Genomic DNA, 57,671 nt, shown 5'->3' with positions numbered 1-57,671 from the left:
CGGGATATCAGCGCCGGCTGCGCGCTGCGAACGCCGTTGATTTTGACGATCTTATTATGCTCACCGTAGGGCTTTTGCGCGATAATCCGGCGATTGCAGAACATTACCGGCGTCGTTTCAGGCACGTGCTGGTGGACGAATACCAAGATACCAACACGGCACAATATCAGCTGGTTCGTGAACTGGTGGGTGAAGAAACCGATCCGATTCACGGTGAACTTACCGTGGTGGGGGACGCGGATCAGTCTATTTATGCGTTCCGCGGGGCAACGATTCGAAACATTGAGGATTTCGACCAAGACTTCCCGAACGCCACCAGCGTCGTCCTTGAACAAAACTATCGTTCCACGCAAAACATTCTCACTGCAGCAAACTCGCTTATCGCAAATAATCAAGGCCGCAGGCCAAAGAAACTGTGGACTGCCGCTGGGGACGGCCCGAAACTCGTTGGTTACGTAGCCGATGCGGAAGTGGACGAATCCGCGTTCGTGGTAGAAGAAATCGATGCGGTGCGTACCAAACATGGATACAAGTACGGCGATATTGCCGTTTTCTACCGTGCCAACGCGCAATCGCGTGCCATCGAAGAAATGTTTGTGCGCTCCGGAATCCCATACAAGGTTGTGGGCGGAACAAAGTTTTACGAACGTAAAGAGATTAAGGATGCTCTCGCATACCTGCACGCTGTAGCAAACCCGGATGATACCGTCTCGATCCGGCGTATTCTCAACGAACCTAAGCGCGGGTTGGGTGCAAAAGCGGAAGAAACCGTTGCCTTTCATGCAGAAAAATACGGAATATCGTTTGGGCAGTCGCTATTGGATGTAGCACATCCAGAAACCGCTGTGGCTGAAGGGCGAAGCGCCGTTGACGGCTTGCAAAAACGTGCTGCCAACGCAATGATCGCCTTTGCCACTATCCTGGAAACGGCGCGAAAAGAAGCGGAAGAAGGCGCGGCTCCGGCAGATATTCTTGATTCGTTGATGGATGCGTCTGGATACCTGGATGTGCTTCAAGAATCGAAGGATCCGCAAGATGAAGTCCGGGTGGAAAATCTCGCTGAATTCCACGCGGTAGCCTCCGATTTCCGGGTGCGAAACCCCGAAGGAACCTTGGCAGAATTCCTTGATCAAATATCGTTGGTTGCCGATTCGGATCAGATTCCAGATGAAGCCGAAGGATACGAAGGCGAAGTCGTGCTCATGACCATCCACACGGCCAAAGGGCTCGAATTCCCCGTGGTTTTCGCAACCGGTTTTGAGGACGGCACATTCCCACACATCCGTTCGCTCGGATCACCAACGGAATTAGCAGAAGAACGCCGGCTCGCCTACGTAGCACTCACACGCGCTCGCGAACGGCTCTACATCACTCGCTCCGCTACCCGATCACAGTGGGGAGCGCCGCAAGAACTCCCACGCTCGCGCTTCCTAGACGAAATTCCGGACGGCGTGATCGAATGGCGCCGCGAAGAATCGTCGATGGATACGGTGCGCGGATCGTCATGGGGGAGCGCTCGCGATAGCTGGGGAAGCAAACGAAACAGCTGGAGTTCCGCTGGGGATGATAGTGATTTCGCGCCAGCGATTGGTTCTGGGAAGGCATCGTTTACTCCAGGGAAGATTCTTGACGACGAACCTGCGGCCTCCACCCAACCTGCGGCATCTAACGGGGATGTTGTGACGGGTGGAATCAGCGCCGGAGATACCGTGCGCCACGCAAAGTTCGGTACTGGGAAAGTGCTATCCTTCGAGGGCAGCGGAAAATCTACGGTTGCCAAAGTCCGGTTTGAAAGCGGGGCAGTTAAACGCCTCATGTTACGTTTCGCGCCATTGGAAAAGATCTAAGATCATGACGGATACTCCATACAATCTTCGTACGCAGCGTCCCTCCCGCCCACAGCCGCACCGGGCCGGAAGGCAGCCCGTGTCCTACAGCGATCACGGCGGCTATATTGCCGGTTTGGACGGCTTGCGTGCGCTAGCCGTGGTTGCCGTGATCTTGTATCACGTGTTCCCAGGCGTTTTTCGCGGCGGATTCCTAGGCGTTGATATCTTCTTCGTGATCTCAGGATTCCTTATCACCACGTTGTTGTTGCGTGAAGATCGAACCCGCAACTATATTAATCTGCGGCAATTCTGGGTGCGGCGCGCGAGGCGTTTAATTCCGGCGCTTCTTCTACTGATTATTACTGTGGTACCTACAGCGTGGGCCGTGAACCCAGATCTGATCGTTGGAATTGGGCGGCAAATATTCGGTGCGCTCACATTCTCCACCAACTGGGTAGAGATCGCGCACGGATCAAGTTATTTCGATTCCACTGCGCCACTGTTGTTTAAAAACTTTTGGTCGCTGGCCATTGAAGAACAGTTCTACCTGTTCTGGCCGCTTATCATGCTGGTCATTTTGGCTCTGGTATCCACACGTCAACAACGTGTAGCTATATCCGGTGGATTAATGTTCGCATCATCCATACTTATGATGATCCTGTACACCGGAAGTAACCACACTCGCTTGTACTACGGAACAGATACCCATATTTTTGGGCTCTGCGCGGGGATTACTCTGGCGTTCTTATGGGCAGATCAACATAAGAAAATTTTCAGCACACAACACTGGAAATCATTCCACACATTGTATGGCTGGAGTGGGCTTATCACTCTGCTCCTGTTCATCATGATCATGCCAGATAACGGCCCATGGGCATACATGGGTGGGATGCTTACGGCGTCAATTGCTACCTGTTTGGTGATTGCTGACATGCTCTTTCCACGCTCTTTCCTGGCGCAATTCGGTGAGCTTTCCGCCCTCAAATGGATCGGCACACGATCCTACGGGCTTTATCTGTGGCATTGGCCGATCCTTGTTATTGTGGCCGCGCTCTATCCTGTTGCGGTTGGAAGTGTGAGCGAATTCTTCCGTTCGATTATCGCGGTGACTCTAGCTCTCGTCATCGTTGAAATCTCCTATCGATATATCGAAACTCCGGTTCGCAAACAAGGATATCGTCTAACTATTGCACGTATGCGCCGCAGTTTTAACAGATCCCTTCCAGCCACAATTCTTCAAGGGAGCGCGGTGGCTCTTGCTCTCGTAACGTGTGCGGCAGTGATTTTTGCTCCTGCGATCACAAGTACCCAAGCGCAGATTCAAGCTGGAGGAACATCGTCATTGGCAAGGCAGAAGAACACAGCGGCAGATAGTAAGAATGCCCCTGAAAAAACAGAAGGGAAAAGCGCGAAGAAGCGGCCGGCACCTCCGAAAAAGCTATCTGCAGATCTCGATACAACCATCCCGAACACGTATGAGGTCACGGTGATCGGTGATTCGATGGTATCGGCATCTCGAACTGGCCTCGTTCACGCGATGCCAGGAATTAATACGTTTGGCGAACCGTCTATTCAATGGGCCCAAGCAGGAGAAATGATCTCCAAGGTCGATAAAGAACAGAAGCTCGGTAGAGTGGTAGTTCTTGATTTCGGCACTAATGGAGGAATCTCTGATCCGGATAACGTGCGGGACGCCATCGAACAACTGGGGGTAAACCGGATGATCTTCCTGGTTAATATCTACTCTCCATCCACGTTTGTCACAGACACTAATGAAGTGCTAAAGAAAATTGCCGGCGAATATGTGAACGTTGAACTCATTGACTGGAACGGGCTAGCTGCGAAAAAGCCAGAGTTGCTCCAAGTCGATTCCACTCACACGTCAATCGAAGGCGCCAACGCATACGGTGAACTCATTAAAGATTCCATCACGCAAGGCGCAACCAAGCTATCCAAACAACTGCGAAAGGATCCTGGAACAGGGTGGGAAACTGAAGCTCCTAGCGAAGAATCGCATACTAACTAACCATTCACCTTCGAACGCCTTTAGCATAAATACCTGCAGGTCTTAACAAGAGGCTTTCAGAACACCGGATCAACAGGTAGGCTGATATATGTCTCGATGTTGAGACATCGGTAAAGAATTGACCTAAACGGAAAGGATACTCCGTGGATCTCTACGAGTACCAAGCCCGCGAACTTTTCGCCAAACACGGCGTTCCAGTAGTAAATGGAATCGTGGCAACAACCCCCGAGGAAGCGGAGCAAGCCGCTCGCCAGCTCCTAGAAGCAACCAATCTCGTCGTTGTCAAAGCTCAAGTGAAAACTGGTGGACGCGGCAAAGCAGGCGGCGTGAAACTCGCCCGCACTCCAGAAGAAGCTAAAGAACGTGCCGGTGACATCCTGGGAATGGACATCAAGGGGCACACTGTTCACCGAGTCCTCATTGCCAGCGGAGCAGACATCACGGAAGAATACTACTTCTCCATCCTGCTTGATCGTTCCGAACGCCGCTACCTTGCCATGTGTTCCAAAGAAGGCGGCATGGAAATCGAACAGCTCGCTGTGGAACGTCCAGAGGCTTTGGCGAAAGTGCCGGTAAACCCAAATGTGGGAATTACTGAAGCAGTAGCCCGCGAAATCCTTACCGAAGCCGGGTTTGCCCCAGAAGAACACGATGCGATCGTGCCAGTTCTGTGCCGTCTATGGGATGTTTACACTCAAGAAGATGCCACTCTTGTTGAAGTGAACCCGCTGGTGAAAACTGCTGACGGCAGCATCATCGCGGTGGACGGCAAAGTGACGTTGGATGATAACGCCCGCATCCGCCACCCAGAGCATGCCCAGTTCGTCGATAAGCAAACAGAAAACCCGCTTGAAGCACGCGCGAAGTCGCTTGGCCTGAACTATGTGAAACTCGATGGCGGCCAAGTGGGCATCATCGGAAACGGCGCCGGACTTGTTATGTCCACACTGGACGTGGTGGCATACGCTGGCGAAGAATACGGTGTTGGCCCAGCAAACTTCCTTGACATTGGCGGCGGTGCAAACGCCGACGTCATGTCCCACGGCCTCGATGTGATCCTCAACGATCCAGATGTTCGCTCCGTATTTGTGAACGTATTTGGCGGAATTACAGCTTGTGACGAAGTTGCAAAGGGCATCGTGGCAGCACTCGATATCCTCGGTGATGCGGCCAGCAAGCCAATCGTGGTTCGCCTAGACGGCAACAAGGTGGCCGAAGGCCGCGCGATCCTGGCAGAAGCACACCATCCACTCGTCACCCTTGAACCAACAATGGACGGGGCAGCAGCCAAGGCCGCCCAGTTCGCCGGAAAGTGAGGCAAACCCCATGTCTATCTTCCTCAACAAAGATTCCAAAGTTATCGTTCAGGGCATGACTGGCTCTGAAGGCCAAAAGCACACCCGCCGCATGCTCGGCGCCGGAACTACAATCGTGGCCGGAACCAACCCGCGCAAGGCGGGCACCAGCGTCGAATTTGATGTTGAACCAATCGGAATCGGCGCCGAAGAACGCCAAGCAGGAACCGTCTCTATCCCGGTTTACGGAACGGTAGCGGAAGCGAAAGAAGCCACCGGCGCCAACGTGTCCGTGATCTTCGTGCCACCAGCCTTCACCAAGGCGGCGGTAATTGAAGCGGTGGACGCGGGGCTGGAACTCGTCGTCGTTATTACTGAAGGCGTGCCGGTCAAGGATTCGGCAGAATTCTTCACGTACGCGCAAGAACGCGGCGTTCGCCTGATTGGACCAAACTGCCCAGGCATCATCACCCCAGGTCAATCCAACGTGGGAATCACGCCGCCAGATATTACGGGATCTGGCAGAATCGGCCTCGTCTCCAAATCCGGTACGCTCACGTACCAGATGATGTACGAACTTTCCGACATCGGCTTCACTACCTGTATCGGAATTGGCGGCGATCCCGTGAGCGGAACAACTCACATCGATGCTCTCAAGGCGTTCGAAGCAGATCCAGAAACCGAACTCATCGTGATGATCGGCGAAATTGGCGGTGACGCCGAAGAACGCGCCGCTGCATTCATCAAAGAATACGTCACAAAGCCGGTTGTTGGCTACGTGGCAGGCTTTACCGCGCCGGAAGGCAAGACGATGGGGCACGCAGGAGCGATCGTCTCCGGATCGGCCGGAACCGCGGCAGCAAAGAAGGATGCGCTCGAAGCGGTTGGCGTGAAAGTTGGTAAAACCCCAACGGAAGCAGCGAACCTCGCCCGCGCAATCCTCAACGGCTAATCGCTGCGCACAACAAAACAAATTTAGCAATACTCCCACGTAACGATGGAACGTAATGAAAACACAGATTGATCTTTCGCGATACTGGTACATCTTCCGTGGGGGTATTGCTGCGCCCTTCTTCTCGTGGTTCGGCATTTTCGTTCTTGTGATGATTTTTTATACGTTGAACGCGTCGGCACAGATGCTGGGAGACGTGGTGTGGCAGCAGGCCGCTTTTTTCGCCACGGGCTGGTGGACAACCGTGTTTGGAGGCGCCGTCAATCTGGGTGAAGCTACCCTCACGCTGATGCCGCTAACCGTGACGGGGATTGCCATGTATGCGTCGTACCAATCGTGGCGCTCGCGTGGAGTTGCCACGTGGGGCGATGTGTTCGCAGCGGCGTTGAGCTGGCCTACGGTTGTTGCGGTGATCGCGTTGACTGGGCAGGCAGCTGGCGACTGGTGGTTTGGCACCATCGGCGCATTCGTTTTAGCGTGGTTGACTGCCACGTGGAGCGCCAGATCTACGCTTTTGGCTTCGCTTCCTGCCTGGGAATATCTGGTGTGTGCGCGGCCGTATATTCGCTGGTTCGGGTTTGGTTTGTTAGGGCTGGTGGGCGCGGTTGCGTTGGCTTTCATCGTGGCTAAGTTTGGCGCGATTATAGAAATTCACGGTTATTACCTCACCGGAGTGGTGGGAAGTATCGGCTTGTTTTTGTTACAGGTGAGTTACCTTCCAGCTTTCGCGGTGTGGTTCCTTTCGTGGCTGGTGGGGGCCGGTTTTTCGGTGGGTACGGGAACGAATTTTTCGATTTTTGGTGTGGAATCGGGGCCGTTGCCTGCGGTGCCGTTGTTTGGTGCCTTGCCGGCGCCTGGCACGAATATGGTGTGGATTTTTGTGGCATTGATTGTGGTTGCGTGTGGGTTTGGCGTAGTGGTTTCCCGCAAGTTTGCGAAGGATTCGCGTAAGACGCGGTTGGAACATGTGCGTGACGCGGCCATCGCGGTAGGCGTGGTGACGTTTGGGGTTTCGATGGTGTCATTCGTAGCGGCGGGATCAATTGGGCCTGGTCGCATGGCAGTTACCGGCCCTGATCCCGCGTTGACTGCCGGGCTCACCTTGCTTGCGATCGGACTTCCGTTTATTTTGGGTGTGTTCGCCGCGCACAAAGAAACCGTTGCGTTTGTGAAGAGTCGTGTTAAGCGTTCCGACGACGAAGGAGCTGACAATGAGTGACCATCGCGTCCCATCTCCCTGGTATTTTGTGTTGCTGTGTAGCTGGCTTGTAACAATTGTTGTGTTGGCATTCATATGGGGCGTCCAGCCGGCACTTTACACATTCGCTATTAGTTTGGCGGTGCTTGGTGGCCTTCGGCTGGTGTTGCCTGCAGGCATGGTGCCGCAGGTGCGATCGCGCGGTTTCGATGTATTCACGTTGCTGACGTTGGCGCTTGTGCTTGGCTACTTTGCCAACTGGGGCGATACGTTGGCGATTGTGTAAGGATAAGGCTGGCACTGAACGGTGGCGTAAGAGAACTTTTAGGTTTTCGTTATAGAAAAATGCAAGATCATTTCGCAAAACTAATACAAGAGCGGCCCTTTCCTCTTATACTGAATATGTTTTGCGGCGTCTTTGGCAATGATGCGAGAGGCGTACACACATATCAAGTTGGGCAACGAAGCCTGATGGAAAGGGCCGACACCATGACATCTTTCTTTGCGGAATCCCGAAGTGGAGGATCATTGGCCAAACGTCTTGTAGCATTCACAGCTACAGCAGGGATGGTTATGACATCTCATGGAACAGCGTTAGCTGTGGATAATGATCAAACTGTGCGTTCGGCGTCGAGCACACAAATGAACTCAATTCCGGAAACCGTCTACACAAACTCATATACGGACGCGAAAACCAGAGTGACCAGCTTCAATGAGAACTGGAAATTCAGCTTAGGTGATACGCCTGGTGCGAAGGAGTCAGTTTTCGACGATTCGCGGTGGACCAATGTTAATGTTCCACACGATTATTCTATCGATCAGCCATACACTAGAGCAGGTGAAGCCGAAAGCGCCTACAAGCCCGGAGGCGTTGGCTGGTATCGCAAGACTTTCCAGCTGGGGAAGGACATGGAAGGTAAACGCATCTTCCTCAACTTCGATGGCGTGTACATGGATTCCACCGTTTACGTGAACGGAACCGAAGTTGCGAAGCATCCGTACGGATACACGCCGTTCCGCGTGGATATTACGGACGCCGCGAAAGTAGGAGCGGAGAATACTGTCTCGGTTCGAGTGAACAATGAGATTCCAACCAGCCGTTGGTATTCCGGGTCGGGCATTGGGCGTGACGTGGATTTGATCGTCACGGATCTGGTACACGTAGAGGGTGTGACGGTTTCGTCGACGGCACTATCTGCTTCAAACCAAACCAAAGTTCCAACAGATATTAAGGTACGTGTGCGGAATTCTGGCAACGCCGAAAAACACGTGACAGTAGACCACACGATTTTCCCGAAGGGCAAGGATGCCAAGGAAACAATTGGGAAGAGCACGTCTGAACACACGGTTAAGCCGGGCGAACTTACGACCATCGATTCGTCCGTGGAAGCGAAGAATCCAGAATTGTGGTCTACCACCAAGCCGACTCTTTATACGGTACGCACCGAAGTGAAGATCGATGGGAAGACTGTAGATACGTACGATACCGATTTCGGTTATCGCTACTTTGCTTTCGATGCTAATACGGGTTTCTCGCTCAACGGCCAGAAGATGAAGCTGAAGGGCGTTTCGATGCACCACGATCAGGGTGCGCTTGGTTCGGTTTCTACTCGCGCCGCGCTCGCGCGCCAGGTGAAGTTGCTGAAGGAGATGGGCGTTAACGCGATTCGCACCACGCACAATCCGTCCGCGCGCCAGCTGGTTGACATCTGTAACCGCGAAGGCGTGCTTCTGATCGAAGAATTTTTTGACGGATGGACCGCGCCCAAGAACCAGAATCGTAATGATTACTCGCGTTTCTTTAAAGAGAAGATGACGACGGGGAAGCTCGTTGGATCGGATGCTAATAAAACGTGGGCTCAGTTCGATCTTGAGCAAGCGATCGCGCGTGACGTGAACTCGCCGGCGATCATCATGTGGTCTATCGGCAACGAAGTGACGGAAGGGACGTCGGGCGTTCCTGGTTATGACAAGACTCAGCAAAACCTGATCTCATGGGTCAAGGCCCAAGATTCTACACGCCCTGTAACTCAAGGCGACAACAAGACGAAGGATGATAAGCGGGAGTTGAACTCTGAGGCAATCGCCAAAGCGAATGGCGTTGTTGGCTTTAACTATATGAAGGGTGAAAAGTACGCGAGTGTTCACGCTCAGCACCCAGAGTGGAAGATTTACGGATCTGAAACGGCATCCGCTGTTAATAGCCGTGGTGTTTACAATGAAATTAAGTCATTGAAAGATGCTGGCGGTCAGCAGTTAACATCGTACGACTATTCGGCAGTGGGCTGGGGACATGTTGCTTCAGAGGCCTGGTTCGATACGATCACCCGTGATTTTGTGGCCGGCGAATTTGTGTGGACTGGTTTCGATTATTTGGGCGAACCAACTCCATGGAATGGACAAGCACCTGGAGTTGCGGAACATGCAACCTGGCCTGCGCCAAAGAACTCCTACTTCGGCATCATTGATACGGCCGGATTGCCCAAGGATACGTTCTATTTCTACCAAAGTCAGTGGAACGATGCTCTCCACACCCTTCACATCCTGCCAGCATGGAATGAAGAGGTAGTCCACAAGGATACCGAAGGCAAGGTGCCCGTGGTTGTCTATTCAGATGCTGATGCGGTTGAATTATTCTTCACTCCTGAAGGCGAAACAACAGCTACGTCACTAGGTAAGAAGCACTTTACACTCAAGAAGACTGACGCAGGCTACAGTTACAAGGTAGCTAAAGAACAAGGCAACCCCACGCACAAGGATTTGTATTTCACGTGGAACGTTCCATTCAAGCCAGGCACGTTAACAGCGAAAGCTTACGATTCTCATGGGAAGGAAATACCGGAAAAGGAATTACACGGCCGCCACTCGATCACGACGGCGAAGAACGCAACTCAGCTCAAGGCTGATGTAGATCGTTTAAAGATCTCCGCTGATGGCACAGATCTGGCATACGTTCACGTGAAGGTAACAGACGCAGCTGGACATGTTGTGCCAGATGCACGGAATAAGGTGACGTTCAAGGTTGAAGGCGAAGGCACACTCGTTGGTATTGATAACGGTAGCTCGCCTGATCACCAGTCGTTCCGCGACGATAACCGTGCGGCTCATGCCGGCGAACTAGTGGCTATCGTCCAGTCTACAAAGACCGCAGGTAATATCACCGTTACGGCAACTGCAGACGGACTTAAAACAGCAACCACCACGATCACTTCCGAACCTGTACCCGGCAAGGCTTCTGAGAAAGCAATCGATAGTATTCGGTATTCACGGCACATCTACGTGAAGGCTGGATCAAAGCTCACAATGCCAGAAACTGTTGAAGTGCGGTATACGGATGGAAGTAAAGAAACTGCTAACGTCTCCTGGAACCCATTGAGCTCTGAACAGTTGGCAAAGCCTGGTACACACACCGTTCTAGGAAACGTCAATGGAACCGACGTGAAACTCTTCGTCAATGTGATTGATGGAATTGCTGCGCTCTTGAACTACTCCACAACTACTCCAGAAGGTTCAGTTCCAACGTTGCCGGATACGCGCCCGGCAATCCTTCCAGATGGCACCATCTCGAACGCATTCTTCTCCGTTACGTGGGACAAACTAACAAAGGAGATGTTTGATAAGGCTGGAACCGTCGTCGTCAAAGGCACCGCAAACGTCTTCGGTAAAGATCTTCCAGTCACCGCACATGTACGCGTCCAAACCGAACACATCACAATCGGCGCGAACGTTGCCGGTGCGGCGATGAAACTTGAACAGTCTGTGGCACAAGATAAGCAATCGGATACGCTTGAAGCGGTCCGAGACGGCAAGACGGAACACAATCCGAATCCGGATGGAAACACAAACACAAGCGCATGGTCCAACTGGAAAGCATCTCAAGACGGCGAAACAACATCTGATATAACCTTCGCGTACGCAACGCAACAACGCTTCGGACAAGCGAAGATCCACTTCTTCCAAGACTCGGCTTCGGCACGTTGGCCAGAAGCAAACACAACGAAGATCGCAGTTTCAGAAGATGGGCACACGTGGACTCCGGTAGCAACAACTGAAACAATCGGTGCCGAAAAGAACCGAGTGAAGGCATACACTTACTCGTTCACGCCGGTTTCTGCTACGTACGTCAAGATAACAGTGACTAATGCAGAGAAACGTACCAAGGCGGTATCACAACGCCCATGCACCGGCATCACCGAAATCGAACTGAACTTGGCGCAGGGAAGTTTCTCAACGTTCGATAAGGCTGAACTAGGATCATTGACGGTGAATGGGCAAAAGGTATCGGCGTCTGCGCTGAAAGCCAAGGAGTTTTCTACTCGCGCGCTCAGCGCCGTGGTTAACGCCGAAGGAGCAGACAACACAGCCGTGACTGTTCTTCCGGCGTTCGACAACAAGATCAAGATTCTGATGGAATCGGAAGATAACCAGAAGCAAGACACGTTCGTGATTAACCTGGCTACGAAGGGGACTGAAGCTCCGCTTGCTGCCAGCGACGATTCGCGTGATTACCCGGTAGAAAACATCACTCCGAAGGCCTCAAGTGAACAGGCCATTAATGCTAGTAAAAATGAAGGCCCTGCCGCGCTTGCGTTCGATGGAAAAGAGAACACTTTCTACCATTCGAACTGGAAGACGATTGCCCCATTCAACACCTTGAACATGGTGATGGAGTTGAAGGAACCAACAAGCATTGAAGCTCTCCGCTACCTGCCACGCCAGAATGGAAACAACAACGGTACCGTGACAAGCTATCGTGTTGATTATTCTGACAACGGCAAAGACTGGAAGAGCGCTGGAGAAGGAACATGGGAAAACCCGAATGAGAAGGGATGGCGCCTTGCCTCCTTTACACCGGTAACCGCAAAGTTCTTCCGCCTTGCCCCAGTCCACACAGCCGGCGATGGCGATCAGAAGGACAAGTTCTTCTCCGCTGCAGAAATCCGTTTGCGCATGCCAAAAGCAACAATCAACATCGCAGATACGAAGGCTGCAACAGTCACCATGCCGAAGAACGTGAGTGTTGACCGGGTTGACGATGAACACCCAGTTCTCTACCCACAGTTGGCTGACGCCGGATTCAAGGTAACAGTGAAAGATTCTGACAAAGTACTGACGTATGGCGTGGATTATCTGCTGGAATTCGCCAACAACACGAAGCCAGGAACGGCAACTGTGACTATCAAAGGTATCGAACAATACTCAGGTGTAGTGAAGCATGATGTTGAGATACTCGTGAAAGCTCCAACAGTTGCAGGGATCGCTATCTCTACACCACCTGCCAAAACCTCATACACGGCGGGGGAGACGTTCGATCCTGCAGGGATGATCGTTACTGTTGCGATGAGCAACGGAACCGAAAAGACTGTGGACTATGGTGCACAAACTGCCGGCGATTTCGCTTTCACTCCAGCTTTAGGAACACCGTTGAACGTTGAGATAAAAGACGTCACTGTGAGCTACCAAGGCAAAACAGCAGTTCAGAGTATTCAGGTGACGGACAAGGCACAAACGCCACCAGCATCAGACGGCCCTGGAACATCTGATGGAAGCTCAGCTCCTACGAACAATTCAGGGGACGGAGCTAAAACTGGGGCACACGTATCCGGAAAGAAGCTAAGCAAAACGTCGCTCGCACGTACCGGCGTGGATGTGACAACGCTAGCGCTTCTTGGGCTGGGTATTGGTGTTGCAGGCGTTGCCCTGTACCGCCGCCGGAATGCCTAACTAACCTAATGCTGGTGGGAGGCTTGCCTCCCACCAGCATTTATCAGAACGAGTTTGCTTAAAAACCAGCCGATCTACTGCACGATCGCCAGATCCTCCAACGGTCCAGCGTAGGTTGGATCAGACACCACGTTCACCACGTGACGCAACGGCAACCACCATGGTTCGAACTGCGTGCGCGCCTCCATATCAATCAGATCGCCCATGTGAGAAAGCGGCATAGCCTGGATAACCCCATCAACCATGCCAATATGGAACGAACGTGAGTTTTTAACGCGAGTGCGAAGTTCGTCGTCGAGAACGTTGATCGCAGAATTCACGATACGTGCGGCCATCGTACGATCGAAAGGCGACGGGTTCCCGCCCTGCTGGGCGTGGCCGATAACGGACGTGCGAACATCGAAAAGCTTGTGCCCTTCTTCTTCGAAAATCCGCCCCAAGAAATCGGTGGTGTAGTATTCGGACGCATCCTCATTACGAATCACCAAATACAGGTGACGCCCGTGTTCGAACGCGTTAATCATCCGCTGGGTATCCTCCGCAAGTTGCGGCAACGTGATCCCCGTTTCAGCCAAATACACCTGTTCGGCGCCCGAAGAAATCGCAGAGAACAATGCCAAATAGCCCGTGTTGCGCCCCATCGTTTCCGCAACGAAACACCGTTGCGATGCAGAAGCAGACGTGCGAATCTTATCCAACGTTTCCACGTTCGTATTCAACGCAGTATCTGCACCAATCGCATGCTCGGAACCAGGCAAATTGTTGTCAATCGATGCCGGGATACACACAATCGGAATATTAAACCCAGGATAGCGGTCCTTCTCCTGGCCCATATCGTAAGCCATCTTGTAACCCTTGAAACCGCCGATTACGATGAGCGCATCAAGTTCCGCATTTTCGATCGCGCGGGATAGGGCGTAATACTGATCCACGTCAGGAATCGTGCGGCGGGTGCCAAGCTCGGCGCCGCCATCTTCGGCCCAGCCCTCCACGTCGCCCCATTCGAGAACGCGCGTGTGGCCTTCAAGCAAACCAGGGAAACCGCCGTCGATCCCAATCATCGTGTATCCGCGATCAATACCCAGCTTCACGGCTGCGCGCGCCGCAGGATTCATGCCCGGCGCCAGGCCGCCCGCGTGGATGATACCCACGCGCGGCGAACCGCCATCGCAGCAGCCCGTAGTGTTTGTGGTGGGGGAGGACATGGCTTCGAAAATCGTGATCATTTCGCGGAAAGAAGCGCCACGCGAATCGATCGCGCCTTCCCAGTTGCCTTCTTTCAGGTATGCCTTGACCTTGCGAGTATTCGCTACGGCTTCCATCATGGGCATGCGGACGATCCGGTTGCGTTTTGTGCCGATGATCGTGGGTTGCGTTTCGGGGCCGGCGTTCACCATATCGAGTGCGGCCGTGTAGCCGAGCAGCGTTGGCATCCAGCGATCGTAGGCGGTTGGCTGGCCGCCGCGTTGCACGTGGCCGAGCGATGTAATCCGGGCATCTTCGCCCAGACGTTCTTTGATGACGTCCGCTACTTGCGTTGCCGTGATTGGGTTTCCGGAACGGTCCAGCGCGCCTTCCGCAAGAATAATGAGCGAATCGCGGCGGCCCCGTTCGCGGCCCGTGCGCAGTTTCGTGGTCATGGCTTCTTCCCAGCCATCTTCTGGCGGGAGTTCTGGGATAAACACGTAGTCGCAGCCGCCTGCGATTGCAGACATGAGCGCGAGGTATCCGCACGCGCGCCCCATCACTTCGATAATGAAGGTGCGTTGGTGGGAGGCTGCGGTTGCGGCGATGGCGTCGATTGCTTCGATGATGCGGTGGAGCGCGGAATCGGCGCCGATAGTCATATCGGTTCCCACCAGGTCATTATCGATTGATCCAACAACGCCCGCGATACGTAGGTGCTTGTGGCGTTCGCCTGCTTCCGGGGTAATTTCTCCTTCTTCTACGAGTTCCGCTAGGAGTTCTGGCCAGAATTCGCGCAGTTCATCCGCGCCCGTGAGGGTTCCGTCCCCACCGACGACGACGAGGCGATCGATTCCCCGTTGTGCCAAGTTGCGTACGACTTTTTTGAGCCCGGAGCGCTCGCGGAACTCATCTGATCTGGCCGTTCCGATTGCCGTTCCGCCTTTGGAAAGGATTCCGGAGACTGATGACCAGGAGAGTTCTTGGATCAGATCGCCGCCTTCGATGGCGCCTTTCCAGCCTTCGTGGAGTGCGAACGGGATAGCTCCGGCGTGGAGCGCTGTGCGAACGACGGCGCGAACGACGGCGTTCATGCCTTGGGCATCCCCTCCAGATGTGAGGACTCCGATCTTTGGGCGCTCGGCGCGCTCTGCTTCGCTGAGTTTTGCTGATATATCCAGCATGTCATCTCCTTAACACGGGAAGCGTGTGTTCTCCTCATCTCATTTTGCCACAGTTTCGCGGTTTTTCTTCCGGACTTTGTGCCGTACACCATTTTATGTGGGAGGTACGTTTTACAATGAGAGGCAAGAGATTTGGAGGCAGGTTGTGGTTCGACGTCGCAGGGTTGCAGTTGGGATAAGCGCGTGCGTGGCGCTGGTGGGCGCTGGTTTAGCGGGGTGCTCAAATGGGCAACCAGCTGGATATACGCATTATGATGCTGGATCGCATACGATCAAGGTTCAGGGCATGGAATATCCGCTGGAACTGCCAGGAAAGGCTGATCTGAAGGTTGATGGTACGCAGGTGTTGCCATCTGATTTAGGTGTGGATGCTGCGATTCGTGGGTCTGATGAATCACGTGAGGGAATCTATCGTTCTGATAGCGGCGATGAACAGTTCTATTTCTTGATGACTGATCGTTTTGCCAACGGTGATTCGTCTAATGATGCCGGTGGGCTTGGTGGTGATCGTTTAGCATCCGGGTTTGATCCAACGAATGATGGTTTCTATTTGGGTGGTGATATCAAGGGGGTTATTGACCACCTGGATTACATTAAAGGCCTGGGAACTACCGCAATTTGGATTACGCCACCGTTGAAGAACAAACCTGTTCAGGGTAGTAGTGGCAGTGAATCTGCTGGTTATCACGGGTATTGGATCACCGATTTTACGGATATCGATCCTCACTTTGGCACGAAGGCCGATTTTACTGCCCTAGTGAAAGCTGCTCATGAGCGTGGGATGAAAGTCTACATGGATGTGATTACGAATCACACGGCCGATGTCATATCGCCTAAAGATGGCAATCAATCCTACGTGCCAACAACAATCAAGCCATATAAGGATAAAAAGGGAAATACCATTAACCTCTTTGAGGTTGCAGGCAAGAAAGATTTCCCAGCAATCGATCCTGAATCTTTCCCACATCCGCCGATGGCCGGTAAAGAAAAGAAAGTTCCGGACTGGCTAAATGATCTTAATCTCTACCATAATCGTGGTGATTCTACGTTTAATGGTGAGTCTGTAACCATGGGAGATTTCTTTGGCCTAGATGATTTAATGACTGAAGATCCGCGTGTTGTGCGCGGCATGGAAGAGATCTATCAGGCGTGGATTGGCACAGGTATTGATGGGTTCCGGATTGATACCGTTAAGCACGTCAACATGGAGTTCTGGAAGCACTGGACTCAAGCAATGAAACGCACGGCAAACAAGGATTTCTTCATGTTTGGTGAAGCGCTGGAATACGATACCTCTGCGCTTTCTAAATACGTTCGTGAAACTGATATGGATGCCGTTCTTGATTTCCCCTTCCAGAAGGCTGTTGTGGCTTACGTGAATGGAGGAAATGCTCAAGGGTTGGCGGATCTTTTTGCCCAAGATTCCCGGTATGTTACCGAAAAGTCAACACCACTTGATCTGCCAACGTTCCTCGGTAATCACGATATCGGCCGTATTGGATCAATGCTGAAGGGAAACAAAGTTGCCGCTTCAGTGTTTGCTCACGGGCTCATGTTCACCATGCGTGGCCAGCCTGTTGTCTACTATGGCGATGAACAAGGATTTACTGGAAAAGGCGGGGATAAAGATGCTCGCCAGCCGCTGTTTGCCACCCAAGTACCTGGGTATCAACAGCAAGAACTCCTTGATGGTAGCGCTTTTGGTGCAGGGGAACACATGAACACTGACGCTCCGCTCTATCAAGCAATAGCGAAGCTATCGAAATACCGGAAGGAGTATCCGGCTCTATCAAACGGCTCCCAAATTGAACTTCTTAACAAGGGGAACGTGTATGCATTTTCGCGCGTAGATCCCGATGAGAACACGGAATACGTCGTCGTCGCTAATTCTGCAACGGAACCAATCAAAGAAACGATACCGGTACTTACAACAACGTCGGACTGGTCGCTCGTGCTGGAAGTTGCGGATGGCCAAGTCGCGGTGCCATCGAACGTTGCCAAGCCGCAGGCCACAAGCAAAGCAGGGAATACGGAACTCACTATTGATGTGCCAGCCCAAGGAATAAAAGTGTTCAAAGCGAACCGAAAACTCGAACGCGGGCAAGGCATCACTGGGCTTTCTGGTGTGAAAACCGGCGATTCCTTTATCGAACTCACTGCAGATACCCAAGATCACCGTTACGCAAACACCACCTTCTGGTATCGAATCATCGGAAGCGGAAAATGGATGCCACTCGGCTCTGAAGCCGGCCCAGATCCACGCATTTTCCATGACGTATCCGGATTCAAACGCGGAACCCTGATCGAATATCGGGCAATCACGGATGGCGGGCGCGGGGCATCCTTCACCTATCTCGTGGGCGGCCCTGATCCGCAACCACGCCCATGAAATAAGACCCACGGAATACCAATAAAACTCGCTAAACTAGAGCATGTTTGTGGATTCTGGCCACCACCAGAATCTGACACGCAAGCATAGATAATGGAGGAGAAACATGCCTACCCCAGTAGACGCAACTCAAACAGAAGCATGGAAGAAACTGAGCCAACTTCACTCGGAACTGAACGTTGATTTCCGGGAATGGTTCGCTGCTGATCCAGAGCGCACCGAAAAATTCAGCTTCAGCGCAGGTGATCTGTTCGTTGATCTATCCAAGTCTGTGCTTACCGATGGCATCAAGAAGGCTCTAGAAGAACTTGCCTTCCAGGTGAATCTGGATGAACGCCGTGACGCCATGTTCGCAGGCGAACGCATCAACGTCACAGAAAACCGTTCCGTACTCCACACCGCACTTCGCCGCCCAGAAACCGATTCGTTGGATGTTGAAGGAACGGACGTCGTGGCAGATATCCACGATGTGCTCAAGCGCGTCTACGAATTTGCTAACAAGGTTCGCTCCGGCGAATGGATAGGCGTTACCGGAAAGCCAATCGAAACCGTTGTGAACATTGGCATCGGCGGTTCTGATCTGGGCCCAGTTATGGCCTACGAAGCTCTCAAACCATTCAGGGCAGAAAACATCGAATGCCGCTTCATCTCAAACATCGATCCAACCGATGCTGGCGAAAAACTTTCCGGCCTGGATCCAGAAACCACGCTCTTCATCGTGGCATCTAAGACGTTCACTACACTGGAAACCTTGACCAACGCTCGGATCGCCCGTGCCTGGTTGCTTCGTACCCTTGAAGCGCAAGGAGCGCCAACCGATGGGGCAGTGGCAAAGCACTTCGTGGCAGTCTCCACCGCTCTTGATAAGGTTGCCGAATTCGGAATCGATCCTGCGAACGCGTTTGGTTTCTGGGATTGGGTAGGCGGCCGCTACTCGGTAGATTCCGCCGTTGGTACATCCCTTGCCATCGCGATTGGCCCGGAAAACTTCGCAGAATTCCTGGCTGGCTTCAACAAGATGGATCAGCACTTCGTAAACACTCCAGCATCGCGCAACGTGCCAGTGCTCATGGGCCTGCTCAACGTGTTCTACGTGAACTTCATGAAGGCAGCAACGCACGCTGTTTTGCCATACGCACAGTACCTCCACCGTTTCCCGGCTTACCTGCAGCAGCTCACCATGGAATCAAACGGTAAGCGCGTTCGCTGGGATGGGACGCCAGTTACCTCTGAAACCGGTGAAGTGTTCTGGGGCGAACCAGGCACGAACGGCCAGCACGCCTTCTACCAGCTCATCCACCAGGGAACTCAGCTCATTCCAGCCGATTTCATCGCCTTCGCTAACCCAACCTATGCGTTCAAGGATGGGGACGCCGATCAACACGAACTCTTCCTAGGTAACTTCTTTGGCCAAACCAAGGCTCTGGCCTTCGGTAAGACCGCCGATGAAGTCCGTGCAGAAGGCACGCCAGAAGAAATCGTCTCGGCACGCGTGTTCGAAGGTAACAAGCCAACCGCGTCCATCATGGCTCCAGAACTCACACCATCGGTACTCGGCCAGCTCATCGCTCTCTACGAACACATTACCTTCGTTCAAGGCATCGTATGGGGCATCGATTCCTTCGATCAGTGGGGCGTAGAACTTGGTAAGCAGATGGCCAAGCAACTTTCCACAGCAGTAGCAGGCGATAAGGCTGCTCTGGCCGCACAGGATCAATCCACCCGTGCGCTCATCGAATACTACCGTGCACACCGCACCAAGTAAGCGGTCCTAAACGATGCGTGACCCGCATAGCCGCCGCTATGCGGGCCACGCATCTGGTTTACTATTTCACACCATGGCGTTTTAATCTTGGCGTTTTACACCCTGGTGCTTAGCTCCTGGTGTTTAGGCGCGGGCGCTGTGCTTCATCGATTGGGTGCGCACCAGGTTTGGCCACAACTGGGATGCGTAATAATGGCGAAGACGCGGCATGAAATTCCGTACCTGCCCGGGGTTTTGAGGCAAAATTCCTCAAAGAAACAGGCGCATAGGCTACCGTCAGGATAAGAGCAGATTCAACCATAGCAACAAGCAGATCGCCAAGCATAATGCTTTACCTCGCGTGAATTCATCGAACTGACGGGACTTTGGGATAAGTTTACTCCTCGAAACGCGGGAAAATGGGGTGATAGGTGGAATGACGACGTAGACATCCGGGACTAAATGCCACACAGAATCGTTCCTGATGGCGGTAGGCTAGCGGTGTGAGAATTCATCTCGCTCGTCCATATAACATGGCGCTCGGCGCCTTACAAACATAGGAGTTATCTACATGGCTGAGCTTCGTACTCCGGTTACCGTCACCGTCACTGGTGCAGCAGGCAACATTGGTTACGCCCTTCTGTTCCGTATTGCTTCTGGCGCTTTGCTGGGCAAAGATGTCCCAGTTCGCTTGAACCTTCTTGAAATTCCACAGGGCCTCAAGGCTGCTGAAGGTACCGCAATGGAACTTAACGATTGCGCCTTCCCACTCCTCGAATCCGTGAACATCTTCGATGATGCCAACAAGGCTTTCGAAGGCACCAACGTTGGTCTTCTTGTTGGCGCTCGCCCACGTACCAAGGGCATGGAGCGTGCAGATCTTCTTGCCGCAAACGGTGGCATCTTCGGCCCTCAGGGTAAGGCAATCAACGATAACGCTGCGGACGACGTTCGTATCCTCGTTGTTGGTAACCCAGCAAACACTAATGCTCTCATTGCAGCTCACAACGCTCCAGATGTTCCAAACGAGCGTTTCACCGCTATGATGCGTCTTGACCACAACCGTGCAATCTCCCAGCTTGCTGAAAAGACTGGCGCTAAGGTTTCTGACATCAAGAAGATGACCGTGTGGGGCAACCACTCCGCAGATCAGCACCCAGATGTTTCTTGGGCAACCGTTGCTGGTAAGCCAGCAACCGAACTTGTTGATGAAGCATGGCTTGCCGATTACTTTGTTCCAACTGTTGCTAAGCGTGGCGCTGCCATTATTGAGGCTCGTGGCGCTTCGTCGGCAGCGTCGGCAGCTTCGGCAGCAATCGATCATGTCTACAACTGGGTTAACGGAACCCCAGAAGGCGATTGGGTTACCCCAGGTATTTGGTCTGATGGTTCGCACTACGGTGTTCCAGAAGGCCTTATCTTCGGTTTCCCAGCAGTCTCCGAAGGCGGCGAATGGAAGGTTGTTGAAGGTCTCGAACTATCTGAATCCACCAAGGCTGGTATCGAACGCAACGTTAAGGCTCTCCAAGAAGAAGCTGATGCCGTTCGTGAACTCGGTTTGATCTGATTTCTGACGTAGTTCTCTGAACTGATCTTTTATCCGGGAACCTGCGTGAAAGCGCCTCTATGAGAGGGCTCGTGCAGGTTCCCGGGTTTTGTTTGTGGTTGTAATATGGGGTATATGGTTACTCAATGCCCATGTGGCGATGGATTATATAAGGATTGTTGCGAACCGTTGCATGATGGGATGCGGGTTGCGCAGACTCCTGAGGAGTTGATGAGATCGCGTTATTCCGCCTATGCGTTGAAACGTGATAATTATGTTTTTGCCACGTGGCATCCGCGAACCCGGCCCACTGACGTATCGTGTACGGGTATTGAGTGGGCCAGGTTACGAATTATTGATACGAAAGCTGATCAGGTTGAATTTGAGGCGTCCTATCTTGACGATGGTGTGCCAGGGATTATGCGTGAACGATCAGTTTTCGTTCAGCGTGCTGGGCGTTGGTTCTACCTCGATGCGTTGAGTATCGAATAGAGGAGTATCTGTGCTGAGTGATGCTAAGGTCTCTTGTTCCTTCTTACTGGGGAGAAGAGCAGCAAGAGTGCAGGCCGCGGCGAACATGAGCAATAGCATCACCGCAAGAGTTGCTCCGTCTAGTTGGGTTCCTGTTCCTTGCAAAATCGCAATTGCTCCAAGTGTAGTCATGATTGTTCCCCACAGGAATGTTCCGATTTTCATGGTGTCCTCCTATTTGCTTTCGCTGGGTGTTTTCTTGAGCTGTTCGATGATGAACGCAGCATCGTCCTTGCCATTGAGAGTTTCAGCAATTCGGACTGCGCCTACGGCATAGTTAATGGCGATACGGCGGGCATGGCCAGGATTTTCTAGTGCCGCTGGGCTTGTGATCGTGACGTGTTTTTGGATTGTTCTGTTGCTACCTAACTCAGGGTTAAAGTTGCGGTCAACATACCAATCGTGCATATCGATCTTCTCATCGGGTTTGATATGAGTTTTCATTTCGTCAGTTGTTCTTGAATGTAAGAACGGTGTTTCGGTTGTGAACGATGAGTTATCAGTGGATATCTTCCATCCGCCAAGATCATTCATACTAATGTTTCCCGTGATTGTAATATCAAGTACCACAGCATTAGTACGATCTACCACGAACGTTGAATCGCCAATAATCCCACTGATGTCAGTGTTGTCAGGAAGCTGATCCACATATCGAGTTGTGTTATCGACGACGCCTGATGAGGACGTAGACGAGTTCGAGAAGAACCGTGCATGAGGATCATTCATGAGTTTTGCTGGTGCGACGAATGACAAAAGAATGAGTGTAATAACCGGGAACGCAAGAAGAGTGGCAACAAAACTGAGCCATGTACTGCGTCTCTTGCGTAATCCTGCCCATGCAATTCCAAGGCCGAGGATGCCAAGTGCAGTGCCAAGGACGATGAGTGCTGATGCCATTGTGCGTGGTAGGAACAACATAAGGAGTGCTGCACTGGTTGCAGCCAGTGCAAGAGTGAGCAGAATAAATGCTCCAGATAGGGCAGGAACACGTAGCCGTGGAGTACGCACCGGAATCGGTTCAGGAGTGGGGGATGCTGAGGTGGATTCGTACGCCATCGTGTTTTCAGATGTGTGGAATTCGGGAGACGTATGGAGTTCTGACGGCTGGTGATTTTTACGTAAAAGAAGAATAACAAGAATAGTTATGACAATGACTGTAAATAGTGTGGAAGCGAATCCTGAGAAAAAGAATGCATGGTGGTGCCATTCTTGGAAAGAGATCCATAAACCAACTGCGATGACACCGATACTCGCTGCGAAACCGCCAGATACGCGGCCTTCTACAGCATTTTCTAATTCAATGTGATTATCAGGATCATGTGGGATAAGTAGCCATGCTACTCCGTAAGCGATCACGCCCAGCCCACCAAAGAAGCATGCAATAAAGAATGCGATCCGTAAAAGGATGGGGGAAATATTCCATCGATGTGACAATCCGGCGCAGACGCCACCGAGATATCCATCATCTGTACGGCGCAGAGGTTGGTTCCTCAAACGAGTGAAAGTGTTCATGAATCTATCGTGTCAAGGACGAACGAAATTATCTATGAGGGAACCCCCTGAAAGAACCCTGATTCTTGAGGAAGAGGTGAGCCTGTATAGCAAGGGTATGTGAAGATAGAAGTATGAGAGCAGAGCACGATTATTCCCATTTGCGGGCTCCCGGTGTAAAAGAGCGTCCCGAATTCGTACGCCGTTCGCCACGCATCGTGGCTGGCGTAGCGCGGGGGCTAAGCGTCCATATAGGAGGCCATGTAGCAACCTGGCGTTGGGCCTTTGCCCTTGGCACGTTTATGTTCGGTTTAGGCGCACTGATTTACATCGTGTTGGCCGTTTCTGTTCCAAAAGAAGGATCTAAGCCAGCGAAGAATTCTCGGATCGTACCAGAGCTGAACGATTCGAGAGAAGAAAAGCACGTTAACCGCCCATTATTTTTGACCGCAGGAATCTTACTCGTTGGCGCCTTAGGAATTTATATTTCTCAAGGGGGCTATGGTGTTTCCGGTAGTCATTTCATGATCCCATTTTTGATCATGGTAGTAGGAGCTGGAATCGCTTGGTCCCATCCAGTGGGAGATGAATCTGCTCCGATTACATGGACGATCATCGGAGGACTCATCGCGATCGTTGGTGCTTTGTTGATGATGGGAACGTATTATGGCGCTTATCAAACTATTGCGGGGCTTAGCGTGGGCATTGCCGTGCTGATAACGGTAAGTATCATCGTAGCGCCAGTATTACTGCATAACCGCACCCGGTTGCGTGAAGAATACGCAGAACGTATCAGGGAATCTGAACGCGCGGATATCGCAGCTCATCTACACGATTCAGTACTTCAAACCTTGGCGCTCATTCGCTCGCGTGCGGAATACCCTGAGGAAGTAGCAACGCTTGCTCGCGCTCAAGAACGCGATCTACGCAAATACCTCTACTCTGATCGGAGCACAGAAGGAACATCTGTTGCCGACGATATAACGAAGGTTGCTGCAGACATCGAAGATCGATTCCATGTACCTGTTGATGTGGTAACAACTGGAGATGCCATACCGTCGCATCACACGCACGCACTGATTGGAGCAACGCGAGAAGCAATAACAAACGCGGCAAAACATGCCTCAGGAGCGATCTCCGTCTATGCCCAATTAAGTGACGAAACAAGCGAAGTTTTTGTACGAGACCGCGGGCAAGGATTCATCCCAGAGGAGATCCCAGCAGATCGCGCCGGAATTCGTGATTCAATCCGCGGACGAATTGCTAAAGTTAATGGGGAAACAGACATACGTTCTCCTCTTCCAACAGGCGGAACAGAAGTACGTATCAAGGTATGGAACGGAAAACACGAATGAGTCTACGAATTTTTATTGTTGACGATCATGCGCTTGTTCGTGCAGGAGTTATATCTCAGCTCGAACCGATTGCCAATATGGACGTCACTGGCCAAGCCGAATCCGTTGACGACGCGATTACCCAGCTCACTACGCTAGAACCTGATGCCGTTCCTGACGTGGTCTTGCTCGACGTCCACCTACCCGGTGGAAACGGTGGAGGAGGAGCAGAAGTTGCCCGCCGTGTGCTTGCAGCTGGAGTAAGTACCCGATTCCTTGCCCTTTCTGTGTCCGATGCAGCCAACGATGTGGTGGCGGTTATTCGAGCCGGCGCTCGCGGATATGTAACGAAGGCTGTGAATGTTGATGAACTTGTGGAAGCCATTAAGCGCGTGGCTGGGGGAGACGCGGCATTTTCACCACGGCTAGCAGGTTTTGTTCTGGATGCATTCGGTTCGCAAACAACTGATATTGCAGAACGTGATGAAGAACTTGATCGCTTATCTGAACGCGAACAAGAGGTGATGCGTCTTATCGCTCGTGGGTACACGTATCGTGAAACTGCCACAGAACTGTTTATTTCTATCAAGACTGTGGAAACACATGTTTCTGCTGTTCTACGAAAACTCCAGCTGTCCAATAGGCATGAACTATCGCGGTGGGCAGCACTACGCGGAATCGAATAAGGAGAAAATATGACGCGCGATCAAGAACTTTACAACCGGATGCTTCATGGAGATCTCTACAAGCCAGAAGGCGAAGCATTTCGTTCGGTGTATGAACATGCCATGGAATGCCAAGATAGGTTTAACTCCCTCCCATCCGCAGATTGGGAATCGCATTCGGCTATCCTTCAGGATTGGTTGGGCTATGTGGGAGAAGACGTTGTGATTCGTGCTCCACTCTATGTGGATTATGGAAAACATACGTCGATCGGTGCAGGGACTTTCATCAACTACGATTGTATTGTGCTTGATGTCGCGCCGATTACCATTGGTAAAAGATGCCAAATCGCCCCACGCGTCCAAATCCTCACTGCATGGCATCCGTTAGAACCGACGCTACGTGGTGAAGGCTGGGAAGCAGGCAGCCCGATTACGATTGGCGACAATGTGTGGCTAGGAGCAGGAGCAATTATCCTCCCAGGAGTAACCATTGGAGATAACAGCGTAATCGGTGCAGGCGCAGTTGTGAACAAGGACGTGCCAGCCAACGTCGTAGCAGTCGGGAACCCAGTGCGGATTCTCAAAGACCTTCCTGAAGATATGTGTGCGAAGGACGTGATCCCGCCTCACCTGCTCTAATAAGTCGAAAAAATCGACAACATCAGATACATTAAAACCACCACGGGGTGCCATACATGGCTGAGAACACACCCGAAAACCTGATCTCGATAATGCGAGCGGAGGAATGGAAGATGAGCGATAGCTATACCCACGCCATCATAGCTGCATGGCGTACTACAACCCACAACCATCCACTGGTTCAGTGCCTAACCAACACGGTAGTTCAGCAATTTACCGCCAACGTTTTACTTGCGGCAGGGTGCGCACCGGCAATGGTGGATGCTCCTGATGAAACTCGCGAATTTGCGGGCATCGCATCTGCCATTCTCATTAATGTGGGAACAATAGCCCCGGCCCAACAATTAGCAATGCTACAAGCTGCCGATTCTGCGAACAGAGCAGGAACACCGTGGGTTCTTGATCCTGTAGCGGTTGGAGCCCTTTCTGTTCGAACCTCCCTTGCACACCAGCTACTAGAATATAAACCAGCAGTAATCCGCGGAAATGCCTCAGAAATCATTGCTTTAGCTGGCGGTGAAGGTGGCCGTGGAACCGACGCCACTGATGATGTAGCAGCCGCTGAACCAGCCGCTCGATCCCTCGCACAACAGTTAGGTGCAATCGTTGCAGTTTCTGGAAAAGAAGATTTCATTACTGACGGGATTAATGACCGCCGGTGCAACAACGGCCACGAATGGCTTACTCTAGTCACTGGTGCAGGATGTTCGCTGGGTGCATTGATCGCCGGTTACGTTGGTGCTAGCCCGCGTGAAGATTGGCTCGACGCCGTCACAGCCGCACACGTTGTTATGGGAATCGCCGCGCAACGCGCCGCCGAATCTGCACAAGGACCCGGCACGTTTGCAGCCAGCCTGGTTGACGCAATCTACAATACAGCCGCTGAAACGTTCGAATCTCTGGCGCTCGTATCATGAAACGCGCAACGCCACGCGGCGGAATCTATCTTGTGACGGATCCAGGGCTGAGCATGGCCCGGATCGGAGTGCCCTATCTTCCAGATAGCAACGATTGGTACCAGCAGGCGATCTCCGAAACCCTGAAAACATGTAAAGCTGCAGCAGACGCCGGTGTTACCACCATCCAGTTGCGCTGGAAAAATGTTGACGCCCGGTACTTATATCAGCTCGCTCAAGAAGTCTGGGACATACTTCGAAACACGCACGTCCAGATCGTGATTAATGATCGAGTTGATGTGTTTTTGGCGCTCCAAACGAAAGGAATCTATGTTCATGGCGTCCATATCGGGCAAACAGACATTCATCCACGTATCGTTCGCGATCTGATTGGCGAGCGGCCATTTATCGGTTACTCGGCCGCTACGCCACAAGAATTACAGGAAGCCAACGAATTAGACGTCATCGATTGGATCGGTTTAGGAGTAGTACACGCCACTGCAACGAAAACAGATGCCCCAAAACCGCTTGGTATCGATGGAATGATTGCCGCCGCGGGTACTGCGCGCCTTCCTGTTACAGCTATCGGAGGTATTGGAAAACGCGACGTAGCAGCACTTGCCGGCAACGTTCACTCCGCTGCAGTAGTCTCCGCGATTGTTTCTGCCACCAGCCCCTATGAGGCAGCCCATGAACTCGTCTCAACCTGGAACGCCGCAGCTTGATCTTGCGGATTATTACAATTTTTTAAGGAAAACATGTCTATTCCTCGTATCCTCACCATTGCTGGAACTGACCCAAGTGGCGGCGCCGGCGCTCAAGCAGACATCAAATCGATCACCGCCACTGGTGGTTTCGCCTATTCGGTTGTCACCGCGATCGTTGCCCAAAATACTCAAGGTGTGCGCAGCATTTTTTCGCCGCCACCATCCGTTATTCGTGACCAGCTTGAGGCGTTGAACGACGACGTCGTTATCGACGCAGTTAAAATCGGGATGCTCGGCAACACCGGCTACATCCAGATTGTCGATGAATGGCTAGACGGCCATAAGCCGCCGATCGTCGTCGTCGATCCTGTCATGGTTGCAACGTCAGGAGACCGTCTGCTTGATACGGAAGCCGAAGACGCCCTCAAAAATATGTTGCACCACGCAACCGTGGTCACCCCGAATATCCCTGAACTCGAAATCCTTGCGCAACTCGCGCCTGGAACGATACAGAACCACTCTGACGCGATCGCTGCCGCGCAAAAACTTGCGCGGGACATTAACGCAACTGTGCTCGTGAAAGGTGGGCACTTGACGGAACGAATCGTGACGAATGCGTTGGTTGATGCGGAAGGCGTGATTACGGAAGCACACACGGAACGTGTTGATACAGACGCCACTCATGGAACAGGATGTTCACTATCAAGTGCGCTCGCCACGCGGCTCGCGGCGGAAGGAAACGCAACGCGCGCACTCGGATGGGTAACCGACTGGCTTCACGAAGCAATCAGTTACGGAGAAAAACTGCAGGTGGGAACGGGACACGGCCCAGTGGATCACTCGCACAAACTGCGTCGAATGGAAGCCTCCATCCCCGCACAACCATGGCTACCGGCGCCAACGCCACTCGCCACGCCAGAAAGCGCACGTGCCACGGACGTCGCTCAAACGCGAATCTTCCGTCAGAACGGAAAACCAACTGAATGGGACGTGCGTACACCGCGAATCGCGCCAGCCGGCCCCTGGACAACGCTCCTGTGGAACGCAACCCAAGACGTAGTGGAAGATACGTGGGAACTGCCATTCATCCAACAACTCGCGGCCGGAACGCTCCCATACTGGCAATTCACCGCATACCAACGGCAAGACGCGCTCTACTTAGATACGTATGTACGCGCGCTGGCACACCTCGCGGCCAGAGCAACCGAGCCCGCCGACGTTGCCGCCTGGGCACAAAGCAGCGCCGAATGCGTGATCGTGGAACAAGAACTCCACCGAAACTGGCTCACCAAACATTCCGATGCCATCCCAGAATCGTCCTACGCCATGAGCCCCGTGACCACCGGATACACGGACCATTTGCTGGCACGGACGTCAACGGATCCGTACGTGGTTGGCGTGGCCGCCGTGCTCCCGTGCTTCTGGATCTATGCGCACATCGGCGAACTCCTAGCCGAAGCGAACACGCCAACCCACCCATACCACGAATGGTTATCGATGTACTCTGATCAAGGATTCATCGACGCCACCGCACACCGGATCCGCCTGATGGAGAAAGCGCTGGCCGGTGCTACGCCGGAGGAACGTGCGGCGGCGCTGCAGGCTTACAGCGTTGCCGCCCGATGGGAATGCGAATTCTTCGATCAGGCGCGGCGGATGCGGTAGCTGCGCGCGGTTTGGGGAAGGGGCTTACCCAAACACAACCGTGCGCAGGCCGGCGTGAAGCACGCGGTGTTCGGCGTGCCAGCGGACGGCGCGGGAGAGAACCTGGCGTTCGACTTCCGCGCCCATGGCCTGCAATTCTGTGACGTCATGGGCGTGGGATACGCGCGCCACGTCTTGTTCGATGATTGGGCCTTCGTCCAGGTCAGCAGTGACGTAGTGGGCGGTGGCGCCGATGAGTTTGACCCCGCGGGCGTGGGCTTGCGCGTAGGGGCGGGCGCCTTTGAAGGATGGCAGGAACGAATGGTGAATGTTGATGATTTTTCCGGCGAGTTTTTCGCAGATGGAATCTGAGAGGACTTGCATGTAGCGGGCCAGCACAACGAGTTCCGCGCCGGTTTCTTCCACGAGTTTGAGGAGTTGGGCTTCGGCTTCGGGTTTTGTATCTTTCGTCACAGGAATATGGGTGAAGGGGACTTCGTAAAATTCGGCGAGCAGCCGCAGAGTTTCGTGGTTGGAAACTACCGCTGCCACGTTCAGTGGCAGGCGACCTTCGCGTTGTTTTGCCAGAAGATCGCTTAAACAGTGGGGTTCTTTGGAGCACATGATGATGGTTCGCATTGGGCTTGCGTCCGAAATTGTGTAGTCCATGTTGTAGCGGGCTCCGAGCGCAGCGAACGCGGCATCGATTGTGGGGCGGCCGCCTGGAACGTCCGCTTGGAGCCGAATATAGAAGCGATCTTGGCTGGGATCGCGGTATTGCTGCGATTGCGTCACGTTCGCGCCTACTTGGGTTAGAAGCCCGGTTACGGCGTACACAATGCCCGGCTGATCTGGGCATGAGATTGTAAAGATGAGTGAGTGTGGGGTGAGCATCGTGTTTTCCATACGTTTATTTTATGTTCTTTTTGACGACGACGCCGTTGCCCACGTTACGGTCTTTCTACGTGATACGAAAATGTGTGGGAGGAGCTCGGTAGGCTAGTCTTGTAAGCATCTGTAATGGACGTCCTGGAGGAGGCCGTAAGTGGTAGATTCTTTTAATCTTTCGCTAGCTGAGTTGGATCCTGAGATTGCTCAGGTTTTGGATGATGAGTTGGGGCGCCAGCGTGCCACACTCGAAATGATTGCATCAGAAAATTTTGTGCCGCGGGCAGTGTTGCAGGCACAGGGTTCGGTGTTGACGAACAAGTATGCAGAAGGTTATCCGGGGCGCCGCTATTATGGCGGTTGTGAGCATGTTGATGTGGCCGAAAACCTGGCCATTGCTCGGGCAAAGGAACTTTTTGGGGCGGCTTACGTGAACGTTCAGCCGCACGCGGGTGCTCAGGCTAATGCGGCGATTTATCATGCGTTGTTGAGCCATGGCGATACGGTGATGGGGATGTCGCTGGCTCATGGTGGGCATTTGACTCACGGTATGAAGTTGAACTTCTCTGGTAAGAACTTCACCATCGTTTCGTATGGTGTTGATCCTGAAACCTATCTGATTGACATGGATGAGGTCCGCCGGTTGGCGTTGGAGCATCGCCCGAAGATGATTATCGCTGGCTGGTCTGCTTACCCACGCCACGTTGATTTCGCGGCGTTCCGTGAAATTGCGGATGAAGTTGGTGCTTACTTGTGGGTTGATATGGCGCACTTTGCTGGTTTGGTGGCTGCAGGCGTGCATCCAAGCCCAGTTCCGTATGCTGATGTTGTAACAACCACGATTCACAAGACCATCGGTGGTCCACGTTCCGGCATGATTCTCTCACGTGATGAATCGTTGGCAAAGAAGTTGAATTCGGCTGTTTTCCCAGGTCAGCAGGGGGGCCCGCTCATGCACGTGATCGCTGCTAAGGCGATTGCGTTGAAGTTGGCTGCAACTCCTGAATTCAAGGATCGTCAGGAGCGTACGCTTCGCGGTTCGAAGATTATTGCTGAACGTTTGGTTGCTGACGATGTGGCGTCGAGGGGCGTTTCGGTACTGACCGGTGGCACGGATGTTCACTTAGTGCTGGTTGATCTTCGCGATCATGAACTGAATGGCCAGGAAGCTGAAGATTTGCTTCATCGCATTGGCATCACCACGAACCGGAATGCTGTTCCATTCGATCCACGGCCACCAGCCGTCACCTCTGGCCTCCGTATCGGTACTCCTGCGTTGGCTACTCGTGGTTTCCAGGATGACGATTTCGCTGAAGTCGCCGATATCATCGCGGTAGCTTTGCGTGACGGAAAGGACGCGGATATTGAGGCGTTGCGCGCGCGAGTTACCGCGCTCACCGATCGGTTCCCGTTGTATCCAGAACTGGATCAAACCCACTGAGGAAAAGAAGGGAATACGCGGCGATGAATACTCCAATAAAAATGGATGGTAAGGCCACCTTGGCCCAGATCAAACAAGAACTGAAAGAGAAAGTCGCCGGGATTCCTCGCACGCCAGGTTTGGCAACAGTTCTTGTTGGCAGTGATCCCGGTTCGCAGGTATATGTGAACATGAAACATAAAGATTGCCATGATGTTGGCATCGCATCGATCAGGGTAGAACTGCCGGAAGATTCGTCCACCGCGGATGTGCTTGATGCGGTTGGGAAGCTGAACAATGATCCGGAATGCTCCGGATTCATTGTTCAGCTTCCCCTCCCGCGTCACATTGATACAACAGCCGTGTTGGAAGCGATCGATCCTGATAAGGATGTGGACGGGCTGCATCCCGTGAACATTGGGCGTTTGGCGAATGAAACGCCAGCGCCAATCGCATGCACACCTATGGGAATCGTTGAACTCGGTAGGCGTTATGGTGTGCAGTGGGCTGGGGCTAACGTATGTATTGTTGGCCGCGGAACTACTGTGGGTAAGCCACTCGCGATTTTGCTTACATCGCGCAGTATTAACGCCACTGTGGATGCGTGCCACCATTCCACCAAGAATCTGGCGGAACATACATTGCGTGCGGACGTTATCGTTGCGGCTGCTGGCGTGGCTCACATGATTACTCCTGACATGGTACAGCCAGGTGCAGTGCTATTTGATGTTGGTGTTTCACGTGTAACCGATACGGAAACAGGCAAGAGTCGCATGGTAGGGGACATCCATCCAGATGCTTTCGCTAAAGCTGGGTGGTATTCGCCAAACCCTGGTGGGGTTGGTCCAATGACTCGTGCGATGCTTTTGAGTAATGTGGTCGATTCTTGTCTCTAAAACCCGTAAAATTTAATCTTGAATGATTAAACATTGGGGAGGAAAAGATGCTGGTAGCTACATGTAATGTGAATGGTATTCGCGCCGCCGTGCGCAAAGGATTCCACGAATGGATAGCAGTAGTCTCTCCAGATGTTCTCCTCTTACAAGAAGTTCGGGCACCAGAAGAACTCGTTCCCGAACTTATTGGCGAAAACTACACCGTGATCCAGCAGGCCTGCGATATCAAAGGGCGTGCTGGCGTGGCCATCGCGGTGAAGAAGGGTGTAGATGTTGGGCGCATCAGCATCGGGCTCGGATCTGATCTGCCAGATTGCGAACCTGATACTGATGCCCTGGCCTCCTGGGATCGGCCGGCCGAACCTCCAGTTGATACCGGCCGGTGGATAGAAGTAGATATTCCGGCGTACAAAACAACCTTTGTCAGTGCCTATCTGCATTCAGGTACGGCTACCGATCAGGCAAAAATGGATGCCAAGTACGCTCACCTTGATCGAGTCACCACCCGCCTTGCCCAACTGCGAACAAATCGTTCGGAAGAGCTGCCACATATTCTTGTTGCAGGTGATTTCAACATCGTTCACACAGAACGCGATATTACGAACTGGAAATCGAACCACAACAAAACAGCTGGCGTGCTTGATCCGGAAATTGCATATGTTGATAAGTGGACGGAAACGATGGGCTACATCGATGTGCAGCGTTACCTGATCGGTGATGAACAAGCAGAGTACACCTGGTGGTCGCAACGCGGAAAAGCCTTTGACAACAACGTGGGATGGAGAATCGATTACCACCTTGTGGATCCTGACTTGGCGCAGCGAGCACACTCCCTGCGAATCGACCGAGCCGAAAGCTATGATCAGCGCTGGTCTGATCATGCTCCGTTGATCGTTACGTACGATGTTGAAGGAGCATAACCGTGTGGGAACGGATCAACGCAATAATCACGTGGATTTATGAACTGCGCTTCATGCGTGCCTACGGCCGATACGGATGGGCTAGAGGGTATCTGCTAGCTGGCGGAATCGCCTATTCGGCGTTATTTGCCATCGCTGGTGCTCTCACGATCGCTTTCACTGCGTTCTCATACACGTTGGGTGGAAATAAAGAATTACAGCAGACTCTGTTTGAGACTGTAAACTCATCGCTACCAGGCATCCTGAAACTTGATGGTTCGTCGTCTGGCCTCCTGGATCCGAACGATCTCATTATTGAAAACCCAATCAATATGGCATCGATTATCTCGTTGCTCGTCTTGTTATGGTCGGCAGCATCATTAATGACTGCTCTACGTATTGCCATTCTTGGCATGTATGGGATTACGTATTTACCACGTCCATTTGTGAAGGCTAAACTACTGGATCTTTCCGGTGCTCTCATGATCGGCATTGGTGCTCTAGTCACAGTTTCGCTGGTCACCGTTTCAACTCAGTTCTCTGAAATTGTTCTTGACTGGATGGGCATACCAGGCGTTGTTGGTAATTACCTTATTTATATAGGTACACTGCTTATCGCGCTTCTTGTGGACACTGGCATCTTCATGTTCCTCTTTAGCGTGATGTGTGGCGCTCATCCACCGCTGAAAGATCTTGTACGAGGATCACTATTGGCCGGCGTAGCGTCGTCGATCCTGCGAATCCTCGGAACTACCGTGGTATCGTCCGTGTCAGAAAACGCGCTTCTTGCGCCGTTCGCAGCGATCATTACCCTGCTTATCTGGGTAAATCTTCTTGCGCAAGTAACTCTGGTTGCCTCCGCCTATGTAGCAAATCCGCCAGCCCCAGGCGAACCAACCAAATCGCAACTGGAGCACGCGGAAGAATATCCAAACTATGTTACACAAACGGTCAAACGTACCCTGGAGTGGAACTTCGATCCGATGACGGGCGTTATTGCGCCAAGCCCAACTGATGATCAAGAAGATCTCCTTGCGCCACCATGGTCTGGAATTAAAGCGGCGTGGATGAAACGAAAGATCGCGAAAGTTGAAGACAAGGTCACTGACGCACAACGCGAACTCGATGCCGCGCGCCACGCCTACGCACAAGCAGCCTGGGATGCTTACAGCAAAAAGTCCACCCCGACCACGTCGGATAAACTCGCACAAGCAGATCCTCAGGACGTTGGGAAACGTTTAGCCCGCGAACAACGCGACTCTGAATAAACCAGCACCAGGAAACGGGGAGCCATGAACCGAATGCACGCAATCATCCCAGCAGGTGGAGCCGGTACACGACTATGGCCGGTATCGCGGGAAAAATCGCCAAAATTCCTCAAAGATCTTACGGGTGCTGGCAAGAGTTTGCTGCAACTCACCGTGGAACGGCTGGAGCCTATCGCGGGGAGCGACGTCACGGTGGTGACGGGCGCAACGCACATGCCCGGCGTCGTGCGGCAATTACCGCAACTCAACGAATCCCAATTTATTGCCGAAACGCTCCCACGCGATTCGATGGCTGCGATCGGACTCGCTGCAGCGGTGATACGTGAGCGGCACGGCAACGTGGTTGTTGGATCGTTCGCAGCCGATCACCTGATCGCACAACCAGAAGCCTTTACACAGGCTGTGTCCACGGCAATCGAATCAGCGATGCGCGGATACGTCACCACAATCGGAATCACGCCCGAATCGCCCGCAACTGGCTTCGGATACATACGTATCGGCGATCCACTTGATGACGTGTCTGGAGTATGCCATGTTAGCGAGTTTTTAGAAAAACCGGATCTTGAGACAGCAACCCACTACGTGAATACCGGAAAATACGTGTGGAATGCAGGAATGTTTGTTGCTCAAACGGACGTGCTTCTTGCGGCTTTGCAGAGATACCAACCCGAACTTCACGCTGGAATCATGGCTATTGCCCGGGCATGGGATACTCCAGAACGTGACGTGATTGTGGACGAAATCTGGCCGGGACTCAAGAAAATCGCCATCGATCACGCAATTGCTGAACCACTTGCTGCGGAAGGTGGCGTAGCGGTTGTACCAGCGGATATGGGATGGACTGACGTTGGAGATTTCGCCGCTGTGAAAGACGTCTTGGCTCAGCAATACCCTGACGAAAGCGTGATCGCGCGCGGAAATGACGGGAAAGAAGCGCAACCCGTTCTTACCCAATCGGCGCGAGACTGCTTGGTCATTACGCATGATAGGGCAGTGGCATTGGTGGGTGTTTCTGGACTTATCGTGGTGGATACCGACGATGCTGTGCTGGTTGCGGCACAGGACGCGGCGCAAGATGTGAAAGTGATCGTGGACCAGCTGAAGAGGGCAGGGCGGCAAGAGCTGGTTTGACATATTCGATAAAAGTGTTCAGAGGGTAAGATCCAATAATCCGCATGGTGAGACGTGAAAGTGTTATCTGAGTCATCATGTGGTTTCCGACCGTTGGTAAATTGACTAAAAACGTATAGAAGATAACGTTTTGGTTACGAAACCGTCAAAAAGTGAGCTGGAACATCTTATTGGGTGGCATACTGCCGGATTCGCGCCTATTCTTATAGGCGAACCGTTTTGGTGACTGCACGGCACCAAACTGGAAAACTAGATCAGGAGAAACTAGTGAAGAAATTCAAGTCTTTTGTTGCAGTTGCAGCAGCAGCTACATTGGCTCTTTCGGCATGTTCCGGAACTGACGGCAAGAAGGCAGAAGGCGGCGCCGCTGACGCCTCTGGCTTCAAGGCATGCCTCGTCTCTGACGCAGGTGGCTGGGACGATAAGTCCTTCAACGAATCCGCATTCAACGGCCTCAAGGCTGCTGAAAAGGAATTCGGCGTGGCCGTTAACACCGCAGAATCAAAGGGCGATTCTGACTTCGGTCCAAACACTCAGACCATGATCGATGACGGCTGCTCGCTCGTTATCGGCGTTGGCTTCATGCTCGCACCAGCAATCATGAAGGCAGCTGGAGAAAACCCAGATCTCCACTTCGGCCTTATCGATTCCGCCTTCACTGACAAGGATGGCAAGCCAGTTGAACTCAAAAACGGCCGCGCACTTCTCTTCAACACCCAGGAAGCAGCATTCCTTGCTGGCTACGTTGCCGCTGGTGCAACTAAGTCCGGCACCGTTGCAACCTTCGGTGGTCTTCAGATTCCTTCCGTTACCATCTTCATGGATGGTTTCGTTGACGGCGTGAAGGCATACAACGAAGCAAAGGGTAAGAACGTCAAGGTTCTCGGTTGGGACAAGGAAACACAGAACGGCTCCTTCACCAACTCCTTCGACGATCAGTCCCTCGGTAAGTCCCAGGCTCAGCAGTTCATTGAGCAGGGTGCGGACATCATCATGCCAGTTGCAGGCCCAGTCGGCCTCGGTGCGGCAGCAGCTGCAAAGGAAGCTGGCAATGTCTTCATGATCGGTGTTGACTCCGATTGGTACGAATCTGCTGCAGATTACAAGGACATCGTCATCACCTCCGTTATGAAGGGTATCGGCGAATCCGTCAAGGCCGCAATCGAAAGTGCAAAGGGTGGCAAGTACGAAACCAAGCCATACGTTGGCACCCTCAAGAACAAGGGTGTTTCCCTTGCTCCATTCCACGATTTCGATTCGAAGCTTGCTGACGATCTGAAGTCCGAAGTTAAGGAACTCGAAGAGAAGATTGCTTCCGGCGATCTCAAGGTTGAGTCTCCTGCTGCTAACTAATCGCGCAAACATCTCATCATGCGTTGATTGAAGAAGTGGGGATCTTATTCGCCTAAGAGTAAGATCCCCACTCTCTTAATTTTTAGCAGCGAAAAGTATAATTCTGGCATCGGTAAATTCCCTGGTTACAGGGTATGATTATTGATACACAAAACTCAGAAATACTAGGGTCTGAGGAACGAAAGGGGTTCAGCGTGAAGCTGGAGCTAAGGGGCATTACGAAGAGGTTTGGCCCTCTCGTAGCTAATGATCATATTGACCTCGTGGTAGAAGAAGGTCATATTCATGCTCTGCTTGGAGAAAATGGAGCCGGAAAATCAACACTCATGAACGTGTTGTATGGTCTCTATGATCCAGACGAGGGAGAAATTCTACTTGACGGTAAGAAAGTCACCTTCAAGGGGCCAGGTGACGCGGTAGCTGCTGGTATCGGCATGGTCCATCAGCACTTCATGCTGATTCCTGTTTTTACCGTTGCTGAATCAGTCGCGCTCGGTTACGAACCTGCAGGCGCTGCTGGCCTTATCGATATTAAGAAGGCGCGCCAAAACGTTATTGACGTGTCCAAGCGTTTCGGATTCGATCTTGATCCAGATGCTTACATTGAAGATCTTCCAGTTGGTGCTCAGCAGCGCGTGGAAATCGTTAAAGCACTTTCGCGCGACGCGAAGATCTTAATTCTTGACGAACCAACGGCAGTGTTGACGCCACAAGAAACCGATGAACTTATGGGCATCATGAAGCAACTTGCGGCTTCTGGAACCTCTATCGTGTTCATTACCCACAAGTTGCGCGAAGTGCGTGCTGTTGCGGATGACATCACCGTTATTCGCCGTGGTGCAGTGGTTGGCGAAGCTAGCCCGACGTCATCTGAAGCCGAACTGGCAACCAAGATGGTTGGCCGTCCGGTTATGCTTAAACTCGAAAAGGACGATCCACAACTTGGTGAAGTGGGCTTGGCGTTCAACGATGTCACCATGCTGAATGACAACGGTACCAAGCTTTTGGATCACGTCTCCTTCGAACTGCGACGTGGTGAAGTACTTGCGGTTGCTGGTGTTCAAGGAAATGGTCAGACCGAACTTGCGGAAGCAATTCTTGGCCTTCTTGAAACCACGAGCGGAACAATTACGTTGGATGGGCAGGAAATCCAGAACCGCCACGTACGAACGAACATTGACGATGGCATTGGCTTCGTTCCAGAAGATCGATCCAAGGATGGCATGATCGCCTCCTTCTCTATCGCAGAAAACCTTATCCTCGATCAGTACCTCAACAAGCCGTTCGCTTCCGGTATGGCTATGCATCCAAACGTGGTTTCCACGAACGCTGATGAAAAGGTCGAAGAATTCGATATTCGTATCACCCGTATCAGCGATCCGATCTCCACTCTGTCCGGTGGTAACGCACAGAAGGTTGTTGTGGCACGCGAACTTTCGCGCGATCTGCGCCTGTTTGTTGCAAGCCAGCCAACCCGTGGTGTTGATGTTGGTTCGATCGAATTCATCCACAAGCGCATTATCGAAGCACGCGATGCAAGCACCCCTGTGTTGCTCGTTTCCTCAGAACTCGATGAAGTTGTTGCCCTCGCAGATCGCATTGCTGTGATGTACCGCGGGCGAATCATCGGTATTGTTCCTGCAGATACATCGCGTGATGCTCTTGGCCTCATGATGGCTGGTGTGCCTCAAGAAGAAGCACTTGCATCAGCTGCTCAATCTTCAACCATGGAAGGCGCAATGTGATGAGTAAGAAAAACACTACTCCGATTAGTGCTGGCCAATGGGCAAAAGCACTCGTGCATTCTGCACCTCGTTCCGGCTGGCTCGTTGGTATTATCGCGGTCCTCATTGCGTTTGCACTCGGTGCAATCCTGATCGTTATCACCGGTGCCTCCGTTGGAAATGCCTACACAGCAATGTTTAAGGGCTCGATTTTCAACGCATCTGCACTGAACCGTGGCCTCTCATACGCCCTGCGCCCAATGGTGGATTCAATCTTCTTCGCAATCCCACTGATTCTCGCAGGTTTGGGCCTTGGCTTTGGTTTCCGCGCTGGACTCTTCAATATCGGTGGCGCAGGCCAGATCATCTTCGGTGCACTCGCCGCTATCTGGGTATCCTTTTCCCTTGATCTGCCATACGGCCTCCACCTCCTCGTCGCACTGATCGCAGCTGCTGCTGCTGGTGGTTTCTACGCTGGTATCGCGGGTTACTTGAAGGCAAAGACTGGTGCTAACGAAGTTATCGTCACCATCATGCTGAACTCGGTTGCAACTCTCGCGCTCACCTACGTTCTGTCACTTGATTCGTGGCACCAGCCTGGTCAAAATAACCCAGTGACTCCGGTTGCGCAAGATACTGCCGCACTTCCGGCCCTCTTGCCAGCACCATTCAAGCTCCACTTGGGCTTCATCATTGCTGTTGTTGCAGTGTTCGTTTACTGGTGGATCTTGGAACGCTCCACGTTTGGCTTCGAAGTTCGTGCAGTTGGTGCCAACCCACACGCAGCCCGTACAGCAGGCATGTCCATTGCTAAGGTCACCACGCTCACCATGGTCACGTCAGGCATTTTCGCCGGTATCGCCGGTGCAAACGAAGCCCTCGGCACCATGTACCAGGCACACCAGGGTGTCACGTCCGGTATTGCTGGAACCGTTGGTTTCGACGCGATTACCGTGGCACTTCTTGGCCGTAACAAGCCAATGGGAATCTTCTTCTCAGGTCTGCTCTTCGGCGCATTCAAGGCAGGCGGCTACGCCATGCAGGCTCAGGGTGTGCCAATCGATATGGTGCTTATTCTTGAATCCGTTATCGTCCTCTTCATCGCAGCTCCTGCACTTGTTCGGTGGATGTTCCACCTTCCAAAGCCAGATGGCAAGAGTCTGCGTGAATACGCAGCCTCGCTCGGCAAGACTGAAGCCCAGCCAGCTGCCCAGAAGAAAGTCGGTGCGCACGCCATCAAGCGCGAAGAAGGCACTGCCACAGATGAGCATGCTTCAACAGGAAAGGAGGAGACGGCATGATTCAGAATCGTCGTTCTAAGAAGACTCCAACCCTGAACGTCGAACTTCCAGAAGTTCTCGAAGCCGAACACGAAGTCAAGGGTAAACTCTCCTGGAAGATGCCAATCACGTACGGTTTGGCAACTCTCCTCGCGCTCTTCTTCGCAACCACCGCAACAGGTGACGCTCGGTTGCGCCTGAAAGATCGCTCGTCGTCGATCGATATTCCAGACATCACGATCCCTGCCGTTGCTACCCTCTGGGTATTCTTCGCACTGATCCTTATCGCAACTATCTGGTCGATCGTCTCCACGCTCAGCCGTGGCAGCTATGGCAAGATGGGCCGCGTACTCGATTTCGTTGCAACCATCGTGGTTGCTGTTCTCACGATTTTCGGATTCCTCCTGCTCGCAGGCGGCGGTTCCGCAGGCGCCATCACTCTCACCTCTACACTGGGGATCACCGTGGCAATCTCCACGCCACTGATCTTCGGTGCTCTCTCCGGTGTTGTGTGTGAACACGTTGGCGTTGTCAACATCGCAATTGAAGGCCAGCTCCTCGTTGGTGCGTTCGTCGGCGTCATGGCCGCGTCGTTCTTCAAGACTCCATACGTTGGCCTCTTGGCAGCACCACTGGCCGGTGCGTTCGTCGGGTCTCTGCTGGCACTTTTCTCCGTCAAGTACGGTGTGGACCAAATCATCGTTGGTGTTGTGCTCAACGTTCTCTGCCTCGGTCTTACAACGTTCTTCTACGGAACGCTCATGTCCGAAAACGCGGCATCGCTCAACACCAACCAGTACTCGCTGCCAATCATGCGTATCCCATTCCTGGCGGATATCCCAGTTATTGGCCCAATGCTGTTCAACCAGACCATCCTGGTCTACATCATGTACGTTGCAGTCGCGCTGCTCACCATCTTCCTCTACCGTTCCCGTTGGGGCCTGCGCATGCGCGCATGTGGCGAACACCCACGTGCGGCAGACACCGTGGGGATCAACGTGAACCGCACCCGTATCCGCAACACGATCTTCGGTTCCGCAATCGCCGGCCTCGGTGGTGCATTCTTCACCATCGGTCAGGGCCTTGCCTTCACCGATAACATGTCTGCTGGAAACGGCTACATCGCGTTGGCGGCAATGATCCTCGGTAAATGGCATCCAATTGGCGCACTCGGCGCCGCTGGGATGTTCGGTTTCGCTAAGGCAGTTGCGCTGCTCATGCCAAACCTCCACGGTGGAATCCCATCACAGCTTGTGAACATGATTCCTTACATCATCACCGTGATCGCAGTTGCCGGCTTCGTTGGTAAATCGAAGCCACCAGCCGCAGAAAACATTCCATACATCAAGTAACAATTTGGGGATCGGTGGGCCGGCTAAGCCGGCCCACCGTACTTCATTAATCATAGAAAGGAGTTGAGAAATGTCTGAGATTAATTGGGCCGAACTCCGAGAGCTCGCGATTGAAGCTATGCATACGGCATACGCGCCATATTCCGGATATCCGGTAGGCGCTGCGGCACTGGTAGACGATGGCCGTCTGGTATCAGGATGCAACGTTGAAAACGCATCCACCGGTTTAGGCACATGCGCCGAAAACGGGTTAGTTTCGATGCTCCACCGAACAGGCGGAGGCCGGCTCGTTGCCTTCTATTGCGTGAATGGCAATGGGGAAGTAATCGTGCCATGCGGGCGTTGCCGCCAATTGCTCTACGAACACGGCGGGCCAAACCTGCTCGTCACTATGCCAAGCGGCATCATGCGTATGGATGAGGTTCTCCCGCAAGGATTCGGACCAACAGATCTAGCCCAAGTCGAATCGAGCCTTATCAAAATTGACACCCCGTACGCATTGAAAGACACCACCAAAGAAAACAAGACGAAGGAAAAGTAATGGCTGAAAAGTTCGACGTCGTTGACGTCATCCGTTCCAAGCGTGACAAGTCCAAGCTAACCAAGGAAGAAATCGACTGGACCATCGATGCTTACACTCGTGGAGTTGTTGGTGACGAACAAATGGCAGCACTTGCCATGGCCATCTTCCTCAACGGCATGGACCGTGAAGAAATCTCCCAGTGGACCAACGCCATGATCGAATCCGGCGAACGGATGGATTTCTCCGGCCTGGGCCGCATCACTGCAGACAAACACTCCACCGGTGGCGTAGGCGATAAGATTACGCTCCCACTCGCACCACTCGTGGCAGTCTACGGCGTGGCAGTTCCGCAGCTCTCCGGCCGTGGCCTCGGCCACACTGGCGGTACGCTCGATAAGCTTGAAGCTATCCCAGGTTGGCGTGCAGCTCTCTCCAACGAAGAGATCATGCACCAGCTTGGCCTTGAAGGCCCAGGTGCTGTTATCTGTGCAGCAGGCTCCGGCCTTGCCCCAGCAGATAAGAAGCTATACGCACTGCGTGATGTCACCTCAACAGTGGATTGCATCCCGCTCATCGCATCCTCGATCATGTCTAAGAAGATCGCTGAAGGCACCCACTCGCTCGTACTCGATGTCAAGGTTGGCTCCGGCGCCTTCATGAAGGACCTTGCCAAGGCACAAGAACTCGCACGTACCATGGTTGATCTTGGTACTGATGCAGGCGTGAAGACAACGGCTCTCCTCACCGACATGTCCACCCCACTCGGCCTCAAGATCGGAAACGGCCTGGAAGTCGCAGAATCAGTGGAAGTCCTGGCCGGTGGCGGCCCAGCTGACGTCGTCGAACTCACCCTTGCACTTGCACGCGAAATGCTCACCGCAGCAGGTCAGCCAGATGCGGACATCGAAGCGGCACTCAAGGATGGACGTGCAATGGACGTATGGCGTTCGATGATCGAAGCACAAGGCGGAGATCCAGACGCCGCAATGCCAGTTGCCAAGCACACCCACGACGTGGTTGCAGAAGCCGATGGCGTGCTTTCCAAGCTCGACGCACTCTCCGTAGGCGTAGCTTCCTGGCGCCTCGGTGCAGGCCGCGCATTCAAGGATGAGCCGGTCCAGCTTGCAGCAGGAATCGAACTGTTTGCGAAGCCAGGCGACGAAGTCAAGAAAGGTCAAAAGCTCATGACCCTCCACACCGACGACGACACCCGTATCGAACGAGCCCTCGAATCCCTCAACGGTGGAATCGAAATCGGCGGCGAATTTACAGCCCGTGAATCCGTTGTTCTCGACCGGATTTCCTGATGCCGTTTAACCTGTCAGCCTTTGCTGCTGTCTCCACTCGCGTGGAGACAGCAGTGAGTTTCCCATACACTCCGCTAACTGGCAACGATCGTAACGTTCTTGACGAATATGCGAGTGATGGGATCGACGTCGGCCCCCTCACCCAAACTACGCCGCGCACCTGCGGCGCAATGGTTGGGGTAGTAGCGGCGCTCGTACGCGACGGCTTCACAATCGAACAACTTTGCGGCATCTCCGCCACGCCAGACATCAAACGTGCAGAACTCGATACATACGAACGAATGCACGAACGCCACTACTGGCCACAACGATGGGGAACCACGCCCTGGGCACTGGCCGAAGAACTCAGCCAACCAGGGCAACCCTACGTATCCCTACCCGTCAGTGACGAAACGGAAACAGGCTGGAACACCCTCCAATGGGCATTCCACGCTGCCGCGGCAGGAAAACCCTCCGCGCTCTACACTGGCGACTCCATCGGGTACGGGCGTCACGGAATCCGCGGAGCTGTACCACGGCACGTCATCGGCGTTCTCCCCGGAGAAAACTACACGCCAAACGGCCTACCACAACTCACTATCTATGAACCGTCCGCCGGGAAAATCTTTCACATGCCACTCCACACGATGATGGCACGTGAAAAACCGCACCCAGCATTCGGACAATGGACCCATGTTGTCTGGGCAGTGTTGCCTGGGCAAGAAAACAAGTAAAATAGCCAGGGACACCTGTCCTTGTAAAGAAAAGGAGAAATCGTGGCAACACGTGAAGAAGTTGCAGGCATCGTTGATCACACGCTGCTCAAGCCAGAAGCAACAATCGAGGACGTAAAGAAGCTCGTTGAAGCTGCAAAGGAACTCGGCACCTACTCTGTGTGCGTTTCCCCATCCATGCTTCCACTTCCAGAAGAAATCGAACTAGGTGACGTCAAGCTTGCCGTTGTTGCAGGCTTCCCATCTGGCGCCGTGGCATCCGAAATCAAGGCTGCAGAAGCTGCACGCGCAGTTGCTGCCGGCGCTGATGAAGTTGACATGGTTATTAACATCGGTCTTGCTAAGGAAGGTGCTTGGGAAGAACTCGAATACGACATCGCTGTTGTTCGTGACGCCATCCCATACGCCGTTCTCAAGGTCATCATCGAATCCGCAGCCCTCACTGATGAAGAAATCGTCAAGGCTTGCGAAGCATCGATGAACGCTGGCGCAGACTTCGTGAAGACTTCTACCGGTTTCCACCCAACAGGTGGCGCATCCGTTCACGCCGTTGAGATCATGAAGCGGACCGTTGGCGATGCACTCGAAATCAAGGCTTCCGGCGGCATCCACGATGGTGCTTTCGCACTCGAACTCATGGAAGCTGGCGCAACGCGTCTTGGCCTCTCCGGTACCGCAAAGGTTCTGGATTCGCTCCCAGAGTGAACCGAGTAGTTGCTAGGTTTACTAGCTAGGTATCTGGCTAAATAAAAAGATGTTGGGGCGTGTGTTTCACACGCCCCAACATCTTTTTGGCCTTTGTGCTTTTGTACTCCAGCGAGCCTTCTCAATCTTTAGGCTCGCTGGAGCCTTAGCATATCTCAGGCATCGAGCTTGAGAGCTTCGCCCATTTCAGCCTTGAATGAGGCGAGGCGTTCGGAGGCTTCTGCCCGAACGTCGCTCAGTGGGCGGCCGTTGATTGGGACGATAACTTCAAGGTAGCACTTGACCTTCGGTTCGGTGCCGGATGGGCGCACGATTGCGCGATCGCCTGCTTCGGTGTGGATCACAATTGCGTTGGTTGGTGGCAGTTGATCTGTTCCGTTGGAAAGATCGACGACGGAGGCCACCTGCGAACCGAGAAGAACCGTTGGTGGGTTGTGGCGAACCTTTTCCATTGTTGCTGGGATGATGGAGAGATCTTCTACGCGGATCGTGACTGGTCCGGTGAGGTAGAGCGATCCGATCATGCCGGCGATGCGATCGAGTTCGTCACGAAGGCCCTTGCCTTCGGTCTTGAGCTTGGCTGCGGTTTCTGCGATGAGTAGGCCGGCAGAGAGGCCATCCTTATCTTTCACGTGTGTTGGATCAACACAGAAGCCGATGGCTTCTTCGTAGCCGAAGGCGATGTTGTGTGCGCGGGAAATCCACTTGAAGCCGGTGAGTGTGGCTTCGTAGTTCAGCCCGTGGTGCTTGGCGATTTGTTCAAGCAGCTGGGAGGACACGATGGAGTTTGCCAGTGTGCCGGTTTCACCATGTTCCTGGACGCGATCAGCAACCTGTTCGCCCAGGATGGCACCGATCTCATCGCCGGAAAGCTGAGTCCACACGCCATCAACTGGAACGGCAACGGACGCACGATCGGCGTCTGGATCGGATGCGATCACAAGATCAGCGTTTTCCTTTTCAGCGAGCGCGATAGCAAGATCGAGCGCGCCGGCTTCTTCTGGGTTAGGGAAGGAGACGGTTGGGAAATCTGGATCTGGCGTGTTTTGTTCGGCGACTTCAACAACATCGGCGAATCCGGCGTCTGCCAGCACGCGGCGCATGATCTGCGCGCCAACACCGTGCATTGCAGTGTAGACGATCTTGAGATCGCGTGGGGTTTCTGGGCAGATGGTTGCAACGGCGGTGGAAACGTAGGTATCGATGAATTCTTCATCGATGGTTTCCCAACCGGATTTGGCGAGTGGGATTTCGTCTGCGAATGGAGCAGCTTTGATCTGTGCGGCGATTTCAGAATCGACTGGTGGCACGATCTGGGCGCCGCGGCCGTTTTCGTCAATAGCACGGCCGCCTGTGTAAACCTTGTAGCCGTTGTCCTTTGCAGGATTGTGGGATGCAGTGACCATAACGCCGGCATCTGCGCCGAAGTGGCGTACTGCGAAGGCGAGCACTGGGGTTGGCAGTGCGCGCGGCATGATCTTTGCGCGCAGGCCAGCTGCGGTGACGATCGCGGCGGTATCGGCAGCGAAATCTGCCGAGTTGTAGCGAGCATCGTAGCCGATTACCACAAGGGCATCGCTGCCGACTTTTTCTTTGAGCCATGCGGTGAGGCCGTATGCTGCGCGGCGAACAACTGCGCGGTTCATGCGGTATGGGCCACCTGCCATGGAGCCACGGAGGCCTGCGGTGCCGAATTCGAGTGAACCTTGGAAGCGATCTTCGAGTTCGGCGCGGGCTTCGGCGTCCCCACCTTCGGATTTCACTAGGAGGTCACGTACCTCGGCGGCAGTGCTTTCTTCTGGATCGTGTGCGATCCATTCTTCGATTTCTGTAACGTTGTAGGACATTTTTCTCCTTCATTGATGCTTCGTATGGAAGCAAGTTGCCCGCTGGGGATTTGGTCAGTAGGCCGCGAGTGCTGAAATCGTGAGCTCTCGCTTAGCGTGGGGTGAATATCTGACGGTGCCCACCCCACGAGCTTGTGGGTTTAGAGCGCGTCGGTTGAGATACGTTCGATGATGTCCGCGAGTAGGCGGGAGATCCGTGGACCTGCGGCCTTTCCTGCTTCGAGGACTTCTTGGTGGTTGAGCTTGCTCGGTGCGAAGCCAGCGGCGTGGTTGGTGACGAGCGAGATGCCGAGTACTTCCATGCCTGCTTCTGTGGCTGCGATGGTTTCGAGCGCGGTGGACATACCAACCAGATCGCCGCCGAGGATGCGTGCCATCTTGACTTCGGCTGGGGTTTCATAGTGTGGCCCAGGGAATTGGGTGTAGACGCCTTCCGGGAGTTCGGAATCGATGGTGTGTGCGAGTTCGCGCAGGCGGCTTGAGTAGGCATCGGTGAGATCAACGAAGTGAGCGCCTTCGATTGGTGAGGTGGCGGTGAGGTTCAGGTGATCCTTGATGAGTACTGCGGTGCCTGGGCCCCAGTCTGGAACGGTGGATCCGCAACCGTTGGTGAGGATGCAGACTTTAGCGCCACATGCTGCTGCGGTACGAACACCGTGTGCTACTGCACGAACGCCTTTGCCTTCGTAGTAGTGGGTGCGGGCACCGAGCACGAGAGCATGATGGCCGGAAGCTAGTTTGATAGACGTGATTTTTCCTCCGTGGCCAACAACGGCTGCGGCGTGGAAGCCAGGAATTTCAGAGGCGTCAATTTCGCAGACAACATCGCCAATGAGTTCTGCGGCTCCGCCCCAACCTGAGCCAAGAGTGAGGGCAATATCGTGGCGTTCTACGCCAGTTCGCTCTGCGATGACTTTTGCAGCGGCTTGAGCGAGTTCTTGAGGAGATAATTCATTGTTAATCATAGATAAACTCTACCAAAACTCTGCATGGATAAAGAATGTGATGGATTGGTGTTTGGTAGGGCAGTGCGATACTTTCGGAAAGGGAGGACGTTACATGAAGGAGAACGACGATGAATCACGATATGAATCCCCACAATCATGCTCCTGTTTCGTTTAAGACCGAGGAACCAGGGGAGCGCACTGCTGATGCCAGTTTGTTGGCTCCGGAGCAAGAAACGTCGTTCTTGCATTCTGATCCGTGGCGGATCATGCGTATCCAGGCGGAGCTTGTAGCAGGGTTTGATGCCTTGACTGATGTGGGTCCTGCGATTGCCGTGTTTGGTTCTGCCCGTATGAAGCCAGAGAATCCGCATTATGCGATGGCGGTGGAGTTGGGTAAGCGGCTTGCAGATGCGAACTTCGCGGTGATTACTGGCGGCGGCCCTGGTGTGATGGAAGCGGCCAATAAGGGTGCACAGGATGCGGGTGGTAAGTCTGTTGGGCTCAGTATCGAATTACCGTTCGAAGAAGGCCATAACGCGTTTATCGATCTGGGCGTTAATTTCCGGTATTTCTTTGTGCGTAAGGTTATGTGTGTGAAATATTCGCTAGGGTTCGTGGTGTTCCCTGGTGGTTTTGGCACGATGGATGAACTGTTTGAAGCCCTTACGTTGGTGAGTACACGGAAGGTGAGTGGTTTCCCGGTTGTCCTTGTTGGTAGTGAGTATTGGGGCGGCCTCATTTCATGGCTCGAACAAACGGTGCTGGCGGAAGGTATGATTTCGCCATCTGACACATCGTTGTTCACCGTGGTGGATACTGCGGAAGAAGCGATGGACGCTATCGCGAAGGGGCTTCACAAACTGGCCACCGCGAAAATCTCGGATGAGTGAGTTCTGTCGCATTCTTCTTGTTACAGGCTAGAATGGCAATATAGGTCGTGTCTGTAGTGGCGATGAGAGGAGATCCGATGGCTGCGATGAAACCCCGCACTGGTGATGGTCCGCTTGAAACTGAGCGCTCTAATCATGGAACTATTTTGCGTATTCCGCTAGAAGGTGGCGGGCGTATGGTACTTGAACTGAATGATACCGAGTTGTGCGCTCTGTCTGAGGTTGTGTGCGAGGCTGTTGAACGCCTAGATAATTAACGAGTCTGCTCAAAATAAGCGGCTACGTGCACAGCAGACATCTATATCGCACTGCTGTGCACGTAGCCGCTTTTTTAGCCTGTATTATTCTTCCGAAAGGTAGGGTTCGGCCAATTTGTTAAGCTTCATAGCCAGCTCTTCTGGGTTTTTGCCCTGGGCGGCGGCCGCATACCCTACCAGGAACGCGGTCAATGGGGCTCCCGGGCGGGATGGGCCGTGAGCAACAGTGGAGATGAGCTTCAGTAATGGCCTCTTAGTGGCGTCAATGAGTGCCGGATCCAATCCGAGCTCTTCGTTGACTACTGCCAGCCAGGCTTCCATTTTTGCCATGACTTCTGGATCGTCTTTGCGTGCCATGTGTATCTCCTAGGATTGCTTTTTGTTGTTGAGCTGATTGGCTTTTGATTCGTTTAGCCACAGCTGCATTTCTTCGGCAACGGCTTCGCGGATCATGGTTCGTGGATCTAGCTGGGAGGGGTTAAGATCGCCTAGTGTGGAGTTGAGATCTTTCACCCCGCTTGTGTCCATTGTGCGTAATTCTGCGGTGTATTCACGCATTTGAGCAGACCATCCGCGCATTTTCACAATTCCTTGTTGCAGCCAGACCATTGCTTGCGCTGCGCGAGATGGCCCAAGAACGATCACGCCTACGATGAGGACGATGATGAATTCTGTGCCGTTGATGCCGAACATGTTGTGCCTTCCCGCGTTTGCTCTACTCCTTCGGTGATGACGTTAGCATAGAGTGGAGTGCTCGCGTGCGGCGGAGGTAGATACGGCCGTCGTCGCTGAGTTTCGCAAGCTGCCACGGTGGAACGAGGCTCATGAACGTATTCATGGCACGTTCGGGGGAGGATTGCATATCGGTTTCTAGCCACGACGTGATGATAACCGCAGTGTTGTGGACTTGTTGTTCCGTTGCCATCGTAATCCACAGTGTGGTGAGTGGTTCTTCGTTGTATTTAACGAATTCCAGCACGTATTCGCGAATTGCTGAGCGAAAGTAGTCGGTGAGGTAGCCGAGCGTGGTTGATTCTGGTTTTTCTAAGAAGATGTGCCGGTAAATGTCTGCTTTGTTGCGTACTTGGTTCAGAAGATCGATATAGATGTCTCTCCAGTGAAGGAGATATTGGTTTGTTTCGTCGTGGACTAGGTGTGCGATGCGGGAAAAACTGGGTTCGATTTCTTCGATAAGGATATGTGCGAGGAATTCGGCGGGAGTTGATGCGTGTGCGTAGAAAGTTCCACGTGAAACTCCGGCTACTTTAGTTAGTTCCGCGATACTGATATCGTCTGGGCGGCGTTCTGCGGAGAGAGTCAGAATCGCGTCTTTGAGCGACATACGCGAGCGCAGGTAGCGTGGGTCTTGCGTATTTATCGACGACGGTGTCACGGGTTATCCTTCATTGATCGTTTTACTTGGGAAGATTATATAGGTAAATATGCAGTTCCCCTATATTTATTGTTGCAAAAGGTTGCTTTTTAGGCTTTACGTCCGTAGGCCGAAAGTTCTTTTCGAAACGCGATTGTTGCGTAAAAATATAGGTTTTTGCTTGACTTTCCTTGCATAAATACCAGGAGGTCTAGTTAGGGACTTTTATCCTATTGAACGGATGTTCATTACTTCTAGTATCGGCATTAAATGGAGGAAATATCTGCCCTCAACCGTAAACGAAGATAGGAGGTTCTCATGGTGAACAAAGCTGAGAATCGAGACGGTGCGTTCGATATTTCACGTCGATCATTCCTGAAGTGGTCCGGTGTGGCCGCGGGAAGCGCAACGCTTGTGGGAGCTGGAGGATCCGCCCTCATGGGTGCCTCCGCACAGGGTGCTCAGAAGAATGAATCGCAGGTTATCTGGTCTGCATGTACCGTGAACTGTGGTTCACGTTGCCCAGTGAAGCTTGAAGTAAAAGACGGAACCGTTGTTCGCGTATTGCCAGACGATTCCGGAACAAACGAACTTGGCGATCAGTCTGTTCGTGCATGTGTTCGTGGCCGTTCCATCCGCCACCGCATCTACAACCCAGATCGTTTAAAGAAACCACTGAAGCGCAAGGAAGGCACCAAGCGCGGCGAAGGCCAGTGGGAAGAGATTTCGTGGGAGCAGGCTCTTGACGAAATCGCCGCAAAGATGAAGGACATCAAGAAGAAGTACGGTAACGAAGCGTTCTACGTGAATTACGGTACCGGAACCCTCGGCGCGATCGTGTCCACGTCATGGCCACCAGATGCCACAGCATTCGCACGTTTGCTCAACTGCTGGGGCGGATACCTCGATCACTATTCGGATTACTCCACCACGGAAATCACCTCCTCCTACCCGTACTTCTACGGCGGCTGGAAGGGATCGAACTCGCTGGACGATGCTAAGAATGCCAAGCTCCAGGTCATGTTCGGTAACAATCCACTCGAAACCCGTATGTCTGGTGGTGGTCTCACATTCGTTACCCAGCAGACTCGTAAGAAGTCTCAGGTGCGCACGATCGTCGTCGATCCTCGCTACTCTGAAACCGCACTCGATCTCGCTGATGAATGGGTAGCACTCCGCCCAGGAACCGACGCCGCTCTCATCGCAGGCATGATCTGGGTTATGCTCAAAGAAAACCTGCACGATCAGGCATTCCTTGATAAGTACACCGTGGGCTTTGACGATGAGCACATGCCAGAAGGCGCCCCAGCACATGCTTCTTATCGTGCATACATCGAAGGTAAGAAGGACGGAGTCGAAAAGACTCCAGAATGGGCAGCTGATATCACCGGTGTTCCAGCCGCAACGATCACACGCCTCGCACGTGAAATTGCTGGCGCGAAGCCATGCGCAATCACCCAAGGTTGGGGCCCACAGCGCCATGCCAACGGTGAAAACACGGCACGTTCCATCTTCTTGCTCGCATGCGTCACCGGCAACGTCGGTATCGCAGGTGGCGGTAACGGCGCTCGTGAATCGTCGCCAGGCCTCCCACTGCCAAAGCTACTCACCGCGAACAAGCCAAACCCATCGATGAAGATCATCCCAGTATTCAGCTGGCTTGATGCCGTCGATCATGGCCCGAAGATGGATACCTTCAACGCTGGCGTTATGGAAAAGCCAGAAGAAGGCGTCCGTGACTTCAAAGTGCCAGTTGACGAAAACGGCAACCCAACCAACACTAAGCTTGAGGTTCCAATCAAGATGGTGTGGCAGTACGGCGGAAACTCGATCGTCAACCAGACTGGCGATAACAACAAGTCGGTTGAAATTCTGCAAGACGATTCCAAGTGTGAACTCATCGTCGATTGCGATATTCAAATGACAGTGTCCTGCCGTTACGCAGATTACGTGCTCCCAGGAACCTCGACCGCAGAAGAATTCGATCTGCACCCAGGTGAAAACGGAAGCCCAATGGCCTACGGCATTCTGTCCTCCCAGGCAATCAAGCCACTGTACGAATGCAAGGACGTCTACACGATCTGTTCCGAACTCGCGCAACGCCTCGGCGTCGAAGACGAATTCACTGAAGGAAAAGACCGCGAAGGCTGGTTGCGCGAAGCGATTGAAAAGGCACGCAAGAAGGATCCAGAACTTCCATCCTACGAAGAATGGAAGGAAATGGGCTTGTTCCGCAAGCTCGCTGGCCCAGTTATCGGCATGAAGGACTTCCGTGAAGATCCAGAAGCCAACCCACTGGATACGCCATCTGGAAAGATCGAAATCTACTCCCAGCGCCTCGAAAAGATGGCTGAAAAGTGGACCTTCGATGACTTCCGCGAATCCCGTGACGGCGACAAGCTCGTTCCGCTCCCAGAATACGTAGCAACGTGGGAAGGCGCGCTCGATGTTCGCGATAGCGATTACCCAATCCAGCTCATCGGACACCACTTCAAGGCCCGTACTCACTCCACTTACGGAAATGTGGATTGGCTGAAGGAAGCACACATCCAGACCATCTGGATCAACCCAATCGATGCGAAGGCACGCGGCATCAAGAACGGTGACGACGTATTCGCATACAACGAACGTGGAACCGTGCGCATCCCAGCCAAGGTCACTGAACGTATCGCACCAGGTGTGGCATCCCTGCCACAAGGTGCATGGTTCAACCCAGTGCCGGCCTCTGAAGTGGCTCCACCGGCCGGTGCAAACCAGAACCTTCCGGTTGATATTGGTGGTAACACCAACACGCTGTCGGCATTGCATCCATCCCCGTTGGCTCGCGGTAACGCAGTCCACACCATCGCTGTCCAGATCAAGAAGGCCTAGGAGAAGCAATCATGGCTGAAGATTTAACCAAAGAAGGCGCACAGTACGGCTTCCATTTTGATCAGTCGCTCTGCAATGGTTGCAAAGCCTGCCAGATCTCTTGTAAAGACAAGCACGATCTGCCAGTGGGCGTAACCTGGCGTCGCGTTGTGGAATACTCCGGCGGCAGCTGGAACGTTTCTGGCAACACGTTTGATCCAAACATTTTCGCATACTACACATCGATTTCCTGCAACCACTGTGAAAACCCAGTGTGTATGCAGGTGTGCCCAACCACGGCGATGACTCGCCGCCCAGACGGCACCGTGTACGTGGACGAATCGAAGTGTGTTGGCTGCCGTTACTGCCAGTGGGCTTGCCCTTACGGCGCTCCACAGCTCAACTCTGAAACCGGCCATATGTCTAAGTGTGATCTGTGCTACGACTACCGTTCAGAGGGTAAAGATCCAGCATGTGTATCCGCATGCCCATCCCGCGCACTCGATTGGGGCCCAATCGATGAGTTGCGTGAAAAGTACGGTGAAACCAGCTCGGTAGCACCGCTTCCTGACCCATCGATCACCAAGCCACACCTGGTTATTACACCTCACCGCGATGCTCAAGCGTGGGATGCCGGAACTGGCAAGATCACAAACCCGAAGGAGATCTGATGAATATCCACGAACTCCCAATGATTATCTTCACCGTCGTCGCACAGATGTCGGTTGGAGCGTTCTGGGCACTGGGTGCAATTCAGCTGCTGGGCCGCGCCCGCAAGATCTCTGTGCCGGCACTCGATCGCATCACTGACGTTGCCATGTACGCGGTTGGTCCGCTGCTGGTGGCAGGCTTCATCGCCGCGTTCTTCCACTTGAACGATCCGTTCCACGCGATCTACACGATGAACAACCTCGGTTCGTCGTGGCTGAGCCGCGAACTGTTGGCCGGTGTCCTCTTCGGTGGCTTCGGTGCTGCGTTCGCAATCGCGCAGTGGTTCGGCTGGTTCAGCCGTGGCCTGCGTGAAGTACTTGCGGTGCTCACCGCCCTGTCAGGCTTGTTCCTCATCGTGGCAATGGCCGGAGTCTACTACTCTACCGTGACCATCCCAGCATGGAACACCATCGCTGTTCCAGTGTTCTTCTTTGCCTCCGCGCTGTTCACCGGCCCACTCGCTGTGGCTGTGGCACTGCTGGTGGTATGGAGCAAGAACCCATTGGCAAAGTTTGGCAAGCATGAAGCCTCAGAATTCGATCAGGATTCTGTTACCTTGATGCGTTCGTCGCTTCAGTGGCTGACCGCCGTTGCTACGGCTGCCGGCGTGGTTATCTTCGTAACCTACCCGCTCTACCTGCTTACCCTGGCACAGGGGAACGATGCCGCACAGCACGTTGCCAGCGAAATTTCGTCCGGCTTCTTGATCGCACGGTTGCTGCTCTTGGGTGCTGCCATCGTGATCGCCGGCGTGTTCGCTTTCAATCAGGCTCGGCTTGCGGCAAGCCCACACAAGGTACTCATTATCCTGATCGTGGCAGCGTTCGTGCTGGCCGTGATCTCCGAATTCATGGGCCGTTCAATCCACTACGATGGGTTGTGGCGTGCGGGTATTAACACGTGGCAAACGATTGCTGGCTGATCTAGCAAGATAAAAGCGGCGTGGGCTGGGAAATCTTCATGCGTGAAGTTTCCCAACCCACGCCGCTTGGTTCAGGTGAACCGGGTAGAGTGAAGAAGGATTGTGAGGAGTTTTAACGTGCTTGATTTTCAGGATATTGATGCGTTTGCGGCGGCGTTTACGGTGTTGGGGCGGCTTCATGTGCAGCCGGCAGATCAGCAGACCCGCGCGCAGGTGTGTTCCATGCTTGATGAGTGGCCGCTGAGCCCGAGTGTATCGGAGCACACGGCTACGGGGCTGGAGTTGTTGCGTGAATCGGCGTTAGCTGAGGAGAGCGATTCTGACGTAGTGACGGATTACGATACGTTGTACGGCATTTCGGCAGGCGCGAAGGTTCCGCCGTTTGAATCGGTGCACCGTGGTGAAGATCGTTTGGTGTTCGATAAGCAGACGTTGGAAGTCCGCTCCGCATACGCCGAATTGGGGTTGCAGGCTCCGCGTTACAATGCGGAGCCTGATGATCACGTTGGGTTGGAGCTGGATTTTCTGGGCCGATGCTTGGACGCTCGGTTGAATGGGAATGCTCAGGCGTTCGATGCGGCGGTTACGTTTACGCGTGACCACGTTGAACAGTGGGCGCCTGCGATGTTGGAGGCTGCGTTTGAGCAGGCCACAACATCGTGGTTGAAGGGCGTTATCGCGTTGTCGCGTGGTGCGGTTGATTCGTGGATTGGCGCACTTAACGCGGATGCCTGATTCGTTAGTTCCGTTGTTGCGGTGGCTGGCGGCCCAAGATGAGGGGGCGTCGGTTATCGTCTCGTGCCCGAAGGCACCGCCAGTTCGCCCACGTCCGCGTGACGTGGCCGTAACGTGGGATACGTGCCTTGCGTCCGCGTCGTCTGGTACGGTTGCGCAGCTGTTAGCCGTGGGCGTGGATCACGTATACGTCAACCATTGCGGTTGCGCGGAGCAACGGTTCACGTCCTGGGAAAGTATCACCCCAGGCCGCGTCAGTATGTACGTACCGGGGCGCCGGTCGTTACGTTCGGGCGTATCCCTCCGGTTGACCGAGGTTCCGTTGCCGCGCCGCGCCGTGTTTGGTTTGGCGATTTCGGCACCTATTTCTTTTGACGACGACGATCAGGATCGCACCCTTCACTCCTTAGAAGTATTGGGGCTGGGTGAGGAGGCCAGCAGTCGCCTTACCGATCAGCCGCAGAGCCTAGTGTTGCAGGCGTCTGGCTGTACGATGTGCGGCGTGTGCGTGAAGGCGTGCCCGCATGATGCGTTGGCAATTGAGCCAGCAAAAGAAAATTCGACGTCACGCATGGCAGGTTCCCGCCTGATATATGCTGTAGATGCATGCCGCGGATGTAACCGGTGTATTGATTTGTGCCCGGTGAGCGCACTGGAATCGCATGGTCCAGAATCGTGGGAGAATGTGCGTGCTCGAACGCTTAGGGTACTTGCCCAGCAGGTTATGGCCACGTGTGAGAGCTGTGGCGCCCCTGTGCAGGATCCATCAAAGAGTTTGTGTGCGTTGTGCGAATACCGCCAAGAACACCCGTTTGAATCGGTGCCGTTGGATATGATGCGTCAGCTTCTTAAAGGAACATCCGCCTGAGGGATGACGCCACCTTTTGAAACATTGCAGGAACGCTAGTAGTGTCTTGATGTCACTACGACTGGAGGTAGCGTGGCTAATACTGGAAGAGATATGCCTGGCGCAGCCGATGCGGGACTTGTAGATCGGTTTGGCAGGTGTGCTACCGATCTTCGTGTGTCCTTAACTGATCGGTGCAATTTGCGTTGTCAGTATTGTATGCCTGAAGAGGGCTTGCCCTTGTTGCCGTTGACTAAAATTTTGACGGACGATGAGGTTATTCGTCTTGTTCGTATTGGCGTGGAGCGTTTGGGTATTTCCAAGGTGCGTTTTACGGGCGGCGAACCGTTGTTGCGTAAGGGGCTGGAGCGGATTGTTGAGGCTACGGCCCAGTTGCGTTCACCTGATCGTCCGGTTGATATTTCGCTCACTACGAATGCGTTGGGGCTGTCACATCGCGCACGTGCGTTGCGTGATGCGGGCCTAGATCGTGTGAATATTTCGTTGGATTCTGCCTCGCGTGAGGAGTATTTTGCGTTGAGCCGCCGTGATCGTTTCGATCACGTGTTAGAGGGTATTCGCGCGGCAGTCGAGGTTGGTTTCTCACCTGTGAAGATTAATGCCGTGGTGATGCCTGGCGTGAATGATCATTCTGTGGGCAAGCTACTGAGTTTGGCGTTGAGTTTGGGCGCCACGTTGCGTTTTATCGAATATATGCCGATTGGTCCGCAGGGTGAGTGGCAGCGCGATGAGGTGCTAACATCTGGCGCGATTATTGAGGCGCTTTCGCGTGATTTTGAGTTGAGTCCGTTCCCCGAATCAGTGCGGGGGAGTTCTCCTGCTGCGTTGTGGCATGTGGCGGCGGGTTCGTTTGAAGGCCAGGAGTTTCCTGCGGGGAGCGTTGGTTTTATCAGTTCGGTTTCGGAACCGTTTTGTTCGCAGTGCGATCGCACGCGTTTGACTGCGGAAGGATCGATTCGTTCCTGCTTGTTTAGCGATGAGGAACACGATTTGCGTGCGTTGTTGCGTGGGGGATATGACGACGAAGCCGTGGCTGATGCTTGGCGTTCTGCCATGTGGCATAAACCCGAAAGCCATGGGATTAACCGGGCAGATTTTGTGCAGCCTGCACGGAATATGAGTTCGATCGGCGGCTAAAAGCTTGCCGTGGAATAGAGGAGAAGAAAGGACCTACATGGTCACTGTTATTGTGCGTTATTTCGCTGGAGTGGCAGAATCTGCTGGGGTGAGTGAAGAGACCCTTCAAGTAGAGGCAGGGGCAGCTCTTGCTGACGTGATCGCAATCCTGGTGGAACGTCACGGCGAAATGTTTGGGATGGATCTTGCGGTGTGTGCACTCATGGTCAACGGCCAACGTTTCAATGAACACGATGTGTTGCCTGAAGCGTTGACCGTTGAGATTGATGCTCTTCCGCCGTTTGCCGGTGGGTGATTAGGCCATTCCGGACCACTGGGAGCTGCCGTCTGTGAATTCTTGTTTCTTCCAGACTGGCAGCTCCAATTTGATTCGTTCAACAAGATCTTCTACTGCACGGAATGATTCTTTGCGGTGATCGGAGCTGACGGCAACGCCGAGTGCAATATCGCCTACTTCTAGGTGGCCGTAACGGTGAATAACGGCGATCTTGTGCAGGCCGTGTTCAGTGGCAACCTTCCGGGCGATGCGTTGAATGATGCCGGTGGCACTTGGGTGGGCAGAGTAATCGATGCTCGTAACACCCTTGCGGTGATCATGGTTGCGTACGCGGCCGCAGAAACTGGTGATAGCGCCGGCAGCGTCACACGTAACCGATTCTTCGAGAGAAACCATATCGATCGGATTTTCCTGAACGTC

The 57,671-nt window shown here is 53.3% G+C and carries 49 protein-coding genes and 1 riboswitch (2 of these 50 running past the window's edge); of the genes, 39 read left to right on the top strand and 10 right to left on the bottom strand.

Going from position 1 to position 57,671, the window contains the following annotated elements:
• The 7 genes from ARCH_RS06525 to ARCH_RS06500 all read left to right on the top strand — a co-directional run.
• A protein-coding gene (locus ARCH_RS06525) for a UvrD-helicase domain-containing protein (protein WP_013170495.1) crosses the window boundary here: on the top strand, positions 1-1,847 show its 3' portion. The gene continues 664 nt to the left of window position 1, outside the view; 1,847 of the gene's 2,511 nt are visible here — the last part of the coding sequence; its start codon lies off the left edge, out of view; the stop codon is at positions 1,845-1,847.
• Between the two features lie 4 nt (positions 1,848-1,851).
• Positions 1,852-3,855, top strand: a complete 2,004-nt coding sequence (locus ARCH_RS09400) for an acyltransferase family protein (RefSeq protein ID WP_013170494.1) — start codon at positions 1,852-1,854, stop codon at positions 3,853-3,855.
• Positions 3,856-3,998: 143 nt separating this feature from the next.
• Positions 3,999-5,171, top strand: coding sequence for an ADP-forming succinate--CoA ligase subunit beta (gene sucC / locus ARCH_RS06515; RefSeq protein WP_013170493.1), 1,173 nt, complete (start codon positions 3,999-4,001; stop codon positions 5,169-5,171).
• Positions 5,172-5,181: 10 nt separating this feature from the next.
• On the top strand, positions 5,182-6,102 hold the full coding sequence (sucD, locus tag ARCH_RS06510) for a succinate--CoA ligase subunit alpha (protein ID WP_013170492.1): 921 nt from the start codon (positions 5,182-5,184) through the stop codon (positions 6,100-6,102).
• A 55-nt stretch (positions 6,103-6,157) separates the two neighbouring features.
• Positions 6,158-7,321, top strand: coding sequence for a cell division protein PerM (locus ARCH_RS06505; protein WP_013170491.1), 1,164 nt, complete (start codon positions 6,158-6,160; stop codon positions 7,319-7,321).
• A complete protein-coding gene (locus ARCH_RS09395) occupies positions 7,314-7,586 on the top strand; it encodes a DUF3017 domain-containing protein (RefSeq protein ID WP_013170490.1) in 273 nt (90 codons plus the stop codon). Before ARCH_RS06505 ends, ARCH_RS09395 begins: the two co-directional genes overlap by 8 nt.
• A 203-nt stretch (positions 7,587-7,789) precedes the next feature.
• Positions 7,790-13,024, top strand: coding sequence for a discoidin domain-containing protein (locus ARCH_RS06500; protein WP_013170489.1), 5,235 nt, complete (start codon positions 7,790-7,792; stop codon positions 13,022-13,024).
• A 74-nt stretch (positions 13,025-13,098) separates the two neighbouring features.
• On the opposite strand, the gene ARCH_RS06495 is transcribed toward ARCH_RS06500, so the two are convergent.
• Positions 13,099-15,393 carry a 6-phosphofructokinase gene (locus tag ARCH_RS06495; RefSeq protein WP_013170488.1) on the bottom strand — a complete coding sequence of 765 codons (2,295 nt, stop codon included), beginning with the start codon at positions 15,391-15,393 and terminating at the stop codon, positions 13,099-13,101.
• Positions 15,394-15,538: 145 nt separating this feature from the next.
• Between ARCH_RS06495 and ARCH_RS06490 the strand changes: the two genes are divergently transcribed.
• From ARCH_RS06490 to ARCH_RS06470, 4 genes are all read left to right on the top strand, one after another.
• The gene (locus ARCH_RS06490; RefSeq protein WP_013170487.1) at positions 15,539-17,782 is read left to right on the top strand and encodes an alpha-amylase family glycosyl hydrolase; all 2,244 of its coding nucleotides are present in this window, start codon (positions 15,539-15,541) and stop codon (positions 17,780-17,782) included.
• Positions 17,783-17,888: 106 nt separating this feature from the next.
• Positions 17,889-19,547: a glucose-6-phosphate isomerase gene (gene pgi, locus ARCH_RS06485; RefSeq protein ID WP_013170486.1), complete on the top strand. Its 1,659-nt coding sequence runs from the start codon at positions 17,889-17,891 to the stop codon at positions 19,545-19,547.
• Positions 19,548-20,097: 550 nt separating this feature from the next.
• Complete coding sequence (locus ARCH_RS06475; RefSeq protein WP_013170484.1) at positions 20,098-21,093, top strand: malate dehydrogenase; 996 nt, start codon at positions 20,098-20,100, stop codon at positions 21,091-21,093.
• 114 nt (positions 21,094-21,207) lie between these two features.
• The gene (locus ARCH_RS06470; RefSeq protein WP_081440787.1) at positions 21,208-21,564 is read left to right on the top strand and encodes a YchJ family protein; all 357 of its coding nucleotides are present in this window, start codon (positions 21,208-21,210) and stop codon (positions 21,562-21,564) included.
• Here the strand turns inward: ARCH_RS06470 and ARCH_RS09960 are convergent.
• Complete coding sequence (locus ARCH_RS09960; RefSeq protein ID WP_013170482.1) at positions 21,505-21,768, bottom strand: hypothetical protein; 264 nt, start codon at positions 21,766-21,768, stop codon at positions 21,505-21,507. The two genes, ARCH_RS06470 and ARCH_RS09960, sit on opposite strands and share 60 nt — an antisense overlap.
• A 9-nt stretch (positions 21,769-21,777) precedes the next feature.
• Complete coding sequence (locus tag ARCH_RS06465; RefSeq protein ID WP_013170481.1) at positions 21,778-23,115, bottom strand: PspC domain-containing protein; 1,338 nt, start codon at positions 23,113-23,115, stop codon at positions 21,778-21,780.
• A 113-nt stretch (positions 23,116-23,228) separates the two neighbouring features.
• Here ARCH_RS06465 and ARCH_RS06460 point away from each other — a divergent pair, with 113 nt between their 5' ends.
• The 6 genes from ARCH_RS06460 (at position 23,229) to ARCH_RS06435 (ending at position 29,000) form a co-directional block, all read left to right on the top strand.
• Complete coding sequence (locus tag ARCH_RS06460; RefSeq protein WP_013170480.1) at positions 23,229-24,449, top strand: PspC domain-containing protein; 1,221 nt, start codon at positions 23,229-23,231, stop codon at positions 24,447-24,449.
• Complete coding sequence (locus ARCH_RS06455; RefSeq protein ID WP_013170479.1) at positions 24,446-25,114, top strand: response regulator; 669 nt, start codon at positions 24,446-24,448, stop codon at positions 25,112-25,114. Before ARCH_RS06460 ends, ARCH_RS06455 begins: the two co-directional genes overlap by 4 nt.
• A gap of 9 nt (positions 25,115-25,123) precedes the next feature.
• Positions 25,124-25,732 carry a sugar O-acetyltransferase gene (locus tag ARCH_RS06450; RefSeq protein ID WP_013170478.1) on the top strand — a complete coding sequence of 203 codons (609 nt, stop codon included), beginning with the start codon at positions 25,124-25,126 and terminating at the stop codon, positions 25,730-25,732.
• A gap of 33 nt (positions 25,733-25,765) precedes the next feature.
• Positions 25,766-25,856: riboswitch (TPP riboswitch) on the top strand.
• The gene (thiM, locus tag ARCH_RS06445) at positions 25,846-26,649 is read left to right on the top strand and encodes a hydroxyethylthiazole kinase (RefSeq protein WP_013170477.1); all 804 of its coding nucleotides are present in this window, start codon (positions 25,846-25,848) and stop codon (positions 26,647-26,649) included. Its footprint overlaps the riboswitch before it by 11 nt.
• Positions 26,646-27,353 (top strand): thiamine phosphate synthase, encoded by a 708-nt coding sequence (locus ARCH_RS06440; RefSeq protein ID WP_013170476.1) that lies wholly within the window; start codon positions 26,646-26,648, stop codon positions 27,351-27,353. The genes thiM and ARCH_RS06440 overlap by 4 nt, the downstream gene beginning before the upstream one ends.
• Positions 27,354-27,386: 33 nt before the next feature.
• Positions 27,387-29,000, top strand: a complete 1,614-nt coding sequence (locus ARCH_RS06435; RefSeq protein WP_013170475.1) for a bifunctional hydroxymethylpyrimidine kinase/phosphomethylpyrimidine kinase — start codon at positions 27,387-27,389, stop codon at positions 28,998-29,000.
• 24 nt (positions 29,001-29,024) lie between these two features.
• On the opposite strand, the gene purU is transcribed toward ARCH_RS06435, so the two are convergent.
• On the bottom strand, positions 29,025-29,885 hold the full coding sequence (gene purU / locus ARCH_RS06430; RefSeq protein ID WP_187286504.1) for a formyltetrahydrofolate deformylase: 861 nt from the start codon (positions 29,883-29,885) through the stop codon (positions 29,025-29,027).
• A 139-nt stretch (positions 29,886-30,024) separates the two neighbouring features.
• Here purU and glyA point away from each other — a divergent pair, with 139 nt between their 5' ends.
• From glyA to deoC, 13 genes are all read left to right on the top strand, one after another.
• Positions 30,025-31,308 (top strand): serine hydroxymethyltransferase, encoded by a 1,284-nt coding sequence (gene glyA / locus ARCH_RS06425; protein ID WP_013170473.1) that lies wholly within the window; start codon positions 30,025-30,027, stop codon positions 31,306-31,308.
• 23 nt (positions 31,309-31,331) lie between these two features.
• Positions 31,332-32,183, top strand: a complete 852-nt coding sequence (locus ARCH_RS06420) for a bifunctional methylenetetrahydrofolate dehydrogenase/methenyltetrahydrofolate cyclohydrolase (protein WP_013170472.1) — start codon at positions 31,332-31,334, stop codon at positions 32,181-32,183.
• 47 nt (positions 32,184-32,230) lie between these two features.
• Positions 32,231-33,103, top strand: coding sequence for an exodeoxyribonuclease III (locus ARCH_RS06415; protein ID WP_013170471.1), 873 nt, complete (start codon positions 32,231-32,233; stop codon positions 33,101-33,103).
• Between the two features lie 2 nt (positions 33,104-33,105).
• Positions 33,106-34,350 (top strand): YihY/virulence factor BrkB family protein, encoded by a 1,245-nt coding sequence (locus ARCH_RS06410; RefSeq protein ID WP_013170470.1) that lies wholly within the window; start codon positions 33,106-33,108, stop codon positions 34,348-34,350.
• A gap of 24 nt (positions 34,351-34,374) precedes the next feature.
• Positions 34,375-35,481, top strand: a complete 1,107-nt coding sequence (locus tag ARCH_RS06405) for a mannose-1-phosphate guanylyltransferase (protein ID WP_013170469.1) — start codon at positions 34,375-34,377, stop codon at positions 35,479-35,481.
• Between the two features lie 267 nt (positions 35,482-35,748).
• Positions 35,749-36,834 (top strand): BMP family lipoprotein, encoded by a 1,086-nt coding sequence (locus tag ARCH_RS06400; RefSeq protein WP_013170468.1) that lies wholly within the window; start codon positions 35,749-35,751, stop codon positions 36,832-36,834.
• A gap of 194 nt (positions 36,835-37,028) precedes the next feature.
• Positions 37,029-38,579, top strand: a complete 1,551-nt coding sequence (locus tag ARCH_RS06395; RefSeq protein ID WP_041640401.1) for an ABC transporter ATP-binding protein — start codon at positions 37,029-37,031, stop codon at positions 38,577-38,579.
• A complete protein-coding gene (locus ARCH_RS06390; protein ID WP_013170466.1) occupies positions 38,579-39,859 on the top strand; it encodes an ABC transporter permease in 1,281 nt (426 codons plus the stop codon). Before ARCH_RS06395 ends, ARCH_RS06390 begins: the two co-directional genes overlap by 1 nt.
• A complete protein-coding gene (locus ARCH_RS06385) occupies positions 39,856-41,190 on the top strand; it encodes an ABC transporter permease (RefSeq protein ID WP_013170465.1) in 1,335 nt (444 codons plus the stop codon). The genes ARCH_RS06390 and ARCH_RS06385 overlap by 4 nt, the downstream gene beginning before the upstream one ends.
• 70 nt (positions 41,191-41,260) lie before the next feature.
• Complete coding sequence (locus ARCH_RS06380) at positions 41,261-41,731, top strand: cytidine deaminase (protein ID WP_013170464.1); 471 nt, start codon at positions 41,261-41,263, stop codon at positions 41,729-41,731.
• Positions 41,731-43,020, top strand: a complete 1,290-nt coding sequence (locus ARCH_RS06375) for a thymidine phosphorylase (protein ID WP_013170463.1) — start codon at positions 41,731-41,733, stop codon at positions 43,018-43,020. Before ARCH_RS06380 ends, ARCH_RS06375 begins: the two co-directional genes overlap by 1 nt.
• A complete protein-coding gene (locus ARCH_RS06370; protein WP_013170462.1) occupies positions 43,020-43,733 on the top strand; it encodes a hypothetical protein in 714 nt (237 codons plus the stop codon). The genes ARCH_RS06375 and ARCH_RS06370 overlap by 1 nt, the downstream gene beginning before the upstream one ends.
• A 42-nt stretch (positions 43,734-43,775) precedes the next feature.
• The gene (gene deoC, locus ARCH_RS06365) at positions 43,776-44,438 is read left to right on the top strand and encodes a deoxyribose-phosphate aldolase (protein WP_013170461.1); all 663 of its coding nucleotides are present in this window, start codon (positions 43,776-43,778) and stop codon (positions 44,436-44,438) included.
• A gap of 155 nt (positions 44,439-44,593) precedes the next feature.
• On the opposite strand, the gene ARCH_RS06360 is transcribed toward deoC, so the two are convergent.
• The gene (locus tag ARCH_RS06360) at positions 44,594-46,285 is read right to left on the bottom strand and encodes a phospho-sugar mutase (RefSeq protein WP_013170460.1); all 1,692 of its coding nucleotides are present in this window, start codon (positions 46,283-46,285) and stop codon (positions 44,594-44,596) included.
• A gap of 140 nt (positions 46,286-46,425) precedes the next feature.
• The gene (locus ARCH_RS06355; protein ID WP_013170459.1) at positions 46,426-47,250 is read right to left on the bottom strand and encodes a purine-nucleoside phosphorylase; all 825 of its coding nucleotides are present in this window, start codon (positions 47,248-47,250) and stop codon (positions 46,426-46,428) included.
• Positions 47,251-47,360: 110 nt separating this feature from the next.
• On the opposite strand from ARCH_RS06355, the gene ARCH_RS06350 reads away from it, so the two are divergent.
• Both ARCH_RS06350 and ARCH_RS06345 read left to right on the top strand, forming a co-directional pair.
• Entirely contained in the window at positions 47,361-48,122 is a 762-nt protein-coding gene (locus ARCH_RS06350) for an LOG family protein (protein ID WP_013170458.1), read from the top strand.
• Positions 48,123-48,199: 77 nt separating this feature from the next.
• Complete coding sequence (locus tag ARCH_RS06345; protein ID WP_013170457.1) at positions 48,200-48,379, top strand: DUF3117 domain-containing protein; 180 nt, start codon at positions 48,200-48,202, stop codon at positions 48,377-48,379.
• 84 nt (positions 48,380-48,463) lie between these two features.
• Here ARCH_RS06345 and ARCH_RS06340 read toward each other — a convergent pair whose 3' ends face one another.
• From ARCH_RS06340 to ARCH_RS06330, 3 genes are read right to left on the bottom strand one after another with little or no spacing between them, the layout of a single operon-like run.
• Positions 48,464-48,736 carry a DUF6457 domain-containing protein gene (locus ARCH_RS06340; RefSeq protein WP_013170456.1) on the bottom strand — a complete coding sequence of 91 codons (273 nt, stop codon included), beginning with the start codon at positions 48,734-48,736 and terminating at the stop codon, positions 48,464-48,466.
• 9 nt (positions 48,737-48,745) lie between these two features.
• Complete coding sequence (locus tag ARCH_RS06335; RefSeq protein ID WP_013170455.1) at positions 48,746-49,072, bottom strand: hypothetical protein; 327 nt, start codon at positions 49,070-49,072, stop codon at positions 48,746-48,748.
• Positions 49,073-49,094: 22 nt separating this feature from the next.
• Positions 49,095-49,772: a TetR/AcrR family transcriptional regulator gene (locus tag ARCH_RS06330; RefSeq protein WP_013170454.1), complete on the bottom strand. Its 678-nt coding sequence runs from the start codon at positions 49,770-49,772 to the stop codon at positions 49,095-49,097.
• Between the two features lie 297 nt (positions 49,773-50,069).
• On the opposite strand from ARCH_RS06330, the gene ARCH_RS06325 reads away from it, so the two are divergent.
• From ARCH_RS06325 to ARCH_RS06295, 7 genes are all read left to right on the top strand, one after another.
• A complete protein-coding gene (locus ARCH_RS06325; RefSeq protein WP_013170453.1) occupies positions 50,070-52,622 on the top strand; it encodes a DMSO/selenate family reductase complex A subunit in 2,553 nt (850 codons plus the stop codon).
• A gap of 11 nt (positions 52,623-52,633) precedes the next feature.
• Positions 52,634-53,272, top strand: coding sequence for a DMSO/selenate family reductase complex B subunit (locus ARCH_RS06320; RefSeq protein ID WP_013170452.1), 639 nt, complete (start codon positions 52,634-52,636; stop codon positions 53,270-53,272).
• Positions 53,272-54,234 (top strand): dimethyl sulfoxide reductase anchor subunit family protein, encoded by a 963-nt coding sequence (locus tag ARCH_RS06315; RefSeq protein ID WP_013170451.1) that lies wholly within the window; start codon positions 53,272-53,274, stop codon positions 54,232-54,234. Before ARCH_RS06320 ends, ARCH_RS06315 begins: the two co-directional genes overlap by 1 nt.
• Before the next feature lie 117 nt (positions 54,235-54,351).
• The gene (locus tag ARCH_RS06310; RefSeq protein WP_013170450.1) at positions 54,352-54,969 is read left to right on the top strand and encodes a TorD/DmsD family molecular chaperone; all 618 of its coding nucleotides are present in this window, start codon (positions 54,352-54,354) and stop codon (positions 54,967-54,969) included.
• Complete coding sequence (locus ARCH_RS06305; protein WP_013170449.1) at positions 54,962-55,837, top strand: 4Fe-4S dicluster domain-containing protein; 876 nt, start codon at positions 54,962-54,964, stop codon at positions 55,835-55,837. Before ARCH_RS06310 ends, ARCH_RS06305 begins: the two co-directional genes overlap by 8 nt.
• Before the next feature lie 93 nt (positions 55,838-55,930).
• Positions 55,931-56,974 (top strand): GTP 3',8-cyclase MoaA, encoded by a 1,044-nt coding sequence (moaA, locus tag ARCH_RS06300; protein ID WP_041640397.1) that lies wholly within the window; start codon positions 55,931-55,933, stop codon positions 56,972-56,974.
• A gap of 37 nt (positions 56,975-57,011) precedes the next feature.
• The gene (locus tag ARCH_RS06295) at positions 57,012-57,269 is read left to right on the top strand and encodes a MoaD/ThiS family protein (RefSeq protein ID WP_013170447.1); all 258 of its coding nucleotides are present in this window, start codon (positions 57,012-57,014) and stop codon (positions 57,267-57,269) included.
• On the opposite strand, the gene ARCH_RS10350 is transcribed toward ARCH_RS06295, so the two are convergent.
• Positions 57,270-57,671, bottom strand: partial view of a molybdenum cofactor biosynthesis protein MoaE gene (locus tag ARCH_RS10350; RefSeq protein ID WP_013170446.1) — the 3' portion only. 591 nt of this gene lie beyond the right edge of the window; only the last 402 of its 993 coding nucleotides appear in the window; its start codon lies off the right edge, out of view — the gene reads right to left on this strand; the stop codon is at positions 57,270-57,272. It abuts the gene before it with no gap.

Origin of the sequence: Arcanobacterium haemolyticum DSM 20595, assembly GCF_000092365.1 — a bacterium.
GTDB lineage: Bacteria > Actinomycetota > Actinomycetes > Actinomycetales > Actinomycetaceae > Arcanobacterium > Arcanobacterium haemolyticum.
This window is presented reverse-complemented; position numbering and strand designations above follow the sequence as displayed.

Bases quoted from the DNA above. Each gene is read 5' to 3' on its own strand.
- ARCH_RS09400 (WP_013170494.1), top strand. From the start codon at position 1,852: ATGACGGATACTCCATACAATCTTCGTACGCAGCGTCCCTCCCGCCCA.
- sucD (WP_013170492.1), top strand. From the start codon at position 5,182: ATGTCTATCTTCCTCAACAAAGATTCCAAAGTTATCGTTCAGGGCATG.
- ARCH_RS06505 (WP_013170491.1), top strand. From the start codon at position 6,158: ATGAAAACACAGATTGATCTTTCGCGATACTGGTACATCTTCCGTGGG.
- ARCH_RS09395 (WP_013170490.1), top strand. From the start codon at position 7,314: ATGAGTGACCATCGCGTCCCATCTCCCTGGTATTTTGTGTTGCTGTGT.
- ARCH_RS06500 (WP_013170489.1), top strand. From the start codon at position 7,790: ATGACATCTTTCTTTGCGGAATCCCGAAGTGGAGGATCATTGGCCAAA.
- ARCH_RS06495 (WP_013170488.1), bottom strand. From the start codon at position 15,393: ATGCTGGATATATCAGCAAAACTCAGCGAAGCAGAGCGCGCCGAGCGC.
- pgi (WP_013170486.1), top strand. From the start codon at position 17,889: ATGCCTACCCCAGTAGACGCAACTCAAACAGAAGCATGGAAGAAACTG.
- ARCH_RS06475 (WP_013170484.1), top strand. From the start codon at position 20,098: ATGGCTGAGCTTCGTACTCCGGTTACCGTCACCGTCACTGGTGCAGCA.
- ARCH_RS06470 (WP_081440787.1), top strand. From the start codon at position 21,208: ATGGTTACTCAATGCCCATGTGGCGATGGATTATATAAGGATTGTTGC.
- ARCH_RS09960 (WP_013170482.1), bottom strand. From the start codon at position 21,768: ATGAAAATCGGAACATTCCTGTGGGGAACAATCATGACTACACTTGGA.
- ARCH_RS06465 (WP_013170481.1), bottom strand. From the start codon at position 23,115: ATGAACACTTTCACTCGTTTGAGGAACCAACCTCTGCGCCGTACAGAT.
- ARCH_RS06460 (WP_013170480.1), top strand. From the start codon at position 23,229: ATGAGAGCAGAGCACGATTATTCCCATTTGCGGGCTCCCGGTGTAAAA.
- ARCH_RS06455 (WP_013170479.1), top strand. From the start codon at position 24,446: ATGAGTCTACGAATTTTTATTGTTGACGATCATGCGCTTGTTCGTGCA.
- ARCH_RS06450 (WP_013170478.1), top strand. From the start codon at position 25,124: ATGACGCGCGATCAAGAACTTTACAACCGGATGCTTCATGGAGATCTC.
- thiM (WP_013170477.1), top strand. From the start codon at position 25,846: ATGAGCGATAGCTATACCCACGCCATCATAGCTGCATGGCGTACTACA.
- ARCH_RS06440 (WP_013170476.1), top strand. From the start codon at position 26,646: ATGAAACGCGCAACGCCACGCGGCGGAATCTATCTTGTGACGGATCCA.
- ARCH_RS06435 (WP_013170475.1), top strand. From the start codon at position 27,387: ATGTCTATTCCTCGTATCCTCACCATTGCTGGAACTGACCCAAGTGGC.
- purU (WP_187286504.1), bottom strand. From the start codon at position 29,885: ATGGAAAACACGATGCTCACCCCACACTCACTCATCTTTACAATCTCA.
- ARCH_RS06420 (WP_013170472.1), top strand. From the start codon at position 31,332: ATGAATACTCCAATAAAAATGGATGGTAAGGCCACCTTGGCCCAGATC.
- ARCH_RS06415 (WP_013170471.1), top strand. From the start codon at position 32,231: ATGCTGGTAGCTACATGTAATGTGAATGGTATTCGCGCCGCCGTGCGC.
- ARCH_RS06405 (WP_013170469.1), top strand. From the start codon at position 34,375: ATGAACCGAATGCACGCAATCATCCCAGCAGGTGGAGCCGGTACACGA.
- ARCH_RS06390 (WP_013170466.1), top strand. From the start codon at position 38,579: ATGAGTAAGAAAAACACTACTCCGATTAGTGCTGGCCAATGGGCAAAA.
- ARCH_RS06385 (WP_013170465.1), top strand. From the start codon at position 39,856: ATGATTCAGAATCGTCGTTCTAAGAAGACTCCAACCCTGAACGTCGAA.
- ARCH_RS06380 (WP_013170464.1), top strand. From the start codon at position 41,261: ATGTCTGAGATTAATTGGGCCGAACTCCGAGAGCTCGCGATTGAAGCT.
- ARCH_RS06375 (WP_013170463.1), top strand. From the start codon at position 41,731: ATGGCTGAAAAGTTCGACGTCGTTGACGTCATCCGTTCCAAGCGTGAC.
- ARCH_RS06370 (WP_013170462.1), top strand. From the start codon at position 43,020: ATGCCGTTTAACCTGTCAGCCTTTGCTGCTGTCTCCACTCGCGTGGAG.
- ARCH_RS06360 (WP_013170460.1), bottom strand. From the start codon at position 46,285: ATGTCCTACAACGTTACAGAAATCGAAGAATGGATCGCACACGATCCA.
- ARCH_RS06355 (WP_013170459.1), bottom strand. From the start codon at position 47,250: ATGATTAACAATGAATTATCTCCTCAAGAACTCGCTCAAGCCGCTGCA.
- ARCH_RS06350 (WP_013170458.1), top strand. From the start codon at position 47,361: ATGAATCACGATATGAATCCCCACAATCATGCTCCTGTTTCGTTTAAG.
- ARCH_RS06345 (WP_013170457.1), top strand. From the start codon at position 48,200: ATGGCTGCGATGAAACCCCGCACTGGTGATGGTCCGCTTGAAACTGAG.
- ARCH_RS06340 (WP_013170456.1), bottom strand. From the start codon at position 48,736: ATGGCACGCAAAGACGATCCAGAAGTCATGGCAAAAATGGAAGCCTGG.
- ARCH_RS06335 (WP_013170455.1), bottom strand. From the start codon at position 49,072: ATGTTCGGCATCAACGGCACAGAATTCATCATCGTCCTCATCGTAGGC.
- ARCH_RS06325 (WP_013170453.1), top strand. From the start codon at position 50,070: ATGGTGAACAAAGCTGAGAATCGAGACGGTGCGTTCGATATTTCACGT.
- ARCH_RS06320 (WP_013170452.1), top strand. From the start codon at position 52,634: ATGGCTGAAGATTTAACCAAAGAAGGCGCACAGTACGGCTTCCATTTT.
- ARCH_RS06315 (WP_013170451.1), top strand. From the start codon at position 53,272: ATGAATATCCACGAACTCCCAATGATTATCTTCACCGTCGTCGCACAG.
- ARCH_RS06305 (WP_013170449.1), top strand. From the start codon at position 54,962: ATGCCTGATTCGTTAGTTCCGTTGTTGCGGTGGCTGGCGGCCCAAGAT.
- moaA (WP_041640397.1), top strand. From the start codon at position 55,931: ATGCCTGGCGCAGCCGATGCGGGACTTGTAGATCGGTTTGGCAGGTGT.
- ARCH_RS06295 (WP_013170447.1), top strand. From the start codon at position 57,012: ATGGTCACTGTTATTGTGCGTTATTTCGCTGGAGTGGCAGAATCTGCT.